Raw genomic sequence first — 57,671 nt, forward strand, 5'->3', positions numbered from 1 at the left:
ACCCGGACTCGTCGCTCGTCTATTGCGGTGTACGAGGCGCTGCTGGTGATCAGAGTTCCCGACGGCTCCCTCATCTGGAACGGATCAGCGTTCTCGTAGAGCATGTGTGCGGCTACGGAGGTCGGCGTGCAAGTCGTACCCGGATCGGCGGATTCAACGTTGAACCCGTTGCGGTCGATCTCGACCAGGACCGGTCCAGATAGCGGATCCGTGGTGCACTGTGCACCGCATTCGACAGTCTTCGCTGCGTGCCACGTTGGACCGGGGGGCAGACCATGGAGAATGGCGAACGCTGCCACCATTGCGGTGTCGGTGGCACGGCCGGCGAGAACGACATTCGATCCCTCTGCGAGCGCCGCCGCGATCGGCTCATGCCCCATGACTCCCACGATGTGCTCGCAGGAGCTCAAGATGTCCGCCGTCAGTCTCTTCGGTGGAGCGAGCTCGACGATCCGGTCCTCCTTGAGTGCCTCGGCCAGGGTGGTTGCCGACTGTTCGCTGTAGATACACCCGAGGGTGAAAGCCAGGCGCTCCGTGTGTGCAATGTCTTCGACCATCTCTGCTACCCAGTCGACCCCGCGGTCGGTGCCGTTGGTCCCGCACGAGCCCACGATCAGCGGAATACCGGCCCTCTGGGAGGCGACGAGGAGGATCCTCAGGTCATCGGCTACGGCGTGCCTGGCTGTCTTTGCGATGGCCGCACCGAGGTAATATGGGCCCGAGTCAGTTGATCCGCCATCAATCGCGATGGCGTCAGCGCCGAGGTGGATGCCTCGCTCTACCCCTCCGGCTGACAGCCCGGATCCCAGCATCCCGGAGGGGAAGAGGATCCTGATCCGCTCGCGAGTCATTCGATCACCGTGCTCGCGTCGTCGGGGAGGCTGATCAACACCGCAGCGGACGTCACAGGGACGTTGGTCTGCACCATCACGCCTATCTTGCCGATGGCCATCTCGTACTCGAAGTGGTCGCCGAGAAAGGCGCCGCTGCGAACATCGCCACGACACTGGTTGCCGGCGTCGTTCGACGCAGAGTCAGCCGAGCTGACCTGAATCGCCTCCGGTCTCACGGCGATAACGACGTCCGAGCCGCTCGACAGGGTCCGTGCGCAGTGCGCCCGAACGACCAGTGGCGTTCCATTGATCCTCACTATCGCACCACCGGCGGCACCGGTGTCGACGATCTCAGCGTCGAGAAAATTGCATCGTCCGACAAAGCCGGCAACCGTCCTGTTCACCGGGCGCAGGTAGACCTCCTCCGGAGTCCCGCTCTGCTGGATGACACCGCGGTCCATGATCATGACGCGATCGCTTAGCCCGAGTGCCTCGTGTTGGTCGTGGGTCACGAACACAGTGGTGATACCGATCTCTCGCTGCAACTCTCTCAACCACTTGCGGGACCGCTCCCGAAGCTTGGCGTCGAGATTGGAGAACGGCTCGTCGAGGAGCAGGACCAAAGGAGAGCTCGAGAGAGCCCGGGCGAGCGCGACTCGTTGTTGTTGACCTCCAGAGAGCTGGTGCGGGTACTGCTGGCCAACCTCGGCCAGCTCCACCAGCTCGAGAACCTCGGCAACTCGCCGGGCCACTGCGGGCTTCTTGAACCTCCTCACCGCGAGAGGAAATCCGACGTTGCCGGCGACCGTCATGTGTGGCCACAGCGCATACGACTGGAAGACGATGCCCAAGTTGCGCCGCTCGGGCGCCTTGACTCTACGACTCGAGCCCTCGAAGAAGACCTCGTCGCCACAGGATATGAGGCCTGCATCCGGATGCTGGAAGCCAGCGATCGCCATCAACGTCGTCGTCTTGCCGCAACCGCTCGGGCCCAGCAGGGTAACGAACTCCTTGTCGCCTACATCCAGGCTGATCTTGTCGAGCACGAGGTGGTCGTCGTACGTCTTGACCACGTCTCGCAGGCGGATATCAGGCACGGCTCACCCGCCTCACAAGCCGCGTCGCGCCGATGATGACCAGGCCCACGATCGCCAGCTGGATCACCGCCATGGCGGCCACCTGTCCCGGCTCTCCCTTTTGCCAGGCCTGGAGCATGGTCACTCCCATGACTTCGGTACCGGGCTTCTGAAGGAACACCAATGGGTCGTAGTCACTGAGCAGGGTGATGAACATCAAGACCAACGCGGTGAGCATGGCTGGTCTGACTATCGGCAAGGTGATCCGTCGTCCCGTGGTCCACCAGGTTGCGCCCGATGCGGTTGATGCGTCGTCGAACTCTCTTGTTATCTTGGCGAGGCTCGGGTAGAGGACGACATAGGCGATGGTGATGTTGCGGATGCTCAGCGCCAGCATCTCTCCCCAGATGCTGTTGCGGAGGAAGGAGCCCGGAACGTTGACCAACAGATAGGACCAGAAGAAGCCGATGCCGAGGACGATTCCCGGTATCGCCCTGGGGTAGACCAAGATGGCCGGCAGTGTGTGGCGGAGCCTGAAACGGGAGCGGTGGGCGATCAGGGTGGCGATCGCCACGAACATCACCGTGAGCAGACTTCCGATCGTGGCGATGATGATGCTGTTGATGATGGCATTGCGAAAGCCGTGGTTGGTGATGATCTGGTGCCAGTTGCCGCTCGTCCACAGGTGCCATGGTGCCACCAGGATGGTCAACTCCTTCACGCTCGACATCAGAACGAGACCGACGAGAGGAACGAGGCTCGCGAAGGCCACGAATGCGCCAGTGAAGGCCAACCAACCGAGACGCCATCGTCCGACGTCCAGGGGAGGCACCTTCGCCGGCCCGCGACTAGCAGGCACGATGAATCGTTGCTCTGAGCCGAGCAGGCGGGTGCGGGCGATCAGGAGAATGGTGACGACGATGAGAAGCAGGATCGCGCCGGCGCTGACGAAGGGAGGGTCTGGCGTCGTGCTGTTCCCCCACCCGTTGTAGAGGTAGCTGGCGTACAGGTTGATGTTTGCCGGTGTGCCCAGAAAGAGGGGGATGCCGAGGATCTCGAGGGACAGGGCGAAGACCAGGATGCTCGAGTTCAGGATCGCGGGACGAAGCAGCGGGATCGTGATCCGACGAAGCACGGCTCCCGGTGATGCCCCCGAGCTCACGGCGGCGTTTTCGAGGGTGGTGTCAGAGCCTTGTAGCGACACCTGGCAGGTCAGGAAGGTGATCGGGATCGTCACGACAGATCCGAGGACGGCCATGCCGAGGATCGACGAGAGATTCCATGCCGGGAGACCGAGACTCCGATGCACGAGCTGTGTGAGGTAACCCGATGTCCCGTAGATCGAGGTCCACCCGACAATCAAACCGAGCGGCGGGATTACGATAGGGGCGATCAGCAGCCATCGCAGCCATCTGCCGCCGGGCATGTTCGTTCGGTTGATGAGGACGGCGAAGATCGTCCCCAGTCCCACTGCCAGGGTGGTCGTGATGACGGCGAAGAGGAGGGTGTTCTCGACGGCTCGCCAATAGGCGGGGTCGTCGAAGAGGGTGCGATAGGGCTGGACCGACCAGCTGCCTCCTGGGAGGTAGAAGGCCTGGCTCCGGAACGACGTGTAGATCAACGGGACGAGCGGACCGATGACGAGAACGACTGTCAGGCCCCAGACGATCGCCTGCGACGCACTTGTAGGGACGAACCTTCGCCGTTGGAACCGGCGAGGAATGCCGTGCGGGATCGAGGTGGTGGTCATTGCCGTGGCTCCGAGGCGCCGGTGCTACGGGCCCGTATGAAAGACCTGGTTCCAGTGGTCGGTGATCGACTTCTGCTGGGCCAGGACGTTGTTGCTGTACGGCACCAGGTACGTCTGGGCCTGAGGGACGCTGCGATAGAGCTCAGTGAGGCTGGCTGTGCACCCATTGGTGGGGGTGAAGCCAGTCTCTGATGCCTCGAAACCGGCTCCACACAGTGCCTGCTGACCGGCATCAGAGAACAGGAAATCCAAGAGGAGCTGGGCCGACGCCGGGTTGCGGGCACCCTGTGCCACGGCGATGCCCCTGGGCACCAGCGGCGTTGCATCCTTCATGAACTCGTAGTTAGCCAGACCTTGATAGTGCGGCAACACACCTTGGGTCAGCCCGGACGTCATGTAGCCGATGGATGCCCCCCCTTGCAGCAGGTAGCTGAGGCCACTCAGGCCGTCGTTGAAGGTCTTGGAGTTGGATCCAAGAATCGTGAACTCCCGCCAGAATGTCGATTCGCCCAGGATGTGCAGGAGCCCATAGGCAGCTGAATAGCCAAGCGAGTTGTTGATGCTGTAGGTGGCGAGCTTGTACATCGAGGGGTTCTGTTGAACGGCTTGCGCCAGGGCGCCGTAGGTTTGCGGCACCTGAGGCGGGGAGAGAAGCTTCTCGTTGTAGGCCGAGAGCACCGGCTCTGGGGACATGACGAATAGACCATTCCCTTGATTGGTGAACGCAGGGAAGTTCGAAAGGCCGCTTGGCGTCACGTGCTGGAGATTTCCCAGCTTCTCGGCCTCGAGCCACGGCCCGATCCCACTGGCGATCAACAGATCGGCGCTTGTCGACCCTTGCGCGTGCTCGGACTCGTACTTCGAAAAGACTTGAAAGTCTGAAAGATCGTTGTCCTGGACTGAGATCCAGGGATACTTCTGCTCGAATGCCTTGACGACCGGCTGAAAGTATTGGGCCGGTGCGTTGCCGTAGATGATGAGCCCATGCTCTTGGTGTGACGTCGCGACAAGCTTGTCGATCGGCACGGGTGCCGAGCTCGCCTGACCGGGCTGAGGACTGGAGCTCACTCCCGTCGCGCAGGCGGTGGCTGCCAGGCCCAGTGTGAGAGAGAGGGCCAGGACCCGAGTTCCGGCTCTACGGTGCCCGTGAGCGCCTGGACGCATGCGTTTCACACATCTTCCTTCCGTCACCACAGCGGATTTGCTATAGCAAGAGCGGACAAACAATGGCCTCTATCCGACTACTGCGATCCCTCCAGAAACTCGTCCTCGGCGACGACGTCCAGGTGCTGGTGGGCGGCACTGGCGACGTGATCGCGCATGAGCGACTCGGCGAGCGAGCTGTCGCGAGCTTCGAGCGCAGCGACGATCGACGAGTGGTGGGCGAGGCCCGCCTTCGATGGATACGTTGCGCCGAGGCGCCGCACGGACTCCACCCGAATGCGCCAATCGAACGCCCCGGCGGTGGCGATCATGTCGATCAGCTGTGGGTTGTGGGACGCCTCGTACACAAGTTGGTGCGTCTGCCGCGCCAACCGCAGGACCTCGATGCCGTCCTCCACCGTTTGGGCTGACGGAAGGGATCGAGATGCCCGTTCGTGTACATCTCGGATTGCCGCCAGCTCTCGGTCCGTCGCAGATTCGGCGGCGAGCCTGGCGGCCACGCCCGACAGCGCAGCCTCGATCAGGTTGAGCTCGTAGAGCCGATGCACCGAGGGCTGGGCCACGGTCAGGGAGCGTCCGTCGAGCCGTTCCAGCAGCCGCTCATGCTCGAGTCGGCGAATCGCCTCGCGCACAGGGGTGGGGCTCACGCCGAGCTGCGTGGCCAGTCCCCGTTCGGTCACCCGCTGTCCGGCGCTCAACTCGCCCTCGGCGATCTGCCGTCGAAGCAGTACGTAGGCCTGATCGGCGAGGGTGGGCGATGTGGTCAATTTGGCGCTCGGCTGCTCCACACCGCCTCCCTATCGCAGATTTGCAATAGCAGATTGGATCACGAGGGCAGGGTCGTGTCAAGTCCTGGTCAGGTGCCGACCGGCTCAGGGAGACCTCGGCGAGCCCGAGGACGGGGCCGGGTGCGAGTACCTCGCACCCGGCCCCGATCCTTTGCCCGTTCACACCAGGCTGGGCTCGCTCGGCGTCCGCTCCTCGCCCGGTGCGGCTGCCCCGTCGTCGTCCTCGAGCTTGAGTCGGGGCAGTCGGCGGTCGAGGGCGGCCGGGAGCTTCCAATTGGCCTTGCCGAGGGTGTGCATGGCCGCCGGGACGAGCACGGTGCGGATGATGAGGGCGTCGACGATGATGGCGGCGGCCATGCCGAGCCCGATCATCTTTATGGTGCGGTCGGTGGTGAAGATGAACGAGGCGAACACGACGGTCATGATGGCGGCGGCTGCGGTGATGGTCCGTCCCGTGATGGCCTGACCGAGGTTGACCGCAGCCGAGTTGTCACGCCGCTTGAGCCATTCCTCGTGGATCCTGCTCACCAGGAACACCTCGTAGTCCGTCGAGAGGCCGAACAGGACGGCGAACATGAGGATGGGCACGAGGGGGGTGATGGGTCCGGTGTGTGTGACCCCGACCAGGCTGGAGAGCCATCCCCATTGGAAGACCGCCACCACCACCCCGAAGGCGGCTCCTGCCGAGAGCAGGTTCATGATCGCGGCCGTGGCTGGGATCAAGAGGCTTCGGAAGACGACCATGAGCAGGAGGAACGACAAGACGACGATCCCGCCGACGAATATCGGCAGCTTCGACGACAGCTGGTTGGCGAAGTCGTCGGCCAAGGCGGTCTGGCCGCCGACGAGGACCTGCAGGTGCTGGCCGTGCAGGGCGGTCGGGATGACCGAGCCCCGCATCTGGGTGATCAGATTGGATGTGGAGGCGGACTGGGGGCTGCCCGTCGGGAAGACCTCGGCGACCCCCACGGCGGGATGACCCGGGCCTGCGGGGAAGTAGTGCGGGCTGACGCCCGTGACCACTCCGGGTGTGTGGACGGCGGAGTCGTACACGGTCGCGAACGCCGCCTGGTCGGCAGGGCTGGTGATGGGCGCCACAAGCTGTAGCGGTCCGGTGAAGCCGGGCCCGAACCCCGTCGTGATGAGCTGGTATGCCCGGTACGTGGTAGTCGTGGTGCTCGTCGGGTCGACGTTGTAGTCGGCGGTTCCCTGTCGCATCGACAAGAACGGCGCGCCGAGGGCGAGGAGGATGCCCAAGGCGGCAATCGCGAAGCCCACGCGGTGAGCCTGTACCTTGCCCGCCCAGGCTGCCCACCGTCTCGACGCCTCGGGAAAGTCCGTCTCGCCTGTGGCCAGTGCGGCCCGCTGACCGCGCGTCAGGGTGCGCTCGCCCAGCAGCCCGATGAATGCCGGGAGCAGCGTGAGGGCGGCAGTCATCGGGAACAGCACTGCGATCGAGGCTGCGATCGCGGTGCCCGAGAGCACGCTGACGCCGACCGTGACCATCGCCAGCAGGGCGATGCAAACGGTGATGCCGGCGAAGAGCACGGCTCGCCCTGCAGTAGCCGCTGCGGTGGTAACCGCCTGCTCCACAGTCAGGCCACGGCGGAGGCCAGTGCGGGTGCGGGTCAGGATGAACAAGGAGTAGTCGATCCCGACTCCGAGCCCGATCAGTGTGCACAGCTGCGTGGTGAAGTTGGCCATGGAGAGGGCGTTGGACAGTACCCCGACGATCGACAGGGCGCTGAAGAGGGCGATGCCCGTGCTGACCAACGGCAGGAGCGCGACGGACAGCTTCCTGAAGACGAGCAGCAGGACGATCAGGGCGGCAACCACGCCGAGGATCGTGTTCGAGGAGGACGAGGGGTTGGTGGAAGCGGCCACCTTGCCGACGACGTCAACTTGAAGGGTAGGTGAGTTCGGTGCCCTGGCCAGGTTCACCAGGTTGGTCGCCTCTGCCTTGGGAATCTGGTTGGCGTCCTTGCTGAAGTTGACCGTGGCGAAGGCGATGTTGCGGTTGGCGCTGATCTGGCTCGCTCCGGCGGCACTGTAGGGGGAGGTCACGCTCGCCACATTGGGAAGCTGGCCAACCTGGCCGAGCATGCTCTGAACGCTCGATTGCACTGCCGGATTCGTTACGCTCCCCGACTTCGCCTGGAAGACGATCTGTTCGCTGTCACCCGCCTGGCTGGGTGCCGCCTGGTGCAACAGGCTGGCGGCGGCGGCGCTCGGCGTCCCTGACAGCTGCGTGCCGGTGGCGTAATGGCTGCCCGTGCCGGACACGGCAAAGAGCGTGACGATCACGAGTGCGAGCCAGGCGCCGACCACAGCAAGGCGGTGCCCGACGCACCAACGAGCAAGCGAACGCATCGGAGTCTCCATGACTGATCCCCGCCAGTCGGGGACCTCACGATGACCGTACGGATAGGTGCTCAGCGGATCATCGGCCGCCCGGACGGTTTCGCAGGCGTCGCCTAGTCCTCGGGAGGTACTCCGAGCGGACCCTGGGCTTGGCCGGGGACGACCAAACCGCTCTCATAGGCCAGTACCACGAGCTGCGTGCGGTCCCGGGCGTCGAGCTTGGTGAGGATACGCGACACATGCGATTTGCAGGTCAACGGGCTGATGAACAGCTTCGCAGCGATCTCGGTATTGGTCAGACCCCCCGCGATGAAACGCAGTATCTCGAGCTCCCGCGTCGTCAGCGTCGACGGAAGTGCAAATCGCGCAGGCGTCGCCGCCTTGTCGTCTCTGACGTACGCCTCGACCAGTCTGCGGGTGGCGCCTGGATCCAGCAGGGCGTCACCGCCGGCGACGGTCCTGACCGCGGCGATGAGCGCAGGTGGCTCGACCCCCTTGAGGAGAAACCCGCTCGCCCCCGCCCGCAAGGCCCCGAACACGTACTCGTCGAGATCGAACGTCGTGAGCACGACAACCTTGGTGATCGGCAGCCTCGGGTGGGCGGTGATCAGCCGTGTCGCTTCGAGGCCGTCCATCCCTGGCATGCGAATGTCCATCAACACCACGTCGGGAACCTCCTGGACGGCCACCTCGACCGCCTCTCTGCCATCTTTGGCGTCGCCGACGACGTCGATGTCTTCTTCGCTGCTCAGGATCGAGCGGAACCCGGCTCGCACCAGCGAATGGTCATCGACCACCAGCACCTTGATCGTCCCCATCACGAACCTCGATCGCCGACAGGAATCCGGGCTCGGACCCGCCAACCGGCACCATTCACTGGTCCCGCCTCACAGGTGCCACCGAGCGCAGCCGCCCTCTCTTTCATGCCCTGCAGCCCGTGCCCGCCCGCGTGCGAAGTGTCCGCCTGTCTTCGCCCGTCGTCTCTGACCTCGACGACCAGGGCGCCACCCTCCACGCCGATCTGAACGCACGCCTGTTCGGCGCTCGAGTGACGCAGGACGTTGGTGAGCCCTTCTTGGACGATGCGATACCCGGCGTGGCTCACCGCGGCCCGTAGCGACTCCGGCATCTCGCCGATGTCGAGCTCGACGGCCAAACCTCCGCGCCCAAGGCTTGCCACCAGCTCGTTGAGATCGGCCAGCTCCTGCACGGGATGGAGCGGGGCGGGCCCCGCTTGGGCGGTACGAAGGTCTTTCAGCGTGGATCTCAGCTCGGCCAGCGCCCCAGCCGACGCGGAGGCTATGTCGTCCAGCGCGGTCGTTACCTCCGACCCGCCCCTACGGCGGTCGAGATGCGCGGCGGCCGAGGCGCGCACGTTGATGGCCACGAGCGTGTGCCCGATGATGTCGTGGAGCTCGTGGGCCCAGCCCAGTCGTTGCTCGTCGAAGCGGTGTTGGGCGGCGGCCTCCCGCTCCCGTGAGCCCTGATCGGCGACGGCCCGCTCGAGCGCTTGCCGGGCGCGTAGGGCCTCACCGGCGAACAGGGCACCGAGCACGAGCGCGGCGAAAGCCACGACGTCAGCGACAGTTCCTCTGCGGGCGGTGAGCACGACGGCCACCGTCACCACGACCGTCATCAGGGCGGCCACCGCCAAGGACCGAGAGCGATCACCCTCCAAGCCCACCGTGAAGACCAGCAACATGATCACGCCGACTGCGGCACGATTCGGGTGGAACACGGCCAGGCATGCCAACAGGAGCGGCACCACGACTATCAGCACGCCAAGGGGGAACTGACGGCGGGCCAACAGCGGCAGCGCAGCCAACAGCGCGAGGACGACGGCCGCCGGCGTGAGGACGGAGAACCCGTGGTCTACGACAGGATCTACCAGTAGTCCGGCGAAGGCGGCCGAGGCCAGGACCACGTCGATGCCCGGCGTTCGCCTGAGCCCTCCCAGGAGCTGTCGCCAGCCCGAGATGTATCGATCTGCCATTGGTAGCTCCAGGCTACGGACGGCTCCGTTGACCTGCATCGGCCGAGCGGATGCTTTTCGGCCGAATTTCGGCGCCACAGCTCGTCCTGGAGGAGTAGCCCCTCCCGCAGCGGTCGTGAGCGCGCCTCCTCGACAGCTGACAGTAGCCCGAACCGTCCACCGACGGTCGCGACACGCTGGCGCTTCTAAGCAGACAGGCGGTGGGCGAAGCGGTGGCGCCGGCGGCGGTCCGTGCGGACAAGCTCGGCCGCCTCCCTCAGGATGGAAAGCCGCTGGCCGCGTTCGCCCTTGAAGCCGGCGAGGAGGGCGGGCAGCACCAGCGCGGGTTTCGCGAGCTCTGAGGGTGGTAGGTCGTGGTTGAGAACACGGATGAGGTCCTCGGTCAATCCGTCGCTGCTGGCGATTCGCGCCTGGACCTGGGCCACGAGGGGTCTGGTTGAGCCGGGGGAGCCCATGTCGTGGGCGAACCAATACATCTCCCAGGCGTCTTGATCGCGCCACCGCCACCATTGGTGTAGGAGTTGATCGGTGTTGGCTCCGCCGAGTGCCTGCTCGATCGTGGGCGCGAGGCGGGCCACCTGGCGGAGGGCGTCGGCAATGCCCTGGCCGGGCGTTGGGTCCTTGAAGTGTCCTGCGTCGCCCACCAGCACCCATCCGGGGCCGGCGGAGCGCCGGAAGTAGCCGTGCCAGCGGGACATGACCCGGATGGGGCCGACACGTCGGGCGGCGCCCATCAGTGCATCGAGCTCGGGCCAGGTCCTCACCGCCGAGGTATAGGCGCCGTCCAGGTCTGCCATGAATTCGTCCTTGCGGGACAGCGAGGGGACCACCGCCGTCAGGTACAGCCCGTCATCGGTGGGGCTGGCCAGAAAGGCGTTGTCGCCGATCTTGCCCAGCGCCAGCATGCCGGTGTCGGCGACCGCCGTGCCGGCGACGCCCTCGAAGTAGGCCCACGTGAACAGCCGGCCGGGCTCGGTCCGATCGTAGACCTCCGCTCCGGCCAGCCGAGCGACGGTGGAATTCATTCCGTCGGCTCCCACCACTAGCGCTGCTCCGAGAGCGCCTTGTGAGGTTTGAACGCCGACGACGCGACCGCCCTCCCAGACGAGGTCCTCCACCGTTGTCTCGGTCATGACGGTGGCGCCCGCGTCGGCGGCGGCCTCCACCAGCACCGCGTCCAGGATTCTCCGACGGACATTCAGCATGGGCGACCCGAGCAGCGCCGTGATGCCCCGATACTCCATCCGCGACCGGCCGAGCGCGACTAGGGCATCGTCTATCGCCGGGGTAATCCGACGCAGCCGCGCTCCGACGCCCAGGTCGTCGAGCACTCGGACACCTGCCGGCTGGATGCCATGGGTCGAGGGGGTGTCGCTCGGGAACCGTGACCGGTCGAGCAAGCACACCTGCAGCCCGGCTCGGGCCAGGAGGACAGCCAGCGGGGCACCGGCGCAACGGGCCCCCACGATGACGATGTCGAACCGGTGACTCACCCGACCCCCAGCCGGCACTCTTCATTTGTCCTCGCGGAGTGCACCGTCCAGATCGTCCCCTTTGAGGATCGGGTTGTCGATTACCTCGAGGTAATGGAGTGGTTGACTCGGCCCGGGTAGAGTCCGCTCGAGATGGCAGCCGTGAGCTCCGATGCCGGGGTCGGGTCGTTGCTGCGCACGTGGCGCGAGCAGCGGCGGCTGACTCAGCTCGATCTGGCGCTCAATGCGGGTATTTCTGCTCGCCATTTGAGCTTCGTCGAGACGGGTCGATCGAAGCCGGGTCGCGAGATGTTGCTGCGGATCACCGACCAGCTCGAGATCCCGTTCCGGGAGCGTAACGAGCTGCTGCTGGCTGCCGGTCATGCTCCGGCGTTTCCTGAACGCTCGCTTCGGGACGAGGAGCTGGCACCGGTGCGGGAAGCTCTCGATCTGATCCTCAGTGGGCATGAGCCTTATCCTGCTGTGGTCGTCGACCGAGGCTGGAACCTGGTGGCGGCGAACTCCGTGATGATGACGCTCGGCGAGTGGGTTGACCCGTCGCTGCTCGATGCCCCTGTGAACGTGATGCGGGTCGGCCTGCATCCGCTGGGACTGGCCCGCTGGATCGTCAACCTTGGCGAGGTACGGGCATACTTCATCGGGCGTCTCGAGCGCCAGGTTGCCATCACGGGGGACGCGGATCTCGCCGCCCTACTGGACGAGGTGTCGGGCTACCCCGCCCCCGACTATGGGCGCGATCCCGCTGCAGTGGCCGCGGCGGGGCACATCCTCACGCCATTGATCCAGCTGCGTCATCCTGACGGCGCCGAGCTCTCGTTGTTCGCCACGGTCGCCACATTCGGGACTGCAGTTGAAGTTACGACTTCAGAGCTCTCCATCGAGTTGGCCTTCCCCGCCGATATTGCGACTGCCGAGGCGCTGAAGAACCTAGTCCCCAGTCGATAAAGGGTCGACGAGATGAGCTGCTCGGGCGTGCAGGTACCGTTGCTGTCGGAGGTTGGTCGCCCGCCGCGCTGCCGCCTCGTACGTCTCGCGTGCTGCCTGTCGATCCCCGACCATCTCGAGCAGGTGGCCTCGTACCGCATGGAAGCGGCGATCGTCGTTGACTCGCGTGTCGCTTTCTAGATCGGCGAGGAGGTCGAGGCCGGCTTGCGGACCTCGGACCATGGCAACGGCCACGGCGTGGTTCAGCGCCACGACCGGATTGCGGTCGATGCCGAGTAGCACCTCATAGAGCGCCACGATCTGCGGCCAGTCCGTCAGCTCCGAGCTCGGCGCTTCGTCGTGGACGGCGGCGATGGCCGCCTGGACCTGGTACGGGCCTGTGGGTCCACGGGGGAGTGCGTCCGTGATGAGAGAGACGCCCTCGGCGATGGCCTCGGGGTCCCACAGGGTGCGGTCCTGCTCCGACATCGGGATCAGGGAGCCGTCAGGCCCGGTTCGGGCGCGGTGGCGCGCGTGGGTCAATAAGAGCAGTGCCAGGAGGCCGGTGACTTCGCTGTCTTGGGGTAGGGCCATGTGGACCGTTCGGGCCAGGCGGATCGCCTCCGAGGCCACCTCGGCGCGCTGCAGCTCCGGCCCGGTGGTGCTCGCGTAACCTTCGTTGAAGATCAGGTAGAGCACTCGCAGCACCGCATCGAGGCGGCCGGCCCGCTCGGTGGCCGATGGCGGGGCGAAGGGGATCCCGCTGTCCTTGATCGATCGTTTCGCCCGAGTGATGCGTCGGGTCACGGCTCCCTCGGGGACGAGGAGGGCGCGGGCGATTTCGGCGGTGCTGAGACCGCCCACCGCCCGGAGTGTCAGCGCGATCTGTGACGCCACCGAGAGCGATTGGTGGCAGCACATGAAGAGCAGGATCAGCGTGTCGTCGAGATCGGCCGGGTTCGTCTCGCCCGGCAGCGAGACCTGTGGCTTCGGATTGGCCCATTGGGCGACGGTGTCCTCGCGTCGACGGCGCGCCTGGTCGGAACGCAGCAGATCGGTCAACCGGCGCGCCGCGATCGTGATCAGCCAACCCTTGGGGTTGTCCGGCATACCGTCGCGTGGCCACTGCGCGGTGGCCGCTACCAGCGCCTCCTGGGTGGCGTCCTCGGCGAGGTCGAAGTTGCCGTAGCGGCGCACGACCGCGCCGAGGACCTGTGGCGCCAGCCGGCGCAACAGGTCCTCGGTCTGGGCGGCGAGCACAGATGCGTCATCCCTCGAAGTCGGGTTGGTGCTCATCGATCGGGCGGACATCGGCGAAGGCACGGGTCCGAACATGGTCTGGTCCCGGGCACTCTGACAGGCGGGCGGCGATCTCGGTGGCCCGGTCGAAGCTGTCGCACTCGACGATCCAGTAGCCGGCAAGCACCTCCTCGGCTTCGGCGTACGGACCGTCAGTCACGACCGGCACCCCGTCACGAAGCTGGACCCGGCGGGTATGAACCGGGGCGCTCAGCCCCCGCGTCTCGACGAGCTCGCCGGACTCGGCGAGCTGTTGATTGAACGTCTGCATGAACTCGCCCAACGCGGCGAAGTCCTGCCCCGTCCAGCCGGGCTTGGCCGATGGCTTGCCGGCCATCCCGTCGTAATCCTCCTGGGATCCGAAGGTCAAGATCATGTACCTCATCGAAATATCCCTTTCCTGTCGGCTCCGGTCGGCGCCTCTCACCGATACTGTCGGAGCCGGCTGGCGCAACCGGACATCTTCCGGAAGTCTCAGCGGACAAGGTCACCGATCGACGTCGAGGTAGCCGTTACTCCGAGAACGCTTGCCGAAGCCGCACGGCTAACAGCTTCTCCACCAATGCCTGCGGGATCGGAGTTTCGATCTCGAATCGCAGCGCGCCCGATGACATGGAGTAGCCAGCCAGCTCCTCCGACAACTCGGGAAAGACCGACCCGCTGTGCGGCAGGTAGCTGAGGTGGTTCTTGAAGGCGGCGAAGCCGGCGACCGTCTTCCCGTTGACCTTGAAGGCGGGCAGGCCATAGGAGATGCCCTGCTCTGCTTCCGGAAGGACCCGGAGGATCGCCTGGCGCAACTGCGACAGTGTCGTCCGCTTCGGCTCTTCTAGCGAATCGAGGTAGGCGTCGATCTCCTCGGCTGACACGACAGCATTTTGGACGATCGTGTCCGATCCCGGCAAGGTCTCGGAGAACGACTTGGCCCGGGCTCTATCGGTGCCCTACGCCTTGTAGGGCCGGCACGGCTCGTTGCGAAGGCTCGGGCAGGGCGGCAGGCCGGTCGGCACGTTCACGCCCGGGACGACCGGGAGGATGAGGCTCGACGGCATGGTCTTGGAGAAGGCGATCGAGACCGTCGCCGTCCCCGACGGCTCGGTCTGGCCGAAGGACCATATGGGCTGGGTGCCGTTTGGGGCGGCGATCGTCACTCGGATTCGCGAGCCCGCACGGTACACGTGCCCCTCGTAGTAGAGCGGGATCACGACCTCGACGAACTGTCCCTGCGGCATCGGCCGCGCATCGGCCGCTGTCATGCTGAGCACCGGCTCCAGCAGGGTGCTCTGCTGCTTGAGCAGGTTGTTCGGGCTGTAGTCGAGCTTGCGCTCGCTGCCCCGCACCCAGCCATTCTGCACGAAGCTCTCGTTGCCATCGGGGCGGACCTCGCTGACGGTCGCCTGGAGGTCGACGTCGGGTGTCGAGGAGCGGACCCAGAGATGGACCGCCCCCGCGCCGATGACGGTTGTGTCCGTCGTCAGCGGCGCAGAGACCTTCGAGACGGCGGTGCCAGGCGGATCCTGCTGCCAGTTCCACTGCCAGGCCGAGGCGTTGGCCCATAGGCCTCCGGTGGCGGTGTTGCCCGAGTAGTCATTCAGCGGGAGGGCCTTGGCGTTCGACGTGTATGAGTTGACGCCATCGCTCGTGGGCGGCACGTCCCCCAGCGTGTTGCCGGGTTCGAGGTACCACTGGCGGGCGGTTGTGCCAGGGACCGGGAGCGACGGGAACGACTGCTCGAACCCCGGGTAGGGGTCGCCTGGCGTCATGCTGGCGGTCGGCGAATTGCCGGCGCCGTTGTCGAAGAGCACCCGCACCTCCGGAATCTTCTCGAAGGCGGCCAGAGCCGCTGGGTAGGTGGGGATCGTCTGGATCGGGTCCAGCGGCAGTAGGACCGGGTTGTTGATGCCCATCGCCGACTGGTAGATGACAGGGGCGGCGACTCGGGTGGCCGCTTGGTTCACGAGTGGCGGCTTGTGGGCGACGAAGAGCTCGAGGAAGTCGTACCAGCGGTTATAGGTGTCCGGGTCGAGCGAGTCGACGTGGGCGCCGTTGGTGAATGTGAACCACTTCTGATTGGTGCCGGTGAAGTGCGATACGAGATCAGGGCAGTGCCCGCCCGTCTGCTCGTCCTCCCACTGGCAGGCCATGAACGTGGGCACTGTGATCTTGTTGACGAAGGTGATCGGGTCGAGCGGGTCTGCCACTTGCGGAATGTAGTTGGCGTTGGCGCGGATCTTCGCCAGCAGGTCGGTGGCTTCTCCGTGGAGGACCTGATTCTGCTTGCAGGTTTGATCGCCTTGCTGGACTCGCTGGTAGGCCCAGCTCTGACCCCCGTCGGGGCCTGCCGGAAGGGCGTCGTGCTGCCGCTCTTCCGCCCAGGCGACCGCAAAGCCGGTGTTGAGGATGCCGCCCGGATAGAGCGTCGTTGCCGTCGCATCGATCGTCGACAGCGGTGAGATCGCCTCGAGATCCGGCGGATTCAGCTGGGCGGTGAACAACTGGCTGATGGCGCCGTAGGAGATACCCATCATGCCGACCTTGTGGCCGAGGACCCACGGCTGGTGCGCGATCGTCTCGATCACGTCGTATCCGTCCAGGTTCTGCAGCGGCTCGAAGAAGTCGTACGCGCCACCTGAGCAACCCGTCCCGCGCATGTTCACGTCGACGACCGCGAAGCCCATCAGGTTGGCGAGAACGGCGATGCCGTTGACCGGACCGGCGGGATCGGCGTATCCATAGCCCGAGTACTCGATGAGCGTGGGGTACGGCGGGGCATAATCCGGGCCGTTCGGAACGGGGACGCCGGCCGGTAGCCCCGGCTCGCCCGCAGGGCTGGTCGGCGGGTGCACATCGATCGACAGCTGGGTGCCGTCGCGGGTGGTGAGGTAGGTGTAGCCGCTGTCCGGGATCGACTGGTTGTAGACACCCGGGTTCCACGGCGCCGGACGATTGGACTGCACCGTCAGTGGACCGGACTCGGCTCCGGCTGGGTACAGGCGCACCCGGTAGCCGCTGCCGGGTGGCACGTTGCGGAACAGCAGTCCGCCCAGAGAGTCGGCCTGCTGGGTGCGCAGAGTCTTTCCGCTGGACGTCAGGAGCGACATCTGCGCGCTGGGCGCGAGCCCTGTGACGTAGACCTGCTCTGCGCTGCCGTGGGCACTGAAGGGGGGAGCTGACGTGTTCCCTGCCGAAGCGCGCGCCGGCGAGGCGCCGGCAGCGGTCATCAGGCCGACGGCGATCGTTGCGCACACCGAGACAGCACTTCGAACACGACGTCGCATACGACAGTTTTTCCCCATCTGCCTAAATTTGCCCCTTCAACTCGTATTTCGCCGTCACCGCGCTGCATTCCTAGCGGCGCAGCTCGGACGGATTTCGCCTCGAGGCCTTTGGGCGGGCGGCGCATGCGCACTATGGGGTACTGCGCTTCAGGCCCTCGACGACGTCACCGAGAACGTCGAGGCGGCGTTCCCACGCCCGGCGGTGCTCGTCGATCCAGGCCGACGCGCTCTCGAGAGGCGGCAGCTCCAGCCGGCAGCGACGCCATTGCGCATCTCGGCTCCGGGTGATGAGGCCCGCCCTCTCGAGCACCTTCAGATGCTTCGACACGGCCTGGAGGCTGATCGAGAAGGGCTCGGCCAGCTCATTGACGGTGGCCTCCCCCACGGAGAGTCGAGCCACGATCGCCCGCCGAGTGCCGTCAGCCAGCGCAGCAAAGGTGAGGTCCAGCTCCTCGTCGGTGAGAGCCATGATCAACCCTCCAGTTTATCAACCACCGGGTTGACTGGCTGCCTGATCCGTGCGATCGTCAGGGGTCCGCCGCTGATCTGGTGGCCCCGATCTGATCAAGGAGCATCCGTGTCCGGACCCCCCTCCGAGCCCGACCCCGATCGCGGCTACACCCTGACTCGCACCTACGACGCTCCTCGGCCACTCGTCTGGCGGGCCATCACCGAGTCCGAGCTCTTCGCACGGTGGTTTGGCGCCGAGTTCATTGTCGACGTCCACCAATGGGACCTGCGCCCGGGCGGCGAGTGGCGGGCGACCATGCATTACCAGGGCAACGAGATGCCGTGGGCTGGGCGCTTCGTGGAGATCGACGAGCCGGAGCGGCTCGTCGTGGCGATCATCGACCAGCCCGCGGTCGAGGAGGTGTACGAGCTGATGACCTACACGCTCGTCGAGAAGGGCGAGCAGACTGAGCTCGTCTTGCGCCAGAGCGGGGGCCACCTCACTGACGAGCAGTACGAGCAGGCCCGAGGGGGCACTGCGTCCTTCTTGGATGAGATGGCGAAGGTCGTCGCCAGCCTCCGCGGCTAGCCGAGTCCGGCTCAGCTACCAGCCCTCCAGCTGAGGCTCGAACTGCCCACTGCAGGTCGCCGGGCGATGGCCTGTCGTGACTCTTCCTCGAGGACGGCAGTAAGGCGGCCGGCCGGAAGCTCGCGCGCCAGGCCTACTGCCTGGCCGGCCCACAGCGACAAGAACTCGGCTCGATCGAGCTCGACGGCGCGTTGTCGCACGTCTCGGGTCAGGGCGTTGAGCACCGGGTACCCGGGCAGGTCGTTGCGACCAGCGAGCTCCTGGGCCAGTCGGTTGACGATTCCCCGGGCCCGGCGGCCCGAGAAGGCAGAGGTGATAACGGTCTCGTCCGCGCCGGCGTGGCGGATGGCGTCGCGGTAGGGCTGGCTGGTGCCGGCCTCGGGGCAGAGCAGATACGCAGTGCCCAGCTGAGCCGCACACGCGCCGAGCATCAGGGCAGCGGCGACGCCGCGTCCATCTCCGATTCCCCCGGCCGCGACGACAGGAACCTCGACCGCGTCGCATACCTGGGGCACCAGGGCGACCAGTCCCACGAGGTTGTCTCCGGACGCGGAGAGAAAGCTCCCCCGGTGTCCTCCGGCCTCGGCACCCTGGGCGCAGATGAAGTCCACACCACTCTCTTGGAGAGCGCGCGCCTCGGCCACTGTGGTCGCGGTTCCGCCTACGAGGGTCCCGACTTCGTGCAGGGCCCGCAGGGCGCCGGCGGGGAGGAGCCCGAAGGTGACGCTGAAGATCGGAACGCTCTCATCCACTACGACGTCCAGCTGTTCGGAGAAGTCCTCGGCGTAACGCGTCGGGGCCGCATCCCCCTCGAGTCCGAGCTCACGTCGATAGGGGGCGAGGACCTCTCTGGCCCGTTTGATGGAATCGTCATCGGCCGTCACCTCCTCAGGAGCGAAGAGGTTGACGGCAAATGGCTGGTCGGTGCTTCCCCGCACCGCCCGGATGTCGTGGCGTAATCGCTCGGGACCTAGGTAGCCGCCACCCAGGCAACCAAGACCGCCGGCGTTGCTGACAGCAGCCACCAGTTCCGGCGTCGACGGTCCTCCCGCCATGGGGCCGAGCAGCACAGGGAGCCGGATCCCGAACAGCTCGCGCGCCCGCCGGCCGAACGACTCGAGATCGTCGTCGTTGCTCATATGAATCTCGATTTCTGTCGCGGCCCCGGTCGATATCGATCGAAAGCGTCCCTAGCTCGAAGTTATCGTCAACGGCGCTCCACCGGCTCGAGCAGTCATGGACAGCCGCCGACGTGTACGGTTGGATCGAGCGCCAAGAAAGCGGGCGGGATAGACGGATAGGCAGCAGGGGGGGTTCTTGTGGGTGGCGCGTTGGCGCGCCAGTGGTGCGCGCGAACCCAGGTAGGCCGTCGACATACTCGACGCTTCTTGTCCAGTCTGGCCGTCGCTGCGGTAGCACTGTCTCCCGGTGGGTGGGCCATACTCGGGCCAGGTCGTGCGTCGGCCGTTGTGTCTGCCTCCTCCACCTCGAACTGCATCACCTACCCATCGCCAGGGACTGGGAGTCACCAGGTGTGTGGCGCCATCCTGGCCAAGTACCTGGCCCTGGGTGGACCCGGGGGGTTCCTGGGCTACCCCACAACCAATGAGACCCCGACGCCTGACGGCATCGGCCGCTTCAACCACTTCGCCAACGACGGCTCCATCTACTGGACGCCGAACACCGGGGCGTGGTCCATCCACGGGGCCATCCAGGACAAATGGGCGTCACTCGGTTGGGAGCAGAGCTTCCTTCGCTACCCGGTTACCGACGAGACCGGCACTCCCGACGGCGTTGGCCGGTTCAACCACTTCTCGTCAGCCGACCGCTTTGGCGCCTCGATCTACTGGACGCGCTCTACCGGCGCGTGGTCCATCCACGGGGCCATCCAGAGCAAGTGGGCAAGCCTCGGCTGGGAGAGAGGCTTCCTCGGCCACCCCACGACCGACGAGACCCCGACGCCGGACGGGATAGGCAGTTTCAACCACTTCGCCAACGACGGCTCCATCTACTGGAGGGCCTCTACCGGGGCGTGGTCCGTCCATGGGGCCATCCGTGACAAGTGGGCCAGCCTGGGCTGGGAGAAGAGCTGTCAGGGCTATCCAGTGAGCGACGAGTTCGCCATTCCCAACGCCCGTCAAAGCAACTTCTCGAACGGCCAGATCACCTATGACTTCAACTCTGCCCAGGCGACCGCCAAGTGCCTCCCTGTCTGCAGCGCGCCGAGCGCCTCACCCATCGCGCAGAAGCTGTCGGCTGACATTTGGCCGGCGTTGGCCGGTCGCCAGAGCACATGGGGCATCGCCGTCTACGACCGGACCTCTGGCGTTACCTGCGCGGTGAACCCGCATCTGCACTTCGACGCGGCCAGCACCGTGAAGGTCGCAATCGTCGGCACGCTGCTGCGGATGGCCATGGATCAGCATCGCACCCTGACCGGTCAGGAGAACCAACTGGCCACAGCCATGCTCGAGCATTCGGACAACAACGCAACCAGCGCCGTGTGGGCGGAGGTCGGGGCGGCCCGTTTCCAGCAGTTTCTCAACCTGGTCGGCATGACGGAGACGATTCCCGGCCCGGGTCCGTACTGGGGCCTCACCCGCCAGACGGCCGACGACGAGGTGAAGCTCCTTCTCATGTTGACCTCGAGCACCACGGTGCTGGATGCCCCCTCTCGTGCCTACGAGCTCGACCTGATGACCAAGGTCCAGCCCGATCAGCACTGGGGTGTTCCCGCCGGCGCTCCGGCCGGCGTGACCGTGCACCTGAAGACCGGTGACCTTCCCCGGGCAACACGGGGCTGGCGAGTCCACAGCATCGGAGCCTTCACTGGTGGGGGTGCCGACTACGTGATCGTCGTGCTCACTGACAACGACCCGACGCTGGCCTACGGAATCACCACGATCGAGAACGTCGCCACGGTGATCAACCGGGACCTCAATCCGACGCACAATGGCGCCGTCGTGCCGGCCACGACAACGCCACCACCAGAGGTGCCCGACGAGCACGTTCCTGACGTTCTGCCGTGACCGGCGAGGACGAGTTTCCTCGCATCCGAGCTCCCGCGACCCGAGCCCTGTCAGATTGCGTGGAGCCCTTCACAGCCGCTCCGGATAGGAGTAGGTTTGGGGGAAGAGATCCCTTTCGGCCAAAGGGGGAGCAACGAGGTCGATAGGGTCATTTCGCCGGAGAGAGACTCCCGAAACGGTGTTCACTCGACGGTGAGAGCGGTGGATCCGAGCAACGGGCTGCCAGCTTGCATTCAGGTTCGTCAAAGGTCGCTCTTACTTCGGTGGAACAAACTGTGGGAGCGATCACCCATCCTCGCCGGGATCTGTTCTTCCTGGAGCAGGCAACAGAAAGGGGCCCAGTGGCCCTCACCACAGTCCAGCTTCCCGCTCCTCGAGCCATGGTGCACCACGCGCTGCCCCAGCTGCTCGAGAGCACGATCGCTCCCGCCGCGCTGTTCTACGTGATCCTCACTGCCCTCGGGCTGCGGGGCGCCCTGCTGGCCACCCTGGCCTGGACGTACCTGGCGCTCGCCAGGCGGCTGCTCACGCGACGCCATCTGCCGGGCATGCTGCTGATCGCCTCGGCCGTGCTCACCCTTCGCACGGCTACGGCGCTGGCCACTGGCAGCGCGTTCGTCTACTTCCTCCAGCCCACCGTCGGGACCTTCCTCGTGGCCGCCGCATTCCTCATCTCGGTCCCGGCTGGGAAGCCGCTGGCCGAGCGGCTTGCCAAGGACTTCTGCCCACTCGATCCCGCACTCTTCAAGCGGCCCTATGTGCAGCGGTTCTTCCTGCGGATCTCTCTGCTGTGGACCCTCGTGTTCGTCGTCAATGCCGCCCTCGGCCTGTGGTTCCTGCTCAGCCAGTCCCTCGGCAACTTCGTGCTGCTGAAGACTGGCGTCACGATGCTCGTGATCGCAGCGGCCGTCGCCGTCTCCACGCTCTGGTTTCGCCGTATCCTTCGAGGCGAGGGCCTCGCTCTCCGGTGGTCGGCCAGGGCTCCGCAACTGCTTCCGGTCGAGAGCGGCAACGGTCGAGTCTGAGATCCATCTGACTCGTCCGGGTGACCGCGCCGTCATCCACGAGGTTTGGCTGCCCTGACGAAGAGCCACTTGCGCTCGTAGAGCCCGGCGCTCCGATCGCTCGCTGCGGCCTCCATGACCGCTCGTCCCAACACGGGACACGACACTTCGGGGTCGTAGTCGGGGAGCACCGCCTCGGCGAAGATGTCGGTCTGCAGGAACGAGGCCAGAAAATGAGGCGTGATCGGTATGGCGACGCTGTCGGTGATCACATCGACGAATCCCGTCCGGGCCAGCGTGTCGACCAGGCGGTCTTCCGACAGCTCCTCACGGTCCTTGTACATCCTCTTCTCGTTCGCGGCTCGCTTCGGAGCCGACCTCAGCTCGCGTAGAGCCCGAAACAGCGTCGCTCTCGCCAGACGGTGCTCCTCCTCGCTGCTTGCATCGCGATGAAAGGCCGTGCTGGCTGAGAAGGTGCCGCCTGGCCGCAGCACGGTGAGGATGCTGCTCGTCGCCAGGGCAAGATCGTCGAAGAGATGGATGGCGTTGGCGACAAGGACATGATCGACGGAGGCGGGAGGCAGTTGCCGGTGGAGTCCCTCCGCGGTGGTGTGCAGATAGCGGGCCCGGTCACCCAGTGCATTTCGCGCTGTGGCGATCGCAGCCTCGTCGGGGTCGACAACGATGAGCTCCGCTGGTGGGCAATGCTCGAGCATGGCGATCGACAGCGCCCCCGTCCCCGCTCCGAGGTCGACGACCCTCTGGCCCGCAGGGACACTGGCGAACGCGACGAGGTGATCGATTCCGAGCTGGTACGAGCGATCGGTGCTGAATGCCTCGTAGGGAGTACCGAGAGCCTTGTCCATCGTTGTCCCGCCTGAACCCTCGCCCGGCCAGTCCTGGAGGTCGCGAGGACCCCGGTCTCCGATGATAGTCAGGGGGCCATTGGTGATAGGGTGAGTGTCGGCCCCTCGGAGGGGTGCCCTGCAGCTGCTCGTCTCCTGCCCTGTCACCTCTTCTCAATCGACGACGAGGTGACGTGCGCCATTCGGGTTCGAACGCTGGCGAGCCCCGGTGCGATGGTGTGCGGCCGTCCCGGGCGAGCGCCGCGGGCTGGAGGTCCACCCGCGCCGAGCGGGGCCCGTGCCCAGACCGACGGGTACGACAAGTGGCGCCGGGAGGCAGAGATGGACGCAGAAATTGGTAACGACACATCCAGTCGAGATGATCAGGTTCTCGAGCTCCGCAACGCAGGGCAGTCGTTCGCTGCCATAGCCAAGACGGTCGGCTACGGGCGGGCATCAGAGACCAGAGAGGCCTTCAATCGGGCGCTACGACGCCGGCCCGAGGAGGTGCGCGCCGCTCTTCGCCTCCAAGAGATGGTTCGACTCGATGCGATGGCCGATGTCTTCCGCAAGAGCCCCAAGCTGGACGAGGAGGAGATCGCTCAACGTCTCAAGGCCGTTGACCAACTCCGAACCAGGCTGATGGCGGACTGAGTGTCCCGCGACCGTGCCAGTCGAGCTCGGAGTTCCGACACGCACAGGAAGGACAGTGATGACCGTCTCTGACGAGAACAGCGGCAGGCCCCTACCTCCGGGCACCGAGGTCGAAGTGCGGAACCGGTTCAACGGGGATTGGGCGAGCGGCTTCGAGGTGGCCGACGTCGTCGCAGGCGCGGTCGGGCCACGGCCCGACGAATACTGGCTTCGTCGACTCTCGGATGGCACGAAGCTGGGCCCGAGCTTCTCGCCGAGTGACATTCGTCTCCGGCGCTCGTCGATCTGAGGGTCACTGGCCGGGTGGCCAGGTCACACGAGCCGGTCGAACACCTCTCTGAGCACCCGGTAGCACTCGCAGGAAGCGTTTTCGAGCCCGCGGCGATCGGTGATGGTGATGCGGCCCCGGTGGAACCGGATGAAGCCGGCTTGCTGGAGGATGCCGGCCACCACTGTCACGGATGGGCGTCGGACCCCGAGCATCTGGGCGAGGAACTCCTGGGTGAGGGGGAACTCATTCGACCCGACCCGGTCGTGGGTGAGCAACATCCAGCGCGCGCAGCGCTCCTCGATCGAGTGCAGGCCGTTGCAGGCCACCTGCTGCCCGATCTGGCTGACGAAGGCCTGGGTGTAGCGATGGACCAGCCAGGTGAGCTCTCCCCCCGCAGCCACTTTTGTGGCGAAGGTCGGTTCGTCCATCACCAGGGCGTCGCCGGGCACCTGGCACTGCACGAACTCGCGAGGGTTGACCGTGTCGATGCCCCAGGAGACAGAGAGGCCGACCAGTCCCTCGTTGCCCACGGTGGCGATCTCGACGCCCGATGTGCCCTCCACCAGGTTCAGCAGCGACGCCACCGCCGTGAGCGGGAAGTAGACGCTGTCGATGCGCTTGCCGGGCTCGCAGAGCAGCTCCTTCAGCTCCAGCCGTACCTGCTCGAGGTGGGGGGCCAGCTCGGCCTTGTCGGTCGCCGGAAGGGAATCGAGGAGCCGGTTGCCCTCGGGGATCTCAGCTTGCCCTGACGGCATCTCGCCACCTCGACTGGGTGATCACAAGGCCGCGTGGGGACGCGACACGAAGCGTCCCCGGCAGGCTCTTCCAGCTCAACGGTCCCACTTCCAACTTCACCTTCGGCACGCGACTTCGTCCCCACGGATGCTCACTTCACTGACACCTCCATACTAGTGACCTGCGGCCCCACCCAGCACTCGACTACCGCCCGAATCGGTGTGAAGAGGTTCACGGAGGGGTAGAGATACTACGCGGCTGGAAGTGCTAGACCGTTCCCCCATCGGGGTGCCCTGTCAACCAGATGGGGCGGTAGCGACTCAATGACGGAATGCGTGCTCGACTCGTGACGCCCCAGGAAAAGAGGCAAGGTCTGATCGAGTCGGCCGGCTCCTCGCTGGCCTCGTCGGTGGCGGCACGGGTGCCCAGAGCCGATCTCGACCAACGGGATCCCGACTTTATTCGCGAGTGGCTGCCCGGGGCGTGGCTGGTGGCCACGCTCTGGCATCGGGCCGAGGTGCGGGGCCTCGACCGGATTCCGGACGAGGGCCCGGTGCTGCTCGTTGGCAACCATTCCGGCGGCAACATGGCGCCGGACACCATCGTGTTCACTCTCGCATTCGTCTCGTACTTCGGCGTCGAGCGACCGTTCTTCCAGCTGGCCCACAACCTGGTGCTCGCCGTGCCCCACCTGTCCTGGTTGCCGAAGTTCGGCGCCGTCGCCGCCTCACACGCCAACTCCGAGCAGGCGCTGCGCTCCGGCGCGGCGCTGCTCGTCTATCCGGGTGGTGATCGCGAGGTCCACCGGCCGAGTTGGGACTCGGCCAAGGTCGACTTCGGAGGTCGCACGGGCTTCGTCGATCTGGCCCTCACCCACGACGTGCCCATCGTGCCGGTGGTCGCCATCGGGGGTCAGGAGACTGCGCTGTTCCTGTCCCGCGGTGAGCGTCTCGCCCGCGCCCTGCGCTTGGACCGTCTCTTCCGGCTCAAGGTCCTGCCCATCTCCCTGGCGCTGCCTTGGGGCCTGAACGTAGGAGACTTCTTCACCCACCTGCCCCTTCCGGCCAAGATCACCATCCAGGCGCTCGAGCCGATCTGTCTGCGGTCCGAGTACGGCCCCGCGCCCGACCGTGACACCGTCGCCGATGACATCACGCGCCGGATGCAGGACTGTCTCGACGAGCTGGCCGCCGACCGGCGGCTGCCGGTGCTGGGCTGAGGTCGCAGGACATGCGTGTCCAAGCCGGGATCGAGGTGAACGCGCCGCCCTCGCTCGTCTGGGCCGTCGTCACCGACCCTGACCGGCTGATCGACTTCATGGCCGGGCTGACCCGGTGGGAGCCGGTCGGCGCAAAGCCACTTGCGTTGGGTGCTCGTTATCGCGTGCGGATGCTGGTCGGTTCGGCTCAAGTCGGTGGCCTCGTCGAGGTGGTCGAGTTCGACGAGGAGCGCGATCTGGCGTGGACGAACGTCACCGGCGTAGATCATCGAGGCCGTTGGCGACTTCGCCAGCGACGCCCGGGATGCACCGATGTCACCCTGCGTCTCAGCTACTCGGCTCCCGGTGGTCTCTTGGGCGTCCTCGCCGACCGACTGGCCGCACCAATGGTGCGTCGCAACCTCCGCAGCTCTCTGAACGCCCTGCAGATGCTCGTGGAGGAACGATCCAGAGCCAGTTGAGGGGTGCGCCCCGCCCTCGGGCGGCCCCACCAGCCTGCCGGTATCTTGGGGCTTCCAGTGGGTGACGAAGGCTTCGTGCATCCGGACTTCGAGCCGGTAGCGTCCGCGTTCCGGAGTCAATTGCGGCGCACCACGGGTGGCGCCGCGGTAGCGGTCTACCACCGGGGTGAGCTGGTCGTGGACCTGTGGGGCGGCCGCCGCAACGACGAAGGAGGCTCGTGGCAGCGTGACACGATGGCCATGTGCTTCTCCACTACGAAAGGCCTGACCTCGACCGCGCTCCACCTACTGGCTGACCGCGGCCAGGTGAGCTACGAGGCCCCGGTGGCGGCGTACTGGCCCGAGTTCGCCCAGGCGGGCAAGGAGAAGCTCACGCTTCGTCACCTGCTCAGCCACTCGGCCGGACTGCACCGGATCCGATCTGTGATCGACGGGGCGTACCGCATGCTCGACTGGGACTACATGGTCGACGCGCTGGCGCGGGCGGCGCCGGCCTACGTGCCGGGGACGGCCAACGGCTATCACGCGCTCACCTACGGCTGGCTGGTCGGCGAGGTTGTCCGGCGAGTCTCGGGCAAGCCCCTCGACGTGTTCGTGCAGGACGAGGTGGCCGCTCCGCTTGGCGTCAACGGCCTCTTCCTCGGCTGCCCGCCAGCCGAGCGTGACCGGGTCGCCCCGCTCGAGCCCATGGGCCACCTCTCCTTCGGTCCTCGCCCGGTTCGTCACGCACAGAAGATGATGGGCGCGCAGGTGGGAAGGCTTGCGTCATTGGTGCGGTTCCCAGTCAACCCTCGCCGCATCGTCAACACCCTGGCTCCCCGGGGCGTCGAGGACGTGCTGTCCGGGAGCGACGTGATGGACGCCTCGATCCCAGCGGTCAACGGCTTCTTCACCGCCCGCTCTCTCGCTCGTCTGTACTCGATGATCGCCGGACGGGGCACGACTGATGGTGTCCGACTGCTGTCGCCCGAGACGGTCCGGGAGATGGAAAGCATCCAGTCCTGGCGACGAGACCTCGTCTTGGTGATGCGAATGCGCTGGCGACTCGGGTACCACCTCGTCGGCACTACCCGGGGGGTTATCGACGAGGCGTTTGGTCATTTCGGCTTCGGTGGGTCCGGCGGCTGGGCCGATCCGTCACGGGAGCTGTCTCTCGCCATGGTCTGCAACCGCGGCAGTGGCACGCCGATCGGCGACGTGCGCCTCCTCCAGCTCGGCACGGCGGTGATGGCATCGCCGCGGTTCAACGACACACGAGCAGGCCGGACGAGCTGACATCGCCCGTGCGGCAGACTGAGCGCGCCTCGAGAGTGGTCGAGCGCTTGCGCGCCGCCGGGTGCGTTGCGGCTGAAGAGGAGGCGCACGATCTCCTGGGGATCGCTCCCGACCCTCCGACGCTCGAGGCATGGCTGAGCCGGCGGGAGCGGGGCGAGCCGCTGGCGTGGATCACCGGCGGCCTGGAGTTCTGTGGCCGGTGGCTCCACGTCGCGCCTGGTGTCTACGTCCCTCGGATCCAGAGCGAGGAGCTGGCCAGGCGGGCCAGCCGGTTGCTCCCGGACCACGCCCGCGCCGCCGACTTGTGCACTGGCGCGGGCGCCATCGCAGCTCACATCCTGGCCGAGCTGCCGGCCACCTCGGTCATCGGCATCGACGTCGACCCGAAGGCCGTGGCCTGCGCGACGCGAAATGGCGTCCGCGCCCTCGTCGCGGACCTCGAGCTGCCGCTGCCCTCCGACCGCACCTTCGACGTTGTCACGGCCGTGCCGCCGTACGTCCCGACCAGCGACCTCCGACTCTTGCCCGCCGACGTCCAGCGCTACGAGCCACGAGCCGCCCTGGATGGCGGCACCGACGGGCTTGACGTTGCCCGCCGCGTCGTCGTGGCAGCCGGCCGGCTCCTACGTCCCGGCGGTTGGCTCCTCATCGAGATCGGTGGCAAGCAGGACGCGACCCTCGTCAGAGAACTGGCCCCATTCGGCTTCGGCGACGTCGAGTCCTGGCGGGACGACGACGGCGAGCTGAGAGGCCTCGCCGCCAGGCTCATGCTCTAGCCGCCTGCCAGGCCGGGCTCTCCAGAAAGTGGTTGTCGTAGAGGTCCTGTGACGCCATCAGGTCGTCCAGCGTCGCTTCGCCTTTGGCGAGCCGCTCGAGCAGCCTGAAGTACCCAAAGCGCTCGATGCCGGGTGCGAGGACGATCAGCAGCTCGGCGGCATGGCCCGGCGCGGCGGCAAAGGCGTGGGCCATGTTGGGCGGGACCACGGCGACGTCTCCCTCGTTGGCGGTCACCACCTGGCCGCCGGTCAGGATCTGCACCCTCCCGTCGAGCACGTAGAACAGCTCGGCGGACTTGGTGTGGGTGTGCGGCAGCGCTCCGTTGGCACTCTTTCCGAGCGACGTTCGCATGACACTGAGCGCGCCACCCGTGGCGTCGCTGTCCGCGAGCAGCCGCGCGGTCACCGGGGCCATCCCGACGATCTCGGCGTCGACCTCCCGTATGAGGATGCCGTCATCAAAGCTCGGCACGGTCATGTCCACGCCCTCCCGGTTGGTGAGTCCTTGCACATTGCGGTCGTTCCACCTTTGGTCGAAATGAGCCATCGGCAACGCCCGCCACCCGCCCACTTTCGACCTAAGGTGAAACAGAATGAAGTACCCGAGGGACCGTCGCCGGCCGACGTTCAGGACCCCGACGACGAGCCGCCCTCGAGCTGCTGCTTGAGTCGCTCCAGTGCCTGGGCGTTGCCCTTGCGCATCGACCCCGACATCAACGGGGCCATGAGCTTGAACAGGCCGCCCGGTTTGGGCGCCATCACCAGCTTCACCCTGGTCCCTGAGCCTTCGTCCGAGAGCTCCCACCACCCCCCCGGCTCCATCGAGCCGGGGCCCGCCTTTGCTGGCGGCCCGTGCCAAGCGAGCTTCGACGGGGCCTCGAACTCGGTCCATTCGAACGTGCTCTCGGTCTGGCCGCGCGCCATCTTGTAGCCGTACGCGGTGCCGCGGGCGGGCTCACCCGGCGAGACCTGCTTCACCCAGGCGAACTGCGTCACGTACTCGGGCAACCGCTCGGCGTGAGCGAGGTGGCCGAACACTTCGGGCCGTGGGCGTGCGATCGTCGTCTCCGCCTCAATCTGCATGGGTCACTCCTCCCCGCGGTGCGAGGGTCTGGGCTCGCACGGTCTGAGCCTACGACGACGCTGTCCGCCATCGAGAGCGGGCCTGCGGGGCCGCTCGGCCGTGCCCTTTTCCACAGCCACAGAGGGTCAGCGGCCCGCGACGGCGAACTGTGGCCAGGTGATTTCGGGCCCTCGGTCACGTGTTGCCGCCCTGGCAGTGAGCGCAGTGGCCACCGTGAGCCCGGTCGTGATGATCTGCGGGGCCGCGGCCGCCGCCCACAAGGTCGGCGTGGCCCGGTTCAGGGCCGCCCAGACCGCCGCCATCGGTTCCCTCGGCGACCCGAACAAGGCCCTGGCCAGCTCGGGCCTGGGCGGCTCGCGTGGCGACCGGCCGCACACCCCCGACCAGGGCGGCGCGACGCCCCCCGGACACGGCACCACCACGGGGACGGGGCTGGCACCGGCGCCGACCGCTGCTCGCTCGACCACGGCGGCTGCTCCTGCTCCGACGACGACCACCTCGCCCGCGCAGATGGTGATCAACACGTCCCACGACTTCGCCGTCGCCCTGCTGGAGACGCTCGGCGATCCGCTCACGGCGCAGAACACCGGGGCCATCGTGTCGTGGGTCCGGGCCGAGGGCGGCGCCTGGAACAGCCCGGCGAAGTTCAACCCGCTCAACACCACGCGCGGGATGCCGGGCTCGTACTCGATCAACGGCGCCGGGGTCCAGGCCTACACGAGCTGGCCCGAGGGCCTGGCGGCCACGGCCCAGACTCTGCAGGCTGGCGCCTACGGGCGGATCCTGAGCGCCCTCAAAGCCGGCGACAGCGAGCAGGCGGTGGAGCGGGCGGTGGCGTCGTCGGCATGGGGAACCGGCAGCTTCCAGCTGCTGCCCTGATCGCCACCCCCGGGCCAGCGCTCGTGACCGCGGCCTAACCTCGGCCTCGGTCTCACGGACGGTGAGACGAGTGAGGAGGGGCCCGTGAGCTACAGGGTGGTGGGCTGGAGCACCGGCAACGTAGGTCGACATGCCATCGCCGGGATCCACGCCCACCCGGATCTGGACCTGATCGGCGTCTGGGTGTCGAGCCCGGCGAAAGCGGGGCGGGATGCCGGCGAGCTGGCCGGGATCGGAAAAGAGCTCGGCGTCCGGGCGACCACCGACGCCGAGTCTCTCCTGGCCCTCCGTCCCGATTGCATCGTGCATTCGGCCATGGCCGACCACCGCCTCATGGAGGCCCTCGAGGATCTCCAGCATTTCCTCCGGGCCGGCATCGACGTGGTGTCAAGCGGGCCGGTGTTCCTCCAATACCCCGATGGCGTCGTGCCCGACGAGATCGTGGATCCTGTGCGGCGGGCCGCCCTCGACGGCGGATCGTCGTTGTGGGTGAACGGCATCGACCCCGGTTTCGCCAACGATTGTCTGCCGCTGGTGCTCACCGGGATCAGCGAGCGCATCGAGGAGGTTCGCTGCCTCGAGATCCTCAACTACGCCACCTACGACCAGCCCATGGTGCTCTTCGACATCATGGGCTTCGGACGTCCGCTCGACGAGACGCCGCTCCTGCTCCAGCCGGGCACCCTCACCACCGCTTGGGGAAGCGTCGTGCGCCAGCTGGCCGCCGGGCTGGGCGTCGAGCTCGACGACGTCGAGCAGGTCTACGAGCGCGTCCCAGCGCCCGACACGTTCGAGGTCGCTTCGGGCACCATCGCAGCGGGCACGGCCGCCGCCCTGCGGTTCGAGGTCCGGGGCATGCGCCATGGGCGAGCACTCGTGGTGGTCGAGCACGTGACCCGGCTGCGGGACGACCTGGCACCGGAGTGGCCGCAGCCCCCGGGCCAGGGCGGCTATCGGGTGATTGTCACCGGCGAGCCCAACTACACAGCTGACCTGCAGCTGCTCGGCAGCGACGGCGATCACAACACCGCCGGCCTCAAGGCGACGGCCATGCGCCTCGTGAACGCGGTGCCGGCAGTCGTCGCCGCCCCGCCGGGCTTGCTGAGCGCCCTGGACCTGCCGCTGGTGACGGGCCGCGGCCTCGTCGTGTGATGGCTGGGCAAGAGAGCCGACGAGGGCCTACCAGCCGACCCGTGCCGGCCGCCGAAGGCGCGCTCCTCGACGGGATCCGAGTCCTCGATCTCAGCATCTGGCGACCTGGGCCCTACGCCACCCAGCTGCTCGTCGAGCTGGGGGCCGAGGTCCTCAAGGTCGAGCCGCCGGGCGGGGACCCGATGCGCGTCTTCCCGACGCTCTTCGCCGTGCTCAATGCGGGGAAGCGAGCCGTGGCCATCGATCTCAAGGAGGCGTCCGCACGCGACGCGGTGCTGGCGCGGGCGGCGTCGGCGGATGTCGTGGTCGAGGGATTTCGTCCCGGCGTGGTCGACCGCCTCGGCATCGGCGACGCGGCTGTGCGAGCGGCGAACCCGTCCGTGGTCTATTGCTCGGTGTCGGGCTACGGGCAGGACGGGCCCCTGCGTCTGCTTCCTGGCCACGACCTGAACTACCAGGCGTGGGCCGGGGTGGTCGAGCCCCGACCAGGCTGCGACGACGGTCCCGTCGTCGGTCGCCCGCCCATCGCCGACCTGGCCGGCGGCTCCTACGCGGCCCTCGCCATCAGCGCCGCATTGGTGCGGCGAGAACGGCGAGGGGAGGGCGAGCGCATCGACGTGTCGATGACCGACATCCTGGCCACATGGACCGGAGCCCTCCCGCCGCTCACCATGTCCGACGGTCGGTCCCTCGGCGACCTCCCCGGCTACGGGACGTTCGCTACCGCCGACGGCGGCTGGATCGCCCTCGGAGTCCTCAGCGAGGACGGCGCGTGGGCGGACCTCGTGCGCGCCCTCGGTCTCGACGATGCGGCGCCGCTCAGATTCGCCGAGCGCGTGGCGCTCGGCAAGCAGCTCAACGAGCGCATCGTCAAGGCGATCGGCAGCAGCCAGCGCGACGAGGTCGTCGCTGCCCTCGTCGAGGCCGGCGTGCCTGTGTCACCTGTGCTCTCGCAGAACGAGATGCTCGGCGCCGAGCTCTTTCGACAGCGGGGCACGGTGACGGACGGTGTCGACGGCGAGCCCGTTATGAGGCATCCCGTGGGCTATGACCGACACCCGGCGCAGGCTCCTCGGGACGTGCCGCCACTGGCGTCGGGGGTCGACAACCTCCCCGCCTGGCGCTGACGGAGCCGGGTCGGGCGCCTCTTGTCAGGACATCCCCGCCGTGGTACGCAACTAGTCACGAGGGAGGGTCTGATGAACGGTGCGCCTGATTTCGGCGTGGTTGTCTCGGAGGACGACGGCACGTCGGTCGTGAGCGTCAGAGGAGAGCTCGACATCTTCACTGCGCCCCGCCTCAGCGGCATCCTCGCCGGGCTTGTCGCGGCCGGAGGCGAGGTCGTCGTCGGTCTGGGCGACACCGCGTTCATGGAGTCGACCGGCATCGCCGTGCTGGCGCAGACGCATTTCGCCCTCCAGGAGCGCGGCGGGCACCTCACGATCGACTCGCCGCGCGACAACGTCTTCAAGGTCCTGGAGCTGAGCGGGCTGACGGGGATCATCACGATCACACACCCGCCCTCCGCGCCCTCGCCCAACTAGCCTGACGACGGACGCAGAACGTCCCAAAAGCGCGCGAGCCACTCGGTCAATCACAAGACGAGCCGGAGCGACGAGAAGAAAGGACGGCTCGGAGGCCCTGGGCCCTCGCCTTTCAACCAGGGCCCCCGGCCGTTCTCTGTTGACCACGAGGGGGGAGCCGCCGCGGTCGTGTTCCACCGTAGACGGGTCGGCTCACGAAGAGAAGGGGACGAGGGGTCACCTATCTGAGTGAAATCCCGGCGACACCTCACCACACCCGGCTGGGCTGTGTTGGGCGGCCAAGCCGAGCCCCTCGGCTTGGCCCACCCAACCCCCAGTGCCCACTAGCCAGCTGCTGACTACCTACCCAGGAAGTGGGAGGGCTAACCGGCCCATGAGGGCAGCCCGGCCCCCGGCGAGCAGGACAAGAGCCGCCGATCTCGAAGAGGTTAAGAGATGGCCGACATTGGCCGTCTCGAGGGCGGCGGAGGTCGAATCGAGGAGATGGTGGGGGGCGAGCCCGACCAGGACGCCCTGTTGGCCCGGCTCGCCCTGCTGGCCGAGGCCAGCACGGTGCTGACCGAGACGCTGGATCCCGACACTGCCCTGTACCGGCTGGCCCGCCTCGTGGTGCCCGTGCTGGGGGACTGGTGTGGCGTCCACGTGATGGACGAGACAGGTGCCGTGCGCACTGCGGCCGCCGCCCACCGTGATCCGGTCGGGACGGCGTTGGTGCAGAGCGATCTCGACGCCTCTCCCGGGCTCGCGAGCACCTCGCCCGTCGCCGCGGTTCTCAAGGGCGGGGAGCCGCGGCTGTTCCGGGCCGTCACCGACGAGCTCCTGGCCACCAGCGCTGCCAGCTCCGAGCAGCTCGAGACCTTCCGGGCCCTCGGTCTCGAGTCGGCCGTCGTGGTACCCCTACGCGGGAGGGCGCGTGTGCTGGGCGCGCTGACGGTGGTATCGGCCGAGTCGGGCCGGCACCTCGGCGACGCCGATCTGGCGGTGGCCATCGATCTCGGGCGAAAGGCCGGCCTGGCGGTGGAGAACGCCCAGCTCTACCAGCGGGCCCGCCACGTGGCCAAGGCCTTCGAGCAGGTCCTCGTCCCCGAGCGGCTGGCGGAGGTCCCCGGCCTCGACGTGGCCGCACGTTACCTGCCCGCGGCGGGAACCGACGTGGGCGGGGACTGGTACGACGTGATCCCCTTCTCCGACGGTCGCGTCGGCCTGGTCATCGGCGACGTGATCGGCCACGACTTGCGGGCGTCGAGCATCATGGCGTCGCTGCGCACCGCGGTCAGGGCCTACGCGTGGACGGGCAGCCGTCCCGCGGTGGTGGTCAACTACGTGGACGAGCTGGCGCGCGGTCTCGAGGCCGACCAGATGGCGACCCTGATCTACGGCATCTACGAGCCGACCACGCGCCGCCTCTGCTGGAGCAACGCCGGGCATCTGCCTCCGCTGATCATCGGGCCAGGGCCGACCGCCACCTACCTCGAGGAGCCAAGCTCGGTGCTGGTGGGAGCGATGGGTGGCCTCACGTACTCGGAGGGCGAGATCGAGCTCGGTCCCCACTCGACGGTCCTCTTCTACACCGACGGTCTCATACAGGAGCGTGGCGGGCTGGTGAGTGAGGGTCTCGATCGCCTCAGCCAGCTGGCGGCGGCCCAGTCGCACGGCGATCCGCGACAGCTCATCAACATGGTCCTCGCATCCATGCTGGGAGAGGATCAGCGAGCCGACGACATCGCCCTCCTCTGCGCGCGGGTCAAGCGCTGAGCAGCGAGCTCCGCACGTGGCTGATGTGTGACGTGAGAACGGCTGACATCCGCTCTGACAGCGCCCCCGAGACACCATCGATGGCGACGACGCGGTCGTGGGTGCCCGTGCGCAGCCAACCGACATAGAAGGGCGCGTACACCAACGCGCAGTCGTCCACCGTCGCGCGCCGGCACGGCACCGTGACGCCGAGGGCCGCCAACACGGCGGCGTGGCGGAGCCTGGCGGCGTCCTGCTGCACCTCGTCCCAGCGCTCGAAGGCGCGGCGGATGTCGCTCGCCACCTTGGTGTCCCGAACACCCGGCGTGATGGCGCCTACGGACAAGTCGACGTCGACGACCTCGCCGTTCTCAGGCGAGGCCGGTCCAAGAAAGGTGCCGGAAAGGGCCTCGTAGCTGTTGGTGATGGCGGTGGTGAGGAACCGCTCTTTGCCCCAGCGGACGTCCGTCGAGGTGATGCTCAGGTCGACGAGGTAGGTGGGGACCCACACCGGCTTGAACCAGACGAGCTGCTCCACCGTGCGGATGCCGAGCCGGCCCTTTCCCTGCAGGCGCGCCCGGGTCAGCGCCCGGTCCTCGGCTGCGACGAACGGGTAGCCGTGCGCCAACCGGGCCGGCACTCCCACGTCGAGCTGGCGCGCGACCGCGGCCCCGAGCAGCCCCCGCAGCTCGGCCGGCCCCCACAGGTCGATTCCGAGCTCGACTGCGGCCCGCTCGGCACCGCTGCGCCAGCCGTGGAGCGCGACGATGATCCCCTTGTTGAGGCCCAGGTCGGTAAGGATGTAGCTCAGCTTCGACACCGCGTCCTTCTCGATCGGTGCCTCCCACGCCTTGCACTCGACGGCGAGCCGAAACGTCGTCAGGGGGTCCGACTTCTCGGCCAGCACGTCGATCTCGTGCCTGCCTCCCGACCGGCCGTCCAGAAAGGCATTGCGGCGGACGAGGTAGCCGTGGGCGGCGAAGTGGTCGCCGACACGCTCCTCGAGCAGCAGCGCACGCCCGGTGGAGGCGTTCATGCGCGTTCGTCGGCGTCGGCGTCGGCCTGCAGCCAGCGGCGGTAGCGCTCGGGATCGGTCCACGCCCCGGTGAGCTCGTCGAACTCCGCCGCCTCGGGGACCATCCAGTCGGTTCGACCGCGCCTGGCCTCTGTAGCCGAGACGTCGAGATGAAAGTCGCCGAGCTCGAGCATCTCGCAGCCGGTGAGCTCGTGGGCGCGGCGAGGCGCCACCACGATCCGACGAATGCGCCCCAGCGCCTCGTCGCGCGCCGCCTCCGACCCTCCGTACCAGAGGGGGTCGACGAGCTGGGCCCACTTGTCACCACCCACGATGAGCACGTCGTAGCCGTCGGCCACGTCGGCCAGCAGGCGAGCGTCGGTCGCCCGGACACCGAGCCACGGCCGGCGCGCCGCCATGGCCTCGAGCACGGCCAGCCGGTCTTCCAACCGGGCCAGATCGTCGGGCTCCTTGCCCAACGGCGACCGGGACACGACGAGCTCCACCCGCTCGAGCCCGCACTGGCGCCGAGCCGCCTCGGCGATAGCGAGGTGGGCGACCGTCGGGGGATTGAAGGAGCCGGGGTACGCGCCGAGTGCCACTGTCGCCCCAGGCTACGCAGGGGCGATGACACTGCCGGTGACTGCACGTCCCCCTACATCGGAGACGGCGGGCGTAGCCTGCACGAGTGGGCACCGACCCCCGTTACGGTCGTGGAGGGCGCGAGGAGGTGAGCCGATGAGATCGTCGAAAGGGTCCCGTCCCTTGTCGGCCCTGGTGCTGGCCGCCGGTGAGGGCACGCGGATGCGGTCTGCCCAGCCCAAGCCGCTCCACCTGCTGTGCGGGCGCCCCATGGTTCTCCACGTCCTCGACGCCCTGGCCGAGCTTCCGATCCAGCGGGTCGTCGTGGTCGTGGGCCACGGCGCCGAGGGCGTCACCAAGGCCGTCCAGGAGGGGGCTCCTGCGACGTTCAGCGTGGAGTTCGTGGAGCAGCATGTGCAGCGGGGCACTGGTGACGCCGCGGCGGTGGGCCTGACGGGCTTTCCGGACAACCCCGACGACGAGCAGGACGACGGCGACCTGGTCGTCCTTCCGGGCGACGCGCCGCTGCTCCGGCCTCCCACCCTCGCCGCCCTCGTGCGGACCCACCGAGCCAGCGATGCCGCCGCCAGCCTGCTCGTGGCCCGCCTGCTGGACCCAACTGGTTACGGACGCCTGGTCAGGGACAAGGACGGCCGGATCGCCCGCGTGGTGGAGGAGGGCGACGCCACCGAGGAGGAGCGGGCGGTCGACGAGGTCAACACGTCGGTCTACTGCTTCCGCCGCAGCGTCCTGGCCCCGGCCTTGCGCCGCTTGACCCCGGAGAACGCCAACGGCGAGTACTACCTGACCGACACGGTCGCCGTGTTGCACGACGCCGGCTACCAGGTCTCGTCGCTCGTCGTGGCCGACCCCATGGAAGCGGCCGGGGTGAACGACCGGGCGCAGCTGGCCGTGGCCGAGGCCGAGCTGCGTGACCGCACCAACGAGCGCTGGATGCGCCGGGGCGTGACCATGCACGATCCCGAGCGCACCTATGTCGACGCCTCGGTGGAGCTCGCTCCGGACGTCACGCTCCTTCCCGGCACCATCCTGCAGGGGTCGACGGCCGTCGCCACGGGCGCACTCATCGGGCCCGACACGCGCCTGGTGGACTGTCGGGTCGGCGACGGCGCCGTCGTGGAGCACAGCGTGGCCCGACAGGCCGATGTCGGCACCGACGCCCGGGTGGGGCCCTACGCTGTCCTCGAGCCCGGCTGCCGGGTGGCGCCGGCCACGCTCACCGGGCCATTCTTCCGGGGCGTGGGAGACGAAGACGGGGGCTGATTGATGGAGTTGGTACCGAGGAAGCGGCTGCAGCTCTACGCCGGTCGTTCGCATCTGGCGTTGGCGGAGGAGATCGCCACGCATCTCGGGGTGGAGCTGGGCGAGGCGAACCTGCTGGAGTTCGCCGACGGCGAGATCCACTGTCGCTTCGGCGAGTCGGTGCGAGGCACCGACGTCTTCATCATCCAGACCCACTGCGGACCGGTCAACGACTCGATCGTCGAGCAGCTGATCATGATCGACGCCGCCAAGCGGGCGTCGGCGAAGCGCATCACCGCCGTATGCCCCTACTACGGCTATTCCCGCCAGGACCGCAAGGCGTCCGGCCGGGAGCCGATCACCGCCAAGCTGGTCGCTGACATGCTGCGCGTGGCCGGCGTGGACCGGGTGGTGAGCGTCGACCTGCACTCCGGCCAGATCCAGGGGTTCTTCGACGGACCGGTCGACCATCTCACGGCGATGCCCGTGCTGACCCACTACCTCCGGCGGGAGGGAACGGCCGGCATGGTGGTCGTGGCGCCGGACGCGGGGCGGGTGAAGGTGGCGGAGCGGTTCGCTCAGCACCTCGACGGCGACCTGGCCATGGTGCGCAAGCGGCGGGCCAAGGAGACGGCCAACGAGGTCGAGGCGATGGACGTGGTGGGTCCGGTCGCCGGGCGCCGGTGCGTGCTCATCGACGACATCATCGACACCGCGGGCACCGTGTGCGCCGCCGCCGAGCTGCTCGTCGACCGTGGGGCGGCGGAGGTCTGGGCGATGGCGACCCACGGCGTGCTGTCGGATCCGGCGCTCGACCGGCTCAAGGCCTCGCCGCTGGCCCGGGTGATCGTGACCAACACCCTTCCATTGGCCGAGGATCGCCGGATCGACAAGATCGAGGTGCTGTCGGTGGCCAAGATCGTCGCCGACGCCATCGATGCCGTGTTCGAGGACACGTCGGTCTCGGAGATCTTCGGGGGAGAGAACCAGACGTAGCCGGGGCCTGGGGCGGTGCTGGTGCTGCGGCAACCGCCCATGGCTTAGACTCATCTTCGCCCGGTGCCCCTTTCCCGGGTAGGAGCGCGTTCGCATGGCCGAGATCCCCATTGCTGCCGAAGCCGGCCGACCTGTCGGCTCGGCGGAGTCCCGTCGCCTCCGGGCGGCCGGCAAGGTCCCCGCCGTCGTCTACGGACACGGCGTCGACCCGCAGCCCGTGGCGGTCGATGCCAAGGACCTGCGGGCCGCGTTGACCACCGACGCGGGGCTCAACGCCCTGCTGGCCCTCAAGGTGGACGGCTCGACCCAGCTGACGATGGCCAAGGTGGTGCAGCGCCACCCCGTGCGGGGCACGGTCGCCCACGTCGATTTCCAGATCGTGCGTCGGGACGAGGTCGTGACGGCCGAGGTGCCCATCGTCCTCGTCGGCGAGGCCATCCTCGTCCACCGGGACGACGGCCACGTGGACCACCAGCTGTTCACCATCGCGGTCCACGCTGTCCCTGGCCGCATCCCCAATCTCGTCGAGGTCGACGTGAGCGAGCTGACGATCGGCCAGACGATCCGCGTGACCGAGCTCGCGCTGCCGAGCGGGGTGACGACGGAGATGGATCCTGAGGCCCCCGTGGTGGTGGGCCAGGCGCCACAGGTGAGCGAGGCGGACCTGGTGCCCGAGGGCGAGGAGGCGGCCGCCGAGGAGGGCGCCGAGGCGGCAGCCGAAGGGGAGGGCGAGGCCCCCACCGACGACGCGGCAGGCTCGGGCGGCGAGGCGGGCGAGCAGGGCGGCGAGGGCTAGGCCCTGCTCCGTCCCCGGACCGGCACCCCCACCGACCTCCTGGCGGTGGGGCTCGGCAATCCCGGCCCCGAGTTCGGCCACACCCGGCACAACCTCGGCGCCGATGCCGTGTCGCTCCTGGCCGAGCGCCACGGGGGCCGCCTCCGGCTGACCCGCGGCTCGCGTTCGCTCACCACCGAGGTCCGAGTCGGGGGCCGGCGGATGGCGCTGGCCTTCCCCCAGACCTACGTGAACGAATCTGGCGCGGCGGTGGCGGGCCTCGTTCGCCGGTACGGGGTGCAGGACCTCGGGCGGCTGGTCGTCGTCCACGACGAGCTAGATCTGCCCGTCGGGCGGATCAGGGTCAAGCTGGGCGGGGGCACGGCGGGGCACAACGGGCTCAGGTCGATCCAGTCCCATCTCCACGACGCCGGCTTCGCCCGTGTGCGCATCGGTATCGGGAAGCCGCCCGGCCGCCGGGAAGGGGCCGATCACGTCCTTGGCCCGCCGCGGCGGGGAGAGCGGGCCGAGCTGGACGTCGCCGTCGAGGAGGCAGCCGACGCCGTGGAACTGATCCTCGGCGAGGGCATCGACGCCGCCATGCGGCGCTTCAACAGCCGTCGCGAAGACGCCTGAACGCCCCGACCCCGCCGCCGGCGGCCGCTGGCGACGCCGGTACCCTGACCCGGTGAGCCTGCGCTCGCTGCCTGGATTGCTCCGTCACGAGGACGCGCTCGTCGACGTGCTCGGCGCGCCCGGTGCCGTGGTGGCCGTTCCGGAGCCGGCGCGGGCGTTCGCGCTGGCCGGGCTGGCGCAGCTGAGCGAGCGCCACCCGGTGTTGGTGGCGGTGCCCACGGGCACCGTTGCCGAGCGACTCGCCTTCGACCTGCGGGCCTACAGCGGACCGGACGCGGTCGAGACCTTCCCAGCGTGGGAGACGCTGCCGTTCGAGCGGGTCAGCCCCAGCGTGGAGACGATGGGCCGGCGGCTGCGGGCCATGTGGCGGTTGCGCCACGCTGGCGATGACCCGGCTGGCGGCGCCCGCCTGATCGTGGCCCCCGTGCGCGCTCTCATCCAGCGGCTGGGACCCCGGGTCGAGGATGCCGAGCCGATCGTGGTCGCCGCGGGCGACGTCCTCGACACCGACGAGTTGGTCGAGCGCCTGTCCCGCGCCGGCTACCGCCGCGAGTACCAGGTCGAGCACCGCGGCGAGGTGGCGGTCAGGGGTGGCATCGTGGACGTGTTCCCCTCGACCGCCGACGACCCGGTGCGCATCGACCTGTGGGGCGACGAGGTCGACCGTCTCACTGCCTTCGACGTGAACGACCAGCGGTCGATGGCGGATCTCGAGCGGGTGGAGATCTTCGCCTGTCGTGAGCTCCTCCCAACCACCGCGGTTCGCGACCGGGCCCGCCTCCTCGTCGGCCAGGAGCCCTGGGGGAGGGACCAGTGGGAGCGGCTGGCCGAGGGCCTCGTGTTCGACGGCATGGAGTCGTGGCTGCCGTGGCTGGCCGGCGAGGAGCACCTCCTCGGCGATCTCGTCGGCCCGTCGGGCCAGGTCGTGCTGGTCGACCCCCGGCGGATGCGCGACCGGGCGGCCGAGCTGATCGACGAGGAGGTCGCCCTGGCGGCCACGTTGGCCCAGACGTGGGGGGCGAACGACGGCGCCACTCGGGCGTTCCCCCGGCTGCACCTGCCGTTCGAGCGGCTGCTGGCCCGCACCACGGCGCCGGTGCTGTCCGTCACCTCGACGCCCGAGGCGCCCGCGACGCCGAGGATCGCGGCGACGGGCTGGGATCCGGTGGTCGCCGACGCCGCCCGACTGGCCAAGCAGCTCGGTGGCCTCGTTCGTGAGGGGTACTCGGTCACGGTCTGCGCAGAGGGCGAGGGGAGCGCCCGGCGCGTGGCGTCGATCCTGGGCGAGGAGGGGCTGTCCGCGCCCCTGCTGGACGGGAGCCCGTCTGACCTCACCGCTCCGGGGGTGCGGATCGTCGTCCAGGCCCTCGAGGGCGGGTTCGTCCTGCCCTCGGCAAAGCTGGCCGTGCTGGCCGAGACCGACGTCACCGGCAGGCGTCGCGCCCACCGGCAGGCCCGTCCCCGGGTCCGGCCCCAGGAAGGCTTCTTCGACGACCTGGCGCCCGGCGCGTACGTGGTGCACCACCAGCACGGCGTGGCCCGCTACGCGGGGATGGTTCGTCGCGCCATCGGCGGCGGTGAGCGCGACTACCTACTGCTCGAGTACCGCGGTGGCGACAAGCTCTACGTGCCGTCGGACCAGATCGACGTCATCACGCCCTACACCGGCGGGGAGACGCCGACGCTGCACCGCCTCGGCGGCTCGGAGTGGCAGCGCACCAAGGCCCGGGTGCGGGCCTCGGTGCGCGAGATCGCCGAGGAGCTGGTCGCTCTGTACCGGGCGAGGACGACCTCGCCCGGTCACGAGTTCGGTCCGGACTCGCCCTGGCAGCGTGAGATGGAGGAGGCGTTCCCCTACGCCGAGACGCCCGACCAGGCCCGGGCCATCGCCGAGGTGAAGGCGGACATGGAGGAGCCGGTCCCGATGGACCGACTGGTGTGCGGAGACGTCGGCTTCGGCAAGACCGAGGTCGCGATCCGGGGCGTCTTCAAGGCGCTCCAGGAGGGGAGGCAGGCCGCGGTCCTCGTGCCGACGACGCTGCTGGCCCAGCAGCACTTCCAGACCTTCTCCGACCGGTTCGCCCCCTACCCGGTGCGGGTCGAGGTGCTGTCCCGCTTCCTCACCACGGCCCAGGCTCGCCGGGTCGTGGACGGATTGGCCGACGGCTCGGTCGACCTCGTCATCGGTACCCACCGCCTCTTGAGCTCGGACATCAAGTTCAAGGACCTCGGACTCCTCGTGGTGGACGAGGAGCAGCGCTTCGGTGTGTCGCACAAGGAGGCGATCAAGGCCCTCAGCACCGGCATCGACGTGCTGACCCTGACGGCCACGCCCATCCCGCGCACGCTGGAGATGAGCCTGACCGGCATCCGTGACCTCAGCCTCATCAGCACGCCTCCGGCCGAGCGGCTGCCGATCCTCACCTACGTGGGCGAGCTCGACGAGCGGGCCGTGAGCGAGGCCATCCGGCGCGAGCTGCTGCGCGAGGGCCAGGTGTTCTTCGTGCACAACCTCGTCTACGACATCGAGGCGACTGCGACGCGCTTGCGCCGCCTCGTGCCCGAGGCCCGCATTGCCGTCGCCCACGGTCAGATGGACGAGGGCACCCTCGAGAAGGTCGTGATCGACTTCTGGGAGGGCCGGTACGACGTCCTTGTCTGCACGACGATCATCGAGTCGGGCATCGACATGCCCACGGTGAACACGCTCGTCGTGGATCGTGCCGACCGCCTGGGGCTGGGGCAGCTCCATCAGCTCCGCGGCCGCGTGGGCCGGGCCGGCCAGCGGGCCTACGCCTACCTCTTTTTCCCTCCCGAGCGGAGCCTGACCGAGGAGGCCTACGAGCGCCTGCGCACGATCGGCGAGCACACCGAGCTGGGATCAGGCTTCAAGATCGCCATGCGGGACCTGGAGATCCGCGGCGCCGGCAACCTCCTGGGGTCCGACCAGTCGGGGCACATCGCCGCCGTCGGCTACGACCTGTACGTCCAGATGGTCAGCGAGGCGGTCTCCGACCTGAAGGGGGAGGTCCGCCGCGAGCCCGCCGAGATCAAGCTGGACCTGGCCGTGGACGCCCACCTCACGAGCGACTACGTCGCTCGTGAGGACCTCCGCCTCGAGGCCTACCGCCGGCTGGCCGCGGTCACCACGCCCACGGAGGTCGAGGACATCCGCACCGAGTGGCTCGACCGCTTCGGGCCCCTGCCCCCGCCCGCCGAGGCCCTGCTGGCCGTGGGACGTCTGCGGGCCGAGTGCGTCCGCTCGGGCGTGCGTGAGATCACGGTGACGCCGGCCCGCCGGGGCGGCATCAGCGGAGGCCAGGCGGTGGCCCGCCTCTCCCCTCTCTCCCTCAAGGCCAGCACCCAGGTGGGTCTCCGACGCCGGCACCCCGGGGCGGTCTACAAGGAAGACCTGGGGCAGGTGGTGGTACCCCTACCCGGAGGGGTGGACGTGCCGGAGGCGTTGGTCGAGCTGCTGGGCGAGCTCGTTCCCCCCGGCACGGCCGCCGGCGCCGGTGACGGGCGCCCCGATGGCCAACAAGTGGGGGCCAGCCAGTAGCATCCCGAGACCGTGCGAAAGGTCCTCGTCCTCGCGGTCGGCGTGCTCGCCCTCGCTGGCGCCGGGTGCAACACCACGGCCCCCTACGCGGCCACGGTGAACGGCGCCACCATCAGCCAGGGAGACATCAACAGCGAGCTGGTGGCGATACGGAGCGATCCCGCCTACCTGAACCAGATCCAGAGCCAGAGCCAGGTCACCGGGGCCGGCCAGGACAGCTTCGACAGCTCGTTCGTGGCCCAGGTTCTCAACCGCCAGATCGTCTTCCAGCTCGTGCACCAGGAGGTCGTTCGCCGCGGGATCACCGTCAGCGGCCAGGACCTCAACCTGTCCCGGGGGGACACGGCGAGCGCCCTGGGTGGGGCCAACGTCCTCAGCGGACTTCCGGCGTCCTACCAGAACACCCTGATCCGGCACTCCGCCGAGGTGACGGCGCTCGAGGCGCAGCTCGCGCACGTCGACATCCGACCCGTCGCCATGGCCCAGTACTACGCCACGCACCAGCAGAGCTTCGTCCAGCAGTGCGTCAGCCACATCCTGGTCTCGAACCAGGCCGATGCCGCCGCCCTGCGGGCCCAGATCGTGGCCGGGGCCAGCTTCGCCCAGGTCGCCCAGTCCCAATCGCAGGATCAAGCCAGCGCAGCCAACGGTGGGCAGCTGGGGTGCGGACCGACGGGACGCTTCGTGACCGGGTTCGAGCAGGCCGTCGACGCGCTGCCCACCGGCCAGCTGAGCCAGCCCACCCAGACCCAGTTCGGCTGGCACCTCATCGAGGTGACGTCCCGCCAGCCCCTGTCCCTGGCCCAGGCCCAACCCCAGATCCGGGCGGCCCTTCTGGCCAACGCCCAGACGGCGCTGACCAGCACGCTGCAGCGCGACGAGTCGCGTGCCAGCGTGACCGTCAATCCTCGCTACGGCACCTATGCGACCCGCGGCAACCAGGCTGGGATCGTCCCGCCGTCGGCGCCGCCGTCGTCGATGCTCAACTTCGTCCCCGCCAACCCGAGCACCTCCGTGGGCGGCTCGGGCGCACTGCCGTCAGGCATCGGCTCGACCGCGCCGTGACACCTCGGGTGGTGGTGGTCGGGCTGGGCCCGGCCGGGCCCGAGCTCATCACCACGGCGACCCGCACGGCGATCGAGCGCGCCCACCACCGTTACCTCCGCACGGCGCGCCACCCGGCGGCGGCCGCCGTGGGCGACTTTCGCTCCTTCGACGAGCTGTACGACTCGATCGCCTCGTTCGAGGAGGTCTACGCCGGGATCGTGGACGCGCTGGTCGAGGCGGCGACGGTCCACGGCGAGGTCCTCTACGCCGTCCCGGGCTCGCCGCTGGTATCGGAGCGGACGGTCGAGCTGCTGCGGGACGACCCGCGCATCGAGCTGGAGGTGCTTCTGGGCCCGTCGTTCCTCGACCTGGCGTGGGACCGCCTGGGGATCGACCCCATCGACTCGAGCGTGCGTCTGGTCGACGGGCCGTCGTTCGCAGTCCAAGCCGCGGGGGAGCGGGGCCCGCTGCTGGTCGGTCAGTGCTGGAGCGACCAGGTCCTCTCGGAGATCAAGCTGGCCGTCGACCACCCTCCGGATGCCAGGGTCACCGTGCTGCAGCGACTGGGCCTGGCGGACGAGGCCGTGTTCGACGTCGACTGGGCCGACCTGGACCGGTCGGTCGAGGCCGACCACCTCACCACGCTCTTCGTGCCCCACCTCGCCGAGCCCGTGGCGGCCGACCTGTCCCGGCTCGAGGAGCTGGTACGGACCCTGCGGCAGCGCTGCCCGTGGGACCGTGAGCAGACCCACGCTTCGCTCACCCGCCACTTGCTCGAGGAGACCTATGAGGTGCTCGAGGCGATCGAGGCGCTGGGCGCGGGCCCGGCGTCCTACCACCATCTCGAAGAAGAGCTCGGCGACCTCCTGTTCCAGGTCTACTTCCACAGCGTGCTGGCGGCGGAGGCCGGCCAGTTCGGCCTGGCCGACGTGGCGCGGGGGGTGCACGACAAGTTGGTCCTCCGTCACCCGCACGTGTTCGGGACAGTCGAGGCGGAGACGCCCGACGTCGTCATGGCCAACTGGGAGCAGATCAAGAAGCAGGAGAAGGGTCGCCAGAGCGTCATGGACGGGATCCCCTCAGCCCTTCCGTCCCTGCTCCACGCCCACAAGGTGCAGCGCAAGGCGGCCACCCTCGGCTTCGACTGGCCCTCGGGCGATGCCACCCGCCTCGTCGCCGAGGAGGACCTGGCCGCCCTGGCCGATCCGGCTCAGGAGCAGACAGCCCGCACGGCGGGCCGGCCCGACAGCGAGGAGCGCCTGGGCGATCTCCTCTTTGCCGTGGTGGGTCTGGCCCGCCATCTCGGCCAGGATCCCGAGGCCGGCCTGCGGAGAGCCACAATCCGGTTCCGCGATGCCGTGATGGCGACCGAGGGCCTGGCCGCGAGGCGCGGCATCGACGTCGCTCGCCTCGATGCCGCCGGCCGCCGCTCCCTGTGGGACGAAGCGGCCAGATCCGGCGCCGATGGCCCAGATTCGGCCTGATCGTCCTCGATCGCGTGGCCACAAGAGGTAACTTCTTCAACAACAACCACAGGAGCCACACCGCTGTGAGCCGGATCCAGCACGTCGAAGCCAGAGAGGTCCTCGACTCCCGTGGCAACCCCACGGTCGAGGTCGAGATCGAGCTGTCCTCGGGGGCCACCGGGCGGGCCATCGTTCCCTCCGGGGCGTCGACCGGGACGTTCGAGGCGACCGAGCGGCGAGATGGCGGCAGCCGCTACGGCGGCAAGGGCGTCCTCGGAGCGGTGGCGAGCGTCAACGGCGAGATCGCCGACGCCGTCGTCGGCCTCGACGGCGCTGACCAGCGCGTGCTCGACTCCACCCTCGTCGATCTCGACGGCACCGAGTCCAAGGCCCGGCTCGGGGCCAACGCCGTGCTCGGGGTCTCGATGGCGACGGCCCGGGCGGCGGCGGCCGATGTCGGCCTGCCCCTCTACCGGTACGTGGGCGGGGCCAACGCCCACGTGCTCCCCGTGCCGATGATGAACGTGCTGAACGGCGGTGCCCACGCCGACAACGACGTCGACGTGCAGGAGTTCATGATCATGCCCGTCGGGGCCGTCTCGTTCTCCGAAGCGCTGCGCTGGGGGGCCGAGACGTATCACGCCCTCGGGCGGCACCTGCACGCCGAGGGCTTGTCGACCGCCATCGGTGACGAGGGCGGCTTCGCGCCCAACCTGCCGTCCAACGAGGACGCCGTCCGGGCCCTCGTTCGCGCCATCGAGGATGCCGGGCTGGTGCCGGGTGAGGACGTGGCCCTCGCCATCGACGCCGCTGCCACCGAGCTGTACCGGGACGGCCAGTACAACCTGGCCGGCGAGGGCCGAAAGCTGTTGGCCGAGGAGCTCGTGGCCTACTGGCAGGAGCTGTGCGACCGCTATCCGATCGTCTCTATCGAGGACGGCCTGGCCGAGGACGACTGGGACGGCTGGGCTGCGCTCACGGCTGCCCTCGGGCGGCGGATCCAGCTGGTGGGAGACGACGTCTTCGTGACCAACCTCGAGCGGCTGGCGCGAGGCGTGCGTGTGGGGGTGGCCAACTCGATACTGATCAAGCCCAATCAGGTCGGCACGCTCACCGAGATGCTCGAGACCATGGATCTGGCCGCGCGGAACGGCTACACGAACGTCATGTCTCATCGCTCCGGCGAAACCGAGGACGCCACGATCGCCGACCTGGCCGTGGCGACCAACTGTGGGCTGATCAAGGCCGGGGCGCCAGCCCGCTCGGACCGCGTGGCGAAGTACAACCAGCTGCTGCGCATCGAGGATCAGCTGGGCGAGTCCGCTGCCTACCGCGGACGCTCGGCGCTGTCGAGCGCCGGCGCGTCGGGTGGTCAGCGTCCCGACCCTGCATCGGGGGGCGGGTGACGCGCCACACCGTCGTGCTCCTGGCCGCCGCTGGCGCCACGCTGGCCGTGCTGGTGCTCGTGGTGTTCCCAACCCGCTCCTATCTGAAAGAGCGCGGCGACGTGAAGAGCGCCACCCACCAGCTCCAGGCCCTCGACACCCAGAACCGCCAGCTGACCAACCAGATCGGCCGGCTCAACACCGACGCCGAGATCGAGCGCCTGGCGCGCAAGGACTACGGGTTGGTGAAGCCAGGCGAGGAGGCCTACGCCGTCCTTCCAGGCGCCCTGGCCAAGAACGGCGCCGCCAACAAGCCAGCCACAGCCAAGCCTGCGGCCGCCAAACCGTCCGCTGGCCCGCAGCCCGCAAGCCAGCGAGGTCTAGCCGCGCCGGCGCCCGCCCACCAGGGGCTGTGGGGCCGCTTCCTGGACCAACTGGCGTTCTGGCGCTGACTGCCCCGCCTACTAGCCTGAGCGTCCCGCATCGTCGCCACCTCGGGAGGCCAGGCGTGAGCATCCTCGGCAACCGGGTCGTCCGCAAGGAGGACCCCAAGTTCCTCACCCGTGGGGGCACCTACGTCGACGACCTGAAGATCGACGGGGCGGCGCGCGTGACCTATGTGCGGTCTACGTCGGCGCATGCGCGCATTCTCTCTGTCGACGTCGACGAGGCCCGGGGCGCGCCGGGAGTCCTGGCGGTGGTCACGGCGCCCGACATCGAGCTCGATCCCCTGCCGCCCGAGATCCCGATGCTCAACGAGAAGATGCCCCAGCCCTGGCTGGCGACCGATGTCGTCCGCTACGTGGGCGAGCCCGTGGTCGCCATCGTCTCCGAGACTCAGGCCCAGGGTGCCGACGCCGCGGAGCTGGTCCTCATCGACTACGAACCGCTCCCGGTCCTCGTGGATGCCCAGCAGGCGCTCGAGGGCTCGATTCTCCTGCACCCCGAGGCGGGGACCAACGTGTCCTTCGAGCTCCAGTTCGGCACGGACGAGTCGCTCTTCGACGGCTGCGAGGTGGTCGTCAGACAGCGCGTCAACAACCAGCGGGTCGCGCCGTGCCCGCTGGAGGTGCGGGCGGTCGCCGCACGGTGGGAGGACGACGGCCGCCTCACGCAGTGGTCGTCCACACAGGCGCCGCATTCGGTGCGGGACGCGCTGGCCAAGGCGTACGGCCTGTTCGAGGACGAGGTCCATGTCATCAGCCCCGACGTCGGCGGCGGGTTCGGAGCCAAGATCGGCGGGTATCCCGACGAGCTGCTCATCGCCTGGCTGGCCCGACGGGTCGGCCGTCCGCTCAAGTGGACCGAGACCCGGTCGGAGAGCATGGTGGCGCTGGGCCACGGGCGGGCCCAGCTCCAGGACGTCGAGATCGGAGGATCGAGGGACGGCACGATCGGTGCCTACCGCCTGACCGTGCTGCAGGACTCCGGTGCATACCCACGCGTCGGTGCCCTGCTGTCGTTCATGACCAGGACGATGGCCTCGGGCACCTACCGGATCCCCAAGATCGAGTTCAACAGCCGCGCCGTCGTCACCGACACCACACCGGTGGTGTCGTACCGGGGAGCGGGTCGGCCCGAGGCCACCGCCGCCATCGAACGAGCAGTCGACCTGTTCGCCGACGAGATCGCGATGGACCCGGCCGAGGTTCGCCGGCGGAACCTGATAGCGGCGAACGAGTTCCCCTTCACCACTCCAGTGGGCACCACCTACGACGTCGGCGACTACGGCCGCGCCCTCGACCTCGCCCTCGAGACGTCGGGCTACGACGAGTTGCGCAAGGAGCAGGCCCGGCGACGGGATGCGGGTGATGTCCGACAGCTGGGGATCGGCCTGTCCGTCTACGTGGAGATCACCAACGGCGTGCCCGGAGGCGAGTACGCCGCCGTCGAGGTGCGCGAGAACGGCACCGCGGTCGTGCGAACCGGCACCTCGCCACACGGGCAGGGTCACGTCACGTCCTGGGCCATGCTCGTCAGCGACGCGCTGGGCATTCCGGTCGACGTCATCGAGGTGGTGCACGGCGACACCGACGTCGTGCCGCGCGGCGTCGGGACCTTCGGCTCCCGGTCGCTCCAGGTCGGGGGAGTGGCAGCCCATCAGGCCGCGGGGCAGGTCGTGGACAAGGCCCGCGAGCTGGCGGCCAAGCTTCTCGAGGCCGACCCCGCCGACGTCGTGCTCGACAAGGTGGGCCAGCGCTTCCATGTTGCAGGCACCCCGGCGGTGGCCAAGTCGTGGAGTGAGCTGGCCCGGGAGGCGAGCTCGGAGCCCGGCGGGCTCTCGGCCGAGACCGACTTCACTCCGGACGGGGCGACGTTCCCATTCGGGTCGCACGTGGCGGTGGTGGAAGTGGACACCGAGACCGGCAAGGTGACCCTCGAGCGGCTGGTGGCGGTCGACGACGCCGGCCGCATCCTCAACCCGCTCCTGGCCGAGGGCCAGATCCATGGCGGTCTGGCCCAGGGAGCGGCCCAGGCGCTGTTGGAGCAGGTCGGCTACGACGAGGACGGCAATCCCGTCACCGCCAACCTGGCCGACTACACGTTCGTCTCGGCGGCCGAGCTTCCCAGCTTCGAGACGACGCCGATGGAGACGCCCACACCGGTCAACGAGCTGGGCGCCAAGGGCATCGGCGAGTCCGGCACGATCGGCTCGACGCCGGCAGTGCAGAACGCCGTGGTCGACGCCCTGTCGCACCTCGGCGTTCGCCACGTCGACATGCCTGCCACCCCCGAGCGGGTCTGGCAGGCGCTCCACAGAAAGGGGACGTCGTGAGAGTTCGCCTCAGCGTCAACGGTGCGAGCCATGAGCACGAGATCGAACCGCGGCTCCTGCTCGTCCACTACCTCCGTGAGGTCGTGGGCCTCACGGGCACCAACGTCGGGTGTGACACCTCGTCCTGTGGTGCCTGCACCGTGCTGATGGACGGCGAGTCGGTGAAATCGTGCACGGTGCTCGCCGTCCAGGCTGACGGGACCGAGGTGACGACCATCGAGGGCATGGCCCGCGACGGCGACATGCACCCCATCCAGGAGGCGTTCCGGGAGCACCACGCCCTCCAGTGCGGCTACTGCACCCCCGGGATGGTCATGGCTGCCGCGTCGCTGCTGGAGGAGCATCGCGATCCGACCGAGGCGGAGGTACGGGAGGGTCTCGAGGGCAACCTGTGTCGCTGCACGGGCTACCACAACATCGTCAAGGCGGTACTGGCGGCCGGCAAAGCAAGGGAGACAGCATGATCCCGGTTGCCTTCGACTACCAGCGGGTGACGTCGGTCGACGAGGCTCTCGGCCTTCTCGTCGCGCACGGCGACGAGGCCAAGCTGCTGGCCGGGGGACACTCGCTGCTGCCCCTGATGAAGCTGCGCCTCGCCGTGCCATCCGTGGTCGTCGACGTCGGGCGTCTGCGCGACCTCTCGTACGTGCGAGATGCCGGCGACCACATCGCCATCGGCGCCCTCACCCGTCACCGGGACCTGGAGACGTCCGAGCTGCTGGCGACCCAGGCGCCGATCCTCGCCCACGTGGCGGGCCTGGTGGGAGACCCCCAGGTTCGCCACCGGGGCACGATCGGCGGATCGCTGGCCCACGGCGATCCGGCCTCGGACCTGCCGGCCGTGGTGCTGGCCCTGGGGGGCACGCTGGTGGCCCGGGGCCCGGGGGGCGAGCGGACGATCCCGGTCCAGTCGTTCTTCGAGGGCTTCCTGCAGACGGCGCTCGGCGCCGACGAGCTGCTCACCGAGATCCGGGTGCCCAGGGCCAGCGGCGGCTGGTCCTATCAGAAGTTCAACCGCCGGGCCCAGGACTGGGCCATCGTGGGCGTGGCAGCCGTTCGCAACGGGGCCACGTCCGTGGCTCTGGTCAACATGGGATCGACGCCGCTGCGCGCATCGGCCACCGAGGCCGCCCTGGCGTCGGGCGCGGCCATCGGTGACGCCGCCGCGGTGGCCGCCGAGGGGACGGATCCGTCGGGCGATCTCAACGCCAGTCCCGACTTTCGTCGCCACCTGGCCACCGTCCTGGTCCGCCGGGCCCTGGAGGAGACCGCCGGCTGACGGTCCGGGTTCCGAGCGTGGGGCAACCACCCGGGCGGTGGGAGAATTGCGAGGGTATGGATCCTGACGGCGTTCGGGCGGCGCTGGCCGCCCACGAGTACCTGGCCGACGAGGGCCTGGCGACGGCGGTGTACCTGGCCGTCGTGCTGCGCCGGCCGCTGCTGCTCGAAGGCGAGGCGGGAGTGGGCAAGACCGAGGTCGCCAAGGTCCTCTCGCGCTGGACCGGCGGGGAGCTGGTCAGGCTCCAGTGCTACGAGGGGATCGACGTGTCCCAGGCGGTGTACGAGTGGGACTACTCCCGCCAGCTCCTGCACCTGCGCACGGCGGAGGTCCGGGGGGCCGCCGGAGGCGAGCCGCCCGGGCCGGACCTGGAGGACGAGCTGTACTCGGAGCGCTTCCTGGTGCCCAGGCCGCTGCTCCAGGCCATCGCCCCCACCCGCGCTCGATCGGGTGGCGCGCCCGGCGGCGCCGATCGCCCACCGCCGGTCCTGCTCATCGACGAGATCGATCGGGCCGACGACGAGTTCGAGGCGTTCCTGCTGGAGATCCTGTCGGACTATGCCGTGACGGTGCCCGAGCTGGGCACGTTCCGGGCGGAGACGCCGCCGATCGTCGTCATCACCTCGAACCGGACCCGTGACGTGCACGACGCCCTCAAGCGACGGTGTCTCTACCACTGGGTCGAGCACCCGACCTTCGAGCGGGAGGTCGCCATCGTCAGGCTTCGGGCCCCAGGGGTGGCTGAAGCGCTGGCTGAGCAGGTCGCGGCCGCCGCCGAGCGGCTCCGCCAGATGGGGCTCTACAAGCCGCCGGGCGTCGCCGAGACCATCGACTGGGCTCAGGCGCTCGCAGCCCTCGGTTCGGCGGAGCTCGACGAGGACGCCGTCGGCCTCACGCTGGGCAGCGTCCTCAAGTACCGGGAGGACGCCGAGCGGGTCCGCTCGGCGGGCATGGCCGATCTGGTGCGGGCCGCGGTCACCCGGGGGGCGTGACGGCGATGGCACCCGCGCCTGCGTCCGCCCCGACGACCCACGGCAACGCCGACCGCATCGCGGTCGCCTTCGCCCGTGTCCTGCGGGGAGCGGGCGTGGAGGTGCCGGTCGGCTCGGTGGTCAGCTTCGCCCAGGCCCTGGGCGCCGTCGGTGTGCGAGCAGAGCACCCCGTCTACTGGGCGGGGCGGGCCACGCTCGTCACCCGGCCCGAGGACGTGCCCGTCTACGACCGGGCCTTCGCCGCCTTCTGGTCGGGCGACGGCAGCCCACCGTCAGAGGTGTCCGAGGTCGTTCCCCTGACGCTCGTGACCGACGACGACCCGGAGGCCGGACCCGGGCCAGCGGAGCGGGCCACCGAGCCGCCGGGCGCGACCCTGACGGTTCGCTACAGCCCGACGGAGGTCTTGCGCCACAAGGACTTCGCCGACTGCTCGCCCGCTGAGCTGGCCGAGGCCCGCCGGATGATGTCCGACATCCGGCTGCGCGCCGCGCTTCGCCGCTCCCGCCGGCTGGAGCCGGCGCGCGGGGCCCGGGGGCGACCCGATCTGCGCCGGACGGTGCGTGGGGCGCTACGCGCGGGTGGCGAGCCCATACGCCGGGCCTATCTCGAGCCCGGTCGGCGGCCGCGGGGGGTGGTCCTGCTGTGCGACGTGAGCGGCTCGATGGAGCCGTACGCCCGGGTCCTGCTGCGGTTCCTCCACGCCGCAGTTGCCGGCGGGACGCGGGTCGAGGCATTCGCGGTGGGCACCCGGCTCACGCGCCTGACCCGCGAGCTGTCGGGGCGCGATCCCGACGCCGCCTTGCGCGAGGCGGCGACCGCCGTCGTCGACTGGTCCGGCGGGACCCGGCTGGGCGCGGGGCTCCGGGCCTTCAACGACCGTTGGGGCATCCGGGGGATCGCCCGCGGCGCGGTGGTGGTGATCCTCTCCGACGGCTGGGACAGGGGTGATCCCGACGTCCTCGGGGCCGAGATGGCCCGGCTCCACCGCGTCGCGCACCGTGTGGTGTGGGTCAACCCGCTCAAGGCCTCGCCCGGGTACGCCCCGCTGGCCCGGGGGATGGCGGCGGCCCTTCCGTACGTTGACGATTTCGTGGAAGGGCATTCCGTGGCGTCGCTGGAGAACCTGGTGGAAGTGGTGGCCCGATGAGGGAGGTGTTGGGCGATATCGAGCGCTGGCGGAGCTCGGGACGACAGGTCGCCTTGGCCCGCGTCGTGGGCGTGGAGGGGTCGGGACCCCGTGGGCCAGGGGCGGCCATGGCAGTGAGCGAGGACGGCGAGGTGGCCGGCTCGGTGTCGGGCGGATGTGTCGAGGGTGCGGTGGTGACCGAGGCCCTGGACGTGCTGCGGGGCGACGGCAGTGCCCGGGTGTGCACGTTCGGCTACTCCGACGACGAGGCCTTCGCCGTGGGTCTCACCTGCGGCGGCACGATCCACCTGTTGGTGGAGCCGCTCGACTGGTGAGCCTCTACGAGACGCTTCGTGACGAGCTGCTGGCCGACCGGCCGGTGGCGCTGGCGACGATCGTCGAGGTGGCAGACGAGGGCACCGACGGGGCCGAACGTCCCGAGCTGACGCTGGGCGCCAAGCTGCTCGTGCGCCCCGACCTGTCGCCCCTCGGCTCCCTCGGCGACGAGGCCCTCGATCGGGTCGTGGCGCGGGACGCTCTGGGCGCGCTGACGGCGGGGCACACGTCGACCCGGCACTACGGCCGTCACGGGGAAGCCCGACAGCGCGAGGTCGCCGTCTTCGTGGAGGCGTTCGCGCCCCCGCCGAGCATGGTGATCTTCGGGGCCGTGGATTTCACCGCAGCCCTGGCCCGAGTGGCGAAGCTGCTGGGGTACCGGGTGACCGTGTGCGACGCCAGGCCCGTCTTCGCCACCCGGGCCCGGTTCCCGATGGCCGACGAGGTCGTGGTGGACTGGCCCGACCGCCACCTGGCCAAGGTCGGGCAGAATTTGAGTCGGCGCGACGCAGTCTGCGTGCTCACCCACGACCCCAAGTTCGACGTCCCCGCCCTCATGGCTGCCCTGGCCACCGAGGCCGGCTACGTCGGCGCCATGGGTTCGCGGCGAACGCACGCCGAGCGGGTCGAGCGCCTCCGGGAAGCGGGCGCCACCAAAGAGGATCTCGCCCGGGTGATGAGCCCCATCGGACTCGACATCGGCGCCCGCACCCCCGAGGAGACAGCCATCTCGGTCGCCGCCGAGATCATCGCTCAACGGACCGGGCGCGGGGCGCCGTCGCTGCGCGACGCCGAGGGCCCCATTCATCCACGCGAGAGATCCGCTCGTGTCCAGGCCCGGACTGGGACAGACTGAGGCCATGGAGAAGCCACCGCCCGACCAGGGGCATCCGGTCGTGCGCGTCTCCGACGCGGACCGCAATCAAGCAGTCGAGCTGCTTCGGGAGCACACGGCCGAGGGGCGCATCACGCTCGACGAGTTCTCCGAGCGGGTCGGGCTCGCCTTGGGCGCGCGCACCCAGGCGGACCTCCAGCGGGTGATGGCCGACCTGCCGGCCGTGCAGGCGCCGGTGCCCGAGACGGCGCGGCGTCCCGCCAAGGGTTGGACGGTGGCCATCTTGAGCGGCTCCCGCCGCAGCGGTCGCTGGCGGCCACGGTCCCACACCAAGGCGGTCGCGTTCATGGGCGGCTGCGAGCTGGACCTGCGCCAGGCCGAGATCGACGGATCGGAGATCGTGATCACCGCCGTGGCGTTCATGGGCGGTATCGACATCGTCGTCCCCGAGGGCATCGAGGTGGACCTGACCGGCGTGCCCATCATGGGGGGCAAGGACCTCCGGGTACGGGACGTCGCCCCCACTCCCGGCGCGCCGAGGGTCAGGGTCCGAGCCTTTCCGATCATGGGCGGGGTGACGGTCCGCAGCAAGGGCCTCAAGGAGAAGGTTCGGGGCCTGGTAGAGGGTGGCGATGTCGCAGGCGCCCTCGATGTCGTGGCCGAGACGCGCTTCCAGTCACACCAGGCGCGGCGGGAGGCCCGCGATCGCCGCCGGCCGGACCGGCGCCACGGCAGCGGGCCCGACCCAGCGGGGGTCGAGCTCCCCGAGCCCGGCACGGTTGACTCGCCCGAGCGGCTGCCCACTGCGCCGGACGGCACCGTCACGATCCTGTTCAGCGACATCGCCGGGTACACGCCCATGACCGAGCGGCTGGGCGACCTGAGGGCCGGCGAGCTGCTCGCTACCCACAACAAGCTCGTGCGCGCTCGAGTGGCGGCCCACGGCGGCTACGAGGTCAAAGCCCAGGGCGATGGCTTCATGGTCGCCTTCGCCGGCGCCGGTCGCGCCGTGCGTTGCGCCATCGCCATCCAGCAGGCCTTCGCCGAGCGCAACTCGGCCCTTCCGGATGAGCCCATCGACGTCCACCTGGGACTGCACACGGGCGAGGCGGTGCGCCAGGGCGACGACTTCCTGGGCCGGACGGTGATCATGGCCAGCCGCATCACCGCCGAGGCCCGGGCTGGCGAGATTCTCGTGTCGAGCCTGATCCACGAGCTGGCGGAGAGCTCGGGCGAGTTCTACTTCGGCGAGCCCCGACGGGCCGAGCTCAAGGGCATCACCGCGCCCCAGGTGCTCTACCCCGTGGCCTGGTCGTCCTGAGCGGTCGGTAGCCGGACCGTGACCACGGCCGCCGTGGTGCTGGCCGCGGGCGGCGGCAGCCGCTTCGCGGGGCGGACGAGCAAGCTGCTGGCGCCGTTTCGGGGCCGGCCCCTCGTGTCGTGGGCGGTCGACGCCGCTCTGGCTGCCGCGCTCGACGAGACCGTGGTGGTGACCGGGGCGGTGGACCTCTCGGCCGTGATGCCCGCCGACGTCACGCTCCTCCACAACCAGGCGTGGCCCTCCGGCCTGGCCACCTCCCTGCGGGTCGGGCTCGACTGGTGCGAGCGCCAGGCTCACCGGGCCGCGGTGGTCGGCCTCGGCGACCAGCCGCTCGTCCCCACGGAAGCCTGGCGGACCGTGGCCACCTCCACCGGCTCCCCGATCGTCGTGGCGACCTACTCCGGACGGCGTCGCAACCCGGTCAAGCTCGACCGCTCCGTGTGGCCCCTGGTGCCCGTCACGGGCGACCAGGGAGCACGGGCTGTGATCGGCAGTCAGCCGGCGCTGGTGCGCGAGGTAGCGTGCCCGGGGGATCCAGCCGACGTCGACACGGTGGAGGATCTGAGACTGTGGAGCTGACCAACGAGTTCACCGTGGGTGTCCCGACCGAGCAGGCCTGGGCCCTCCTGACCGACGTGGAGCGGATCGCACCCTGCATGCCCGGGGCGGAGCTCCAGGAGGTGGAGGGAGACGAGTACCGGGGCGTTGTCAAGGTGAAGGTCGGGCCCATCACGGCGCAGTACAAGGGCCGGGCCAGCTTCGTCGAACGCGACGTTCCAGGGCTGCGGGCGGTCCTGCGGGCCGAGGGTCGTGAGACCCGCGGCCAGGGCAACGCCAGTGCCACGATCAGCGCCTCGTTGCATCCCGACGGCGAGGGCACCCGGGTCTCCATCGTCACCGACCTGGCCGTGACCGGGCGGGTCGCCCAGTTCGGGCGGGGCGTGCTGGCCGACGTGAGCAACAAGCTTCTGAGGCAGTTCGTCGACTGCCTGGAGACCACTGTCCTCGGCCGGGTGGAGGCCGCAGACGAGTCTTCGGCTGCCGCTCCTCCCGGGCCGCCCGGGGGGACCGAGCCGGCGGTCGAGGTGGAGGTGACCGAGCCGCCGCCCGCCGGGCGGGTGGGCGGAGAGGGAGGAGACGAGGCTTCGGGCCCGATCACCAACGGCGCCCCCGCCACGCCCGGGACCGACGGCGCCGGGCAACCGACGATCCGCCGTATGGAGAGTGTGCCGGCCGAGCCCGTCGACCTCATCGGCGTCGCCGGGGGGTCGTTGGCGCGCCGGGCCCGCCCCCTGGGCATCGTGGCCGTCGTGGCCATCGTCGTGATCGTGATCCGTCGGCGCCGACGACGGTGACCGCCGACGACCGGGAGGACGTGGCCGTCCTGCTCGGTCGTCCGCCCCGCGGTCGCTTCGAGGTGGTCGTGCGCGACCGGCGGGGCCAGCCCAGCGTCATCCGCAACGAGCCGTTTCTCGACGACGAGACACCCATGCCCACCCGTTGGTGGCTCGTGGACCCTGCCCTGCGGGCGACGGTGGACCGCCTCGAGGCCTCCGGGGGGGTCAAGGCCGCAGAGGCGGCGGTCGATCCCGCCGAGCTCGCGGCCGCCCACGCCCGGTACGCA

General features: G+C 68.9%; 56 protein-coding genes (1 of these 56 running past the window's edge). 35 read left to right on the forward strand and 21 right to left on the reverse strand.

The window, feature by feature from the left end; all coding sequences use genetic code 11:
- The 9 genes from VH112_02920 to VH112_02960 form a co-directional block, all read right to left on the reverse strand.
- The coding region (locus VH112_02920; protein ID HEX4539171.1) for an acyclic terpene utilization AtuA family protein at window positions 1-851 on the reverse strand (851 nt) is incomplete at its 3' end.
- Complete coding sequence (locus VH112_02925; protein ID HEX4539172.1) at window positions 848-1,879, reverse strand: ABC transporter ATP-binding protein; 1,032 nt, start codon at window positions 1,877-1,879, stop codon at window positions 848-850. The genes VH112_02920 and VH112_02925, both read right to left, overlap by 4 nt.
- 43 nt (window positions 1,880-1,922) lie before the next feature.
- Window positions 1,923-3,659, reverse strand: a complete 1,737-nt coding sequence (locus tag VH112_02930; GenBank protein HEX4539173.1) for an iron ABC transporter permease — start codon at window positions 3,657-3,659, stop codon at window positions 1,923-1,925.
- Window positions 3,660-3,683: 24 nt separating this feature from the next.
- Complete coding sequence (locus tag VH112_02935; protein ID HEX4539174.1) at window positions 3,684-4,685, reverse strand: extracellular solute-binding protein; 1,002 nt, start codon at window positions 4,683-4,685, stop codon at window positions 3,684-3,686.
- Window positions 4,686-4,900: 215 nt separating this feature from the next.
- The gene (locus VH112_02940; protein ID HEX4539175.1) at window positions 4,901-5,611 is read right to left on the reverse strand and encodes a GntR family transcriptional regulator; all 711 of its coding nucleotides are present in this window, start codon (window positions 5,609-5,611) and stop codon (window positions 4,901-4,903) included.
- Window positions 5,612-5,770: 159 nt separating this feature from the next.
- Window positions 5,771-7,993, reverse strand: coding sequence for an MMPL family transporter (locus VH112_02945; GenBank protein ID HEX4539176.1), 2,223 nt, complete (start codon window positions 7,991-7,993; stop codon window positions 5,771-5,773).
- Between the two features lie 92 nt (window positions 7,994-8,085).
- Window positions 8,086-8,790, reverse strand: coding sequence for a response regulator transcription factor (locus tag VH112_02950; GenBank protein HEX4539177.1), 705 nt, complete (start codon window positions 8,788-8,790; stop codon window positions 8,086-8,088).
- Entirely contained in the window at window positions 8,790-9,965 is a 1,176-nt protein-coding gene (locus VH112_02955; GenBank protein ID HEX4539178.1) for a sensor histidine kinase, read from the reverse strand. Before VH112_02955 ends, VH112_02950 begins: the two co-directional genes overlap by 1 nt.
- A 185-nt stretch (window positions 9,966-10,150) precedes the next feature.
- Entirely contained in the window at window positions 10,151-11,458 is a 1,308-nt protein-coding gene (locus VH112_02960; protein ID HEX4539179.1) for an NAD(P)/FAD-dependent oxidoreductase, read from the reverse strand.
- Window positions 11,459-11,590: 132 nt separating this feature from the next.
- Between VH112_02960 and VH112_02965 the strand changes: the two genes are divergently transcribed.
- Window positions 11,591-12,403 carry a helix-turn-helix transcriptional regulator gene (locus tag VH112_02965; protein ID HEX4539180.1) on the forward strand — a complete coding sequence of 271 codons (813 nt, stop codon included), beginning with the start codon at window positions 11,591-11,593 and terminating at the stop codon, window positions 12,401-12,403.
- Here the strand turns inward: VH112_02965 and VH112_02970 are convergent.
- The 5 genes from VH112_02970 to VH112_02990 form a co-directional block, all read right to left on the reverse strand.
- A complete protein-coding gene (locus tag VH112_02970; GenBank protein ID HEX4539181.1) occupies window positions 12,386-13,642 on the reverse strand; it encodes a sigma-70 family RNA polymerase sigma factor in 1,257 nt (418 codons plus the stop codon). The two genes, VH112_02965 and VH112_02970, sit on opposite strands and share 18 nt — an antisense overlap.
- A gap of 7 nt (window positions 13,643-13,649) precedes the next feature.
- Window positions 13,650-14,066, reverse strand: coding sequence for a YciI family protein (locus VH112_02975; protein HEX4539182.1), 417 nt, complete (start codon window positions 14,064-14,066; stop codon window positions 13,650-13,652).
- A 127-nt stretch (window positions 14,067-14,193) separates the two neighbouring features.
- Complete coding sequence (locus VH112_02980; protein HEX4539183.1) at window positions 14,194-14,547, reverse strand: DUF1801 domain-containing protein; 354 nt, start codon at window positions 14,545-14,547, stop codon at window positions 14,194-14,196.
- Window positions 14,548-14,622: 75 nt separating this feature from the next.
- Window positions 14,623-16,926 (reverse strand): CocE/NonD family hydrolase, encoded by a 2,304-nt coding sequence (locus tag VH112_02985; protein ID HEX4539184.1) that lies wholly within the window; start codon window positions 16,924-16,926, stop codon window positions 14,623-14,625.
- A gap of 160 nt (window positions 16,927-17,086) precedes the next feature.
- Entirely contained in the window at window positions 17,087-17,425 is a 339-nt protein-coding gene (locus VH112_02990; protein HEX4539185.1) for a metalloregulator ArsR/SmtB family transcription factor, read from the reverse strand.
- Between the two features lie 108 nt (window positions 17,426-17,533).
- Here VH112_02990 and VH112_02995 point away from each other — a divergent pair, with 108 nt between their 5' ends.
- Entirely contained in the window at window positions 17,534-17,995 is a 462-nt protein-coding gene (locus VH112_02995) for an SRPBCC domain-containing protein (protein HEX4539186.1), read from the forward strand.
- Between the two features lie 11 nt (window positions 17,996-18,006).
- Here VH112_02995 and VH112_03000 read toward each other — a convergent pair whose 3' ends face one another.
- Window positions 18,007-19,134: a nitronate monooxygenase gene (locus VH112_03000; protein HEX4539187.1), complete on the reverse strand. Its 1,128-nt coding sequence runs from the start codon at window positions 19,132-19,134 to the stop codon at window positions 18,007-18,009.
- A gap of 393 nt (window positions 19,135-19,527) precedes the next feature.
- On the opposite strand from VH112_03000, the gene VH112_03005 reads away from it, so the two are divergent.
- Together VH112_03005 and VH112_03010 are read left to right on the forward strand one after the other, a co-directional pair.
- Window positions 19,528-21,024 (forward strand): serine hydrolase, encoded by a 1,497-nt coding sequence (locus tag VH112_03005; protein HEX4539188.1) that lies wholly within the window; start codon window positions 19,528-19,530, stop codon window positions 21,022-21,024.
- 263 nt (window positions 21,025-21,287) lie between these two features.
- The gene (locus VH112_03010; GenBank protein ID HEX4539189.1) at window positions 21,288-22,049 is read left to right on the forward strand and encodes a VC0807 family protein; all 762 of its coding nucleotides are present in this window, start codon (window positions 21,288-21,290) and stop codon (window positions 22,047-22,049) included.
- Between the two features lie 32 nt (window positions 22,050-22,081).
- Here the strand turns inward: VH112_03010 and VH112_03015 are convergent, their stop codons facing one another.
- A complete protein-coding gene (locus tag VH112_03015) occupies window positions 22,082-22,894 on the reverse strand; it encodes a methyltransferase (GenBank protein HEX4539190.1) in 813 nt (270 codons plus the stop codon).
- 321 nt (window positions 22,895-23,215) lie between these two features.
- On the opposite strand from VH112_03015, the gene VH112_03020 reads away from it, so the two are divergent.
- Together VH112_03020 and VH112_03025 are read left to right on the forward strand one after the other, a co-directional pair.
- Window positions 23,216-23,527 carry a hypothetical protein gene (locus tag VH112_03020; protein HEX4539191.1) on the forward strand — a complete coding sequence of 104 codons (312 nt, stop codon included), beginning with the start codon at window positions 23,216-23,218 and terminating at the stop codon, window positions 23,525-23,527.
- A gap of 58 nt (window positions 23,528-23,585) precedes the next feature.
- Window positions 23,586-23,816 (forward strand): hypothetical protein, encoded by a 231-nt coding sequence (locus tag VH112_03025; protein HEX4539192.1) that lies wholly within the window; start codon window positions 23,586-23,588, stop codon window positions 23,814-23,816.
- A 23-nt stretch (window positions 23,817-23,839) separates the two neighbouring features.
- Here the strand turns inward: VH112_03025 and VH112_03030 are convergent, their stop codons facing one another.
- A complete protein-coding gene (locus VH112_03030) occupies window positions 23,840-24,553 on the reverse strand; it encodes a Crp/Fnr family transcriptional regulator (GenBank protein HEX4539193.1) in 714 nt (237 codons plus the stop codon).
- 311 nt (window positions 24,554-24,864) lie between these two features.
- Here VH112_03030 and VH112_03035 point away from each other — a divergent pair, with 311 nt between their 5' ends.
- From VH112_03035 to VH112_03050, 4 genes are read left to right on the forward strand one after another with little or no spacing between them, the layout of a single operon-like run.
- Window positions 24,865-25,752, forward strand: coding sequence for a lysophospholipid acyltransferase family protein (locus VH112_03035; protein HEX4539194.1), 888 nt, complete (start codon window positions 24,865-24,867; stop codon window positions 25,750-25,752).
- Between the two features lie 11 nt (window positions 25,753-25,763).
- Window positions 25,764-26,213, forward strand: a complete 450-nt coding sequence (locus VH112_03040; GenBank protein HEX4539195.1) for an SRPBCC family protein — start codon at window positions 25,764-25,766, stop codon at window positions 26,211-26,213.
- 57 nt (window positions 26,214-26,270) lie between these two features.
- Window positions 26,271-27,488, forward strand: a complete 1,218-nt coding sequence (locus VH112_03045) for a serine hydrolase domain-containing protein (GenBank protein ID HEX4539196.1) — start codon at window positions 26,271-26,273, stop codon at window positions 27,486-27,488.
- An 8-nt stretch (window positions 27,489-27,496) separates the two neighbouring features.
- The gene (locus VH112_03050) at window positions 27,497-28,264 is read left to right on the forward strand and encodes a peptide chain release factor N(5)-glutamine methyltransferase (protein ID HEX4539197.1); all 768 of its coding nucleotides are present in this window, start codon (window positions 27,497-27,499) and stop codon (window positions 28,262-28,264) included.
- Here VH112_03050 and VH112_03055 read toward each other — a convergent pair.
- Together VH112_03055 and VH112_03060 are read right to left on the reverse strand one after the other, a co-directional pair.
- Window positions 28,254-28,775 carry a cupin domain-containing protein gene (locus VH112_03055; protein ID HEX4539198.1) on the reverse strand — a complete coding sequence of 174 codons (522 nt, stop codon included), beginning with the start codon at window positions 28,773-28,775 and terminating at the stop codon, window positions 28,254-28,256. The genes VH112_03050 and VH112_03055 overlap by 11 nt on opposite strands.
- Before the next feature lie 116 nt (window positions 28,776-28,891).
- On the reverse strand, window positions 28,892-29,347 hold the full coding sequence (locus tag VH112_03060) for an SRPBCC family protein (protein HEX4539199.1): 456 nt from the start codon (window positions 29,345-29,347) through the stop codon (window positions 28,892-28,894).
- Window positions 29,348-29,552: 205 nt separating this feature from the next.
- Between VH112_03060 and VH112_03065 the strand changes: the two genes are divergently transcribed.
- The 5 genes from VH112_03065 to VH112_03085 all read left to right on the forward strand — a co-directional run bounded on the left by VH112_03065 (window position 29,553) and on the right by VH112_03085 (window position 34,678).
- Window positions 29,553-30,227, forward strand: a complete 675-nt coding sequence (locus VH112_03065; protein HEX4539200.1) for a hypothetical protein — start codon at window positions 29,553-29,555, stop codon at window positions 30,225-30,227.
- Window positions 30,228-30,311: 84 nt separating this feature from the next.
- Window positions 30,312-31,379 (forward strand): hypothetical protein, encoded by a 1,068-nt coding sequence (locus VH112_03070; protein HEX4539201.1) that lies wholly within the window; start codon window positions 30,312-30,314, stop codon window positions 31,377-31,379.
- A gap of 41 nt (window positions 31,380-31,420) precedes the next feature.
- A complete protein-coding gene (locus VH112_03075; GenBank protein HEX4539202.1) occupies window positions 31,421-32,506 on the forward strand; it encodes a CoA transferase in 1,086 nt (361 codons plus the stop codon).
- 72 nt (window positions 32,507-32,578) lie between these two features.
- Window positions 32,579-32,923, forward strand: a complete 345-nt coding sequence (locus VH112_03080) for an STAS domain-containing protein (GenBank protein HEX4539203.1) — start codon at window positions 32,579-32,581, stop codon at window positions 32,921-32,923.
- Between the two features lie 435 nt (window positions 32,924-33,358).
- Window positions 33,359-34,678, forward strand: a complete 1,320-nt coding sequence (locus tag VH112_03085; GenBank protein HEX4539204.1) for a GAF domain-containing SpoIIE family protein phosphatase — start codon at window positions 33,359-33,361, stop codon at window positions 34,676-34,678.
- On the opposite strand, the gene VH112_03090 is transcribed toward VH112_03085, so the two are convergent.
- Both VH112_03090 and VH112_03095 read right to left on the reverse strand, forming a co-directional pair.
- A complete protein-coding gene (locus VH112_03090) occupies window positions 34,668-35,693 on the reverse strand; it encodes a restriction endonuclease (GenBank protein HEX4539205.1) in 1,026 nt (341 codons plus the stop codon). The genes VH112_03085 and VH112_03090 overlap by 11 nt on opposite strands.
- A complete protein-coding gene (locus VH112_03095) occupies window positions 35,690-36,274 on the reverse strand; it encodes a hypothetical protein (GenBank protein ID HEX4539206.1) in 585 nt (194 codons plus the stop codon). The genes VH112_03090 and VH112_03095 overlap by 4 nt, the downstream gene beginning before the upstream one ends.
- 136 nt (window positions 36,275-36,410) lie before the next feature.
- On the opposite strand from VH112_03095, the gene VH112_03100 reads away from it, so the two are divergent.
- The 20 genes from VH112_03100 to VH112_03195 form a co-directional block, all read left to right on the forward strand.
- The gene (locus VH112_03100; GenBank protein HEX4539207.1) at window positions 36,411-37,538 is read left to right on the forward strand and encodes an NTP transferase domain-containing protein; all 1,128 of its coding nucleotides are present in this window, start codon (window positions 36,411-36,413) and stop codon (window positions 37,536-37,538) included.
- A 3-nt stretch (window positions 37,539-37,541) separates the two neighbouring features.
- The gene (locus VH112_03105; protein ID HEX4539208.1) at window positions 37,542-38,513 is read left to right on the forward strand and encodes a ribose-phosphate diphosphokinase; all 972 of its coding nucleotides are present in this window, start codon (window positions 37,542-37,544) and stop codon (window positions 38,511-38,513) included.
- Window positions 38,514-38,607: 94 nt separating this feature from the next.
- Window positions 38,608-39,309 (forward strand): 50S ribosomal protein L25, encoded by a 702-nt coding sequence (locus VH112_03110; GenBank protein ID HEX4539209.1) that lies wholly within the window; start codon window positions 38,608-38,610, stop codon window positions 39,307-39,309.
- 45 nt (window positions 39,310-39,354) lie between these two features.
- Window positions 39,355-39,924 (forward strand): aminoacyl-tRNA hydrolase, encoded by a 570-nt coding sequence (pth, locus tag VH112_03115; protein HEX4539210.1) that lies wholly within the window; start codon window positions 39,355-39,357, stop codon window positions 39,922-39,924.
- A 52-nt stretch (window positions 39,925-39,976) separates the two neighbouring features.
- Window positions 39,977-43,483 carry a transcription-repair coupling factor gene (gene mfd, locus VH112_03120; protein HEX4539211.1) on the forward strand — a complete coding sequence of 1,169 codons (3,507 nt, stop codon included), beginning with the start codon at window positions 39,977-39,979 and terminating at the stop codon, window positions 43,481-43,483.
- Window positions 43,484-43,495: 12 nt separating this feature from the next.
- Window positions 43,496-44,548: a peptidylprolyl isomerase gene (locus tag VH112_03125; protein HEX4539212.1), complete on the forward strand. Its 1,053-nt coding sequence runs from the start codon at window positions 43,496-43,498 to the stop codon at window positions 44,546-44,548.
- The gene (gene mazG / locus VH112_03130; protein HEX4539213.1) at window positions 44,545-46,014 is read left to right on the forward strand and encodes a nucleoside triphosphate pyrophosphohydrolase; all 1,470 of its coding nucleotides are present in this window, start codon (window positions 44,545-44,547) and stop codon (window positions 46,012-46,014) included. The genes VH112_03125 and mazG overlap by 4 nt, the downstream gene beginning before the upstream one ends.
- A 65-nt stretch (window positions 46,015-46,079) precedes the next feature.
- Window positions 46,080-47,402 carry a phosphopyruvate hydratase gene (gene eno / locus VH112_03135; protein ID HEX4539214.1) on the forward strand — a complete coding sequence of 441 codons (1,323 nt, stop codon included), beginning with the start codon at window positions 46,080-46,082 and terminating at the stop codon, window positions 47,400-47,402.
- The gene (locus VH112_03140; protein ID HEX4539215.1) at window positions 47,399-47,833 is read left to right on the forward strand and encodes a septum formation initiator family protein; all 435 of its coding nucleotides are present in this window, start codon (window positions 47,399-47,401) and stop codon (window positions 47,831-47,833) included. Before eno ends, VH112_03140 begins: the two co-directional genes overlap by 4 nt.
- Before the next feature lie 56 nt (window positions 47,834-47,889).
- Entirely contained in the window at window positions 47,890-50,157 is a 2,268-nt protein-coding gene (locus VH112_03145; GenBank protein HEX4539216.1) for a xanthine dehydrogenase family protein molybdopterin-binding subunit, read from the forward strand.
- Window positions 50,154-50,621, forward strand: a complete 468-nt coding sequence (locus VH112_03150; GenBank protein HEX4539217.1) for a (2Fe-2S)-binding protein — start codon at window positions 50,154-50,156, stop codon at window positions 50,619-50,621. The genes VH112_03145 and VH112_03150 overlap by 4 nt, the downstream gene beginning before the upstream one ends.
- Entirely contained in the window at window positions 50,618-51,436 is an 819-nt protein-coding gene (locus tag VH112_03155) for a xanthine dehydrogenase family protein subunit M (GenBank protein ID HEX4539218.1), read from the forward strand. The genes VH112_03150 and VH112_03155 overlap by 4 nt, the downstream gene beginning before the upstream one ends.
- A gap of 56 nt (window positions 51,437-51,492) precedes the next feature.
- On the forward strand, window positions 51,493-52,428 hold the full coding sequence (locus VH112_03160; GenBank protein HEX4539219.1) for a MoxR family ATPase: 936 nt from the start codon (window positions 51,493-51,495) through the stop codon (window positions 52,426-52,428).
- 5 nt (window positions 52,429-52,433) lie between these two features.
- Window positions 52,434-53,576 (forward strand): VWA domain-containing protein, encoded by a 1,143-nt coding sequence (locus VH112_03165; protein HEX4539220.1) that lies wholly within the window; start codon window positions 52,434-52,436, stop codon window positions 53,574-53,576.
- A complete protein-coding gene (locus tag VH112_03170) occupies window positions 53,573-53,890 on the forward strand; it encodes an XdhC family protein (GenBank protein ID HEX4539221.1) in 318 nt (105 codons plus the stop codon). The genes VH112_03165 and VH112_03170 overlap by 4 nt, the downstream gene beginning before the upstream one ends.
- On the forward strand, window positions 53,887-54,747 hold the full coding sequence (locus tag VH112_03175) for an XdhC/CoxI family protein (GenBank protein ID HEX4539222.1): 861 nt from the start codon (window positions 53,887-53,889) through the stop codon (window positions 54,745-54,747). The genes VH112_03170 and VH112_03175 overlap by 4 nt, the downstream gene beginning before the upstream one ends.
- A 4-nt stretch (window positions 54,748-54,751) precedes the next feature.
- Entirely contained in the window at window positions 54,752-56,047 is a 1,296-nt protein-coding gene (locus tag VH112_03180) for a DUF1707 domain-containing protein (GenBank protein ID HEX4539223.1), read from the forward strand.
- Window positions 56,048-56,065: 18 nt separating this feature from the next.
- On the forward strand, window positions 56,066-56,626 hold the full coding sequence (locus VH112_03185; GenBank protein ID HEX4539224.1) for a nucleotidyltransferase family protein: 561 nt from the start codon (window positions 56,066-56,068) through the stop codon (window positions 56,624-56,626).
- On the forward strand, window positions 56,617-57,402 hold the full coding sequence (locus VH112_03190; GenBank protein ID HEX4539225.1) for an SRPBCC family protein: 786 nt from the start codon (window positions 56,617-56,619) through the stop codon (window positions 57,400-57,402). The genes VH112_03185 and VH112_03190 overlap by 10 nt, the downstream gene beginning before the upstream one ends.
- Window positions 57,399-57,671, forward strand: partial view of a DUF501 domain-containing protein gene (locus VH112_03195; protein HEX4539226.1) — the beginning only. Its footprint extends 1,131 nt past the window's final position; only the first 273 of its 1,404 coding nucleotides appear in the window; its start codon is at window positions 57,399-57,401; the stop codon falls past the right edge of the window. The genes VH112_03190 and VH112_03195 overlap by 4 nt, the downstream gene beginning before the upstream one ends.

The organism is Acidimicrobiales bacterium (assembly GCA_036270875.1).
GTDB lineage: Bacteria > Actinomycetota > Acidimicrobiia > Acidimicrobiales > AC-9 > AC-9.

Excerpts from the sequence above, each read along its gene's own strand:
- VH112_03155 (HEX4539218.1), top strand. The coding sequence starts at position 50,618 with ATGATCCCGGTTGCCTTCGACTACCAGCGGGTGACGTCGGTCGACGAG.
- VH112_03000 (HEX4539187.1), bottom strand. The coding sequence starts at position 19,134 with ATGAGCAACGACGACGATCTCGAGTCGTTCGGCCGGCGGGCGCGCGAG.
- VH112_03170 (HEX4539221.1), top strand. The coding sequence starts at position 53,573 with ATGAGGGAGGTGTTGGGCGATATCGAGCGCTGGCGGAGCTCGGGACGA.
- VH112_03040 (HEX4539195.1), top strand. The coding sequence starts at position 25,764 with ATGCGTGTCCAAGCCGGGATCGAGGTGAACGCGCCGCCCTCGCTCGTC.
- VH112_03110 (HEX4539209.1), top strand. The coding sequence starts at position 38,608 with ATGGCCGAGATCCCCATTGCTGCCGAAGCCGGCCGACCTGTCGGCTCG.
- VH112_03015 (HEX4539190.1), bottom strand. The coding sequence starts at position 22,894 with ATGGACAAGGCTCTCGGTACTCCCTACGAGGCATTCAGCACCGATCGC.
- VH112_02950 (HEX4539177.1), bottom strand. The coding sequence starts at position 8,790 with ATGGGGACGATCAAGGTGCTGGTGGTCGATGACCATTCGCTGGTGCGA.
- VH112_02945 (HEX4539176.1), bottom strand. The coding sequence starts at position 7,993 with ATGGAGACTCCGATGCGTTCGCTTGCTCGTTGGTGCGTCGGGCACCGC.
- VH112_02965 (HEX4539180.1), top strand. The coding sequence starts at position 11,591 with ATGGCAGCCGTGAGCTCCGATGCCGGGGTCGGGTCGTTGCTGCGCACG.
- VH112_03100 (HEX4539207.1), top strand. The coding sequence starts at position 36,411 with ATGAGATCGTCGAAAGGGTCCCGTCCCTTGTCGGCCCTGGTGCTGGCC.
- VH112_03080 (HEX4539203.1), top strand. The coding sequence starts at position 32,579 with ATGAACGGTGCGCCTGATTTCGGCGTGGTTGTCTCGGAGGACGACGGC.
- VH112_03025 (HEX4539192.1), top strand. The coding sequence starts at position 23,586 with ATGACCGTCTCTGACGAGAACAGCGGCAGGCCCCTACCTCCGGGCACC.
- VH112_03060 (HEX4539199.1), bottom strand. The coding sequence starts at position 29,347 with ATGCAGATTGAGGCGGAGACGACGATCGCACGCCCACGGCCCGAAGTG.
- VH112_03165 (HEX4539220.1), top strand. The coding sequence starts at position 52,434 with ATGGCACCCGCGCCTGCGTCCGCCCCGACGACCCACGGCAACGCCGAC.
- VH112_03090 (HEX4539205.1), bottom strand. The coding sequence starts at position 35,693 with ATGAACGCCTCCACCGGGCGTGCGCTGCTGCTCGAGGAGCGTGTCGGC.
- VH112_02975 (HEX4539182.1), bottom strand. The coding sequence starts at position 14,066 with ATGAGGTACATGATCTTGACCTTCGGATCCCAGGAGGATTACGACGGG.
- VH112_03085 (HEX4539204.1), top strand. The coding sequence starts at position 33,359 with ATGGCCGACATTGGCCGTCTCGAGGGCGGCGGAGGTCGAATCGAGGAG.
- VH112_02955 (HEX4539178.1), bottom strand. The coding sequence starts at position 9,965 with ATGGCAGATCGATACATCTCGGGCTGGCGACAGCTCCTGGGAGGGCTC.
- VH112_03035 (HEX4539194.1), top strand. The coding sequence starts at position 24,865 with ATGCGTGCTCGACTCGTGACGCCCCAGGAAAAGAGGCAAGGTCTGATC.
- VH112_03030 (HEX4539193.1), bottom strand. The coding sequence starts at position 24,553 with ATGCCGTCAGGGCAAGCTGAGATCCCCGAGGGCAACCGGCTCCTCGAT.
- VH112_03105 (HEX4539208.1), top strand. The coding sequence starts at position 37,542 with ATGGAGTTGGTACCGAGGAAGCGGCTGCAGCTCTACGCCGGTCGTTCG.
- VH112_02930 (HEX4539173.1), bottom strand. The coding sequence starts at position 3,659 with ATGACCACCACCTCGATCCCGCACGGCATTCCTCGCCGGTTCCAACGG.
- VH112_03020 (HEX4539191.1), top strand. The coding sequence starts at position 23,216 with ATGGACGCAGAAATTGGTAACGACACATCCAGTCGAGATGATCAGGTT.
- VH112_03180 (HEX4539223.1), top strand. The coding sequence starts at position 54,752 with ATGGAGAAGCCACCGCCCGACCAGGGGCATCCGGTCGTGCGCGTCTCC.
- VH112_02990 (HEX4539185.1), bottom strand. The coding sequence starts at position 17,425 with ATGGCTCTCACCGACGAGGAGCTGGACCTCACCTTTGCTGCGCTGGCT.
- VH112_03160 (HEX4539219.1), top strand. The coding sequence starts at position 51,493 with ATGGATCCTGACGGCGTTCGGGCGGCGCTGGCCGCCCACGAGTACCTG.